The organism is Donghicola mangrovi (genome assembly GCF_013377535.1).
Lineage (GTDB): Bacteria > Pseudomonadota > Alphaproteobacteria > Rhodobacterales > Rhodobacteraceae > Donghicola > Donghicola mangrovi.
The window spans coordinates 570,072-625,439 of the sequence record NZ_JABCJE010000002.1 but is presented as its reverse complement, the minus strand read 5'-3'; the positions used below and the strand labels follow the sequence as shown (position 1 = coordinate 625,439).

The 55,368-nt window shown below is 62.3% G+C and carries 56 protein-coding genes, 1 tRNA gene and 1 riboswitch (2 of these 58 running past the window's edge); of the genes, 26 read left to right on the top strand and 31 right to left on the bottom strand.

Annotated features, from left to right (window positions below):
• A protein-coding gene (locus tag HJ536_RS07540) for a TRAP transporter substrate-binding protein (RefSeq protein ID WP_177157232.1) crosses the window boundary here: on the bottom strand, positions 1–545 show its 5' portion. 475 nt of this gene lie to the left of the window's left edge; only the first 545 of its 1,020 coding nucleotides appear in the window; the start codon lies at positions 543–545; the stop codon falls past the left edge of the window.
• A gap of 242 nt (positions 546–787) precedes the next feature.
• Here HJ536_RS07540 and HJ536_RS07535 point away from each other — a divergent pair, with 242 nt between their 5' ends.
• Both HJ536_RS07535 and HJ536_RS07530 read left to right on the top strand, forming a co-directional pair.
• Positions 788–1,441 (top strand): GntR family transcriptional regulator, encoded by a 654-nt coding sequence (locus HJ536_RS07535; protein ID WP_228028661.1) that lies wholly within the window; start codon positions 788–790, stop codon positions 1,439–1,441.
• Positions 1,442–1,457: 16 nt separating this feature from the next.
• A complete protein-coding gene (locus HJ536_RS07530) occupies positions 1,458–2,303 on the top strand; it encodes a fumarylacetoacetate hydrolase family protein (protein WP_177157230.1) in 846 nt (281 codons plus the stop codon).
• Between the two features lie 105 nt (positions 2,304–2,408).
• Here the strand turns inward: HJ536_RS07530 and HJ536_RS07525 are convergent, their stop codons facing one another.
• From HJ536_RS07525 to cbiT, 7 genes are read right to left on the bottom strand one after another with little or no spacing between them, the layout of a single operon-like run.
• Positions 2,409–2,813 carry a bleomycin resistance protein gene (locus HJ536_RS07525; RefSeq protein ID WP_177157229.1) on the bottom strand — a complete coding sequence of 135 codons (405 nt, stop codon included), beginning with the start codon at positions 2,811–2,813 and terminating at the stop codon, positions 2,409–2,411.
• Positions 2,810–3,562: a precorrin-6A synthase (deacetylating) gene (gene cobF, locus HJ536_RS07520; protein ID WP_177157228.1), complete on the bottom strand. Its 753-nt coding sequence runs from the start codon at positions 3,560–3,562 to the stop codon at positions 2,810–2,812. The genes HJ536_RS07525 and cobF overlap by 4 nt, the downstream gene beginning before the upstream one ends.
• Before the next feature lie 3 nt (positions 3,563–3,565).
• Positions 3,566–4,282: a uroporphyrinogen-III C-methyltransferase gene (gene cobA / locus HJ536_RS07515; protein ID WP_177157227.1), complete on the bottom strand. Its 717-nt coding sequence runs from the start codon at positions 4,280–4,282 to the stop codon at positions 3,566–3,568.
• Positions 4,279–5,589, bottom strand: a complete 1,311-nt coding sequence (locus HJ536_RS07510; protein WP_177157226.1) for a cobyrinic acid a,c-diamide synthase CobB — start codon at positions 5,587–5,589, stop codon at positions 4,279–4,281. Before HJ536_RS07510 ends, cobA begins: the two co-directional genes overlap by 4 nt.
• The gene (gene cobM / locus HJ536_RS07505) at positions 5,589–6,374 is read right to left on the bottom strand and encodes a precorrin-4 C(11)-methyltransferase (RefSeq protein WP_177157225.1); all 786 of its coding nucleotides are present in this window, start codon (positions 6,372–6,374) and stop codon (positions 5,589–5,591) included. Before cobM ends, HJ536_RS07510 begins: the two co-directional genes overlap by 1 nt.
• The gene (locus HJ536_RS07500) at positions 6,371–6,733 is read right to left on the bottom strand and encodes a cobalamin biosynthesis protein (RefSeq protein WP_177157224.1); all 363 of its coding nucleotides are present in this window, start codon (positions 6,731–6,733) and stop codon (positions 6,371–6,373) included. Before HJ536_RS07500 ends, cobM begins: the two co-directional genes overlap by 4 nt.
• Positions 6,730–7,917 (bottom strand): precorrin-6Y C5,15-methyltransferase (decarboxylating) subunit CbiT, encoded by a 1,188-nt coding sequence (cbiT, locus tag HJ536_RS07495; protein ID WP_177157223.1) that lies wholly within the window; start codon positions 7,915–7,917, stop codon positions 6,730–6,732. Before cbiT ends, HJ536_RS07500 begins: the two co-directional genes overlap by 4 nt.
• Here cbiT and HJ536_RS07490 point away from each other — a divergent pair.
• The gene (locus HJ536_RS07490) at positions 7,916–8,671 is read left to right on the top strand and encodes a cobalt-precorrin-6A reductase (RefSeq protein WP_177157222.1); all 756 of its coding nucleotides are present in this window, start codon (positions 7,916–7,918) and stop codon (positions 8,669–8,671) included. The genes cbiT and HJ536_RS07490 overlap by 2 nt on opposite strands.
• Here HJ536_RS07490 and cobJ read toward each other — a convergent pair.
• From cobJ to HJ536_RS07455, 7 genes are read right to left on the bottom strand one after another with little or no spacing between them, the layout of a single operon-like run.
• The gene (cobJ, locus tag HJ536_RS07485; protein ID WP_177157221.1) at positions 8,641–9,393 is read right to left on the bottom strand and encodes a precorrin-3B C(17)-methyltransferase; all 753 of its coding nucleotides are present in this window, start codon (positions 9,391–9,393) and stop codon (positions 8,641–8,643) included. The two genes, HJ536_RS07490 and cobJ, sit on opposite strands and share 31 nt — an antisense overlap.
• A complete protein-coding gene (gene cobI / locus HJ536_RS07480; RefSeq protein WP_177157220.1) occupies positions 9,390–10,106 on the bottom strand; it encodes a precorrin-2 C(20)-methyltransferase in 717 nt (238 codons plus the stop codon). The genes cobJ and cobI overlap by 4 nt, the downstream gene beginning before the upstream one ends.
• Before the next feature lie 2 nt (positions 10,107–10,108).
• Positions 10,109–10,738, bottom strand: a complete 630-nt coding sequence (locus tag HJ536_RS07475; protein ID WP_177157219.1) for a precorrin-8X methylmutase — start codon at positions 10,736–10,738, stop codon at positions 10,109–10,111.
• On the bottom strand, positions 10,739–11,893 hold the full coding sequence (gene cobG, locus HJ536_RS07470) for a precorrin-3B synthase (protein ID WP_177157218.1): 1,155 nt from the start codon (positions 11,891–11,893) through the stop codon (positions 10,739–10,741).
• Positions 11,890–15,135 (bottom strand): cobaltochelatase subunit CobN, encoded by a 3,246-nt coding sequence (gene cobN, locus HJ536_RS07465; RefSeq protein WP_177157217.1) that lies wholly within the window; start codon positions 15,133–15,135, stop codon positions 11,890–11,892. Before cobN ends, cobG begins: the two co-directional genes overlap by 4 nt.
• Positions 15,136–15,138: 3 nt before the next feature.
• Positions 15,139–16,173, bottom strand: coding sequence for a cobalamin biosynthesis protein CobW (gene cobW, locus HJ536_RS07460; protein WP_176855254.1), 1,035 nt, complete (start codon positions 16,171–16,173; stop codon positions 15,139–15,141).
• 2 nt (positions 16,174–16,175) lie between these two features.
• On the bottom strand, positions 16,176–16,544 hold the full coding sequence (locus tag HJ536_RS07455; protein ID WP_176855253.1) for a DUF1636 family protein: 369 nt from the start codon (positions 16,542–16,544) through the stop codon (positions 16,176–16,178).
• A gap of 95 nt (positions 16,545–16,639) precedes the next feature.
• A riboswitch (cobalamin riboswitch) is annotated at positions 16,640–16,854 on the bottom strand.
• A 36-nt stretch (positions 16,855–16,890) separates the two neighbouring features.
• Between HJ536_RS07455 and cobO the strand changes: the two genes are divergently transcribed.
• A complete protein-coding gene (gene cobO, locus HJ536_RS07450; protein WP_176855252.1) occupies positions 16,891–17,511 on the top strand; it encodes a cob(I)yrinic acid a,c-diamide adenosyltransferase in 621 nt (206 codons plus the stop codon).
• A 200-nt stretch (positions 17,512–17,711) separates the two neighbouring features.
• Here the strand turns inward: cobO and HJ536_RS07445 are convergent, their stop codons facing one another.
• From HJ536_RS07445 to HJ536_RS07425, 5 genes are all read right to left on the bottom strand, one after another.
• On the bottom strand, positions 17,712–18,467 hold the full coding sequence (locus HJ536_RS07445; protein WP_176855251.1) for an ABC transporter ATP-binding protein: 756 nt from the start codon (positions 18,465–18,467) through the stop codon (positions 17,712–17,714).
• A 12-nt stretch (positions 18,468–18,479) separates the two neighbouring features.
• Positions 18,480–19,241, bottom strand: coding sequence for an ABC transporter ATP-binding protein (locus HJ536_RS07440; protein WP_176855250.1), 762 nt, complete (start codon positions 19,239–19,241; stop codon positions 18,480–18,482).
• 12 nt (positions 19,242–19,253) lie between these two features.
• Positions 19,254–20,459, bottom strand: a complete 1,206-nt coding sequence (locus tag HJ536_RS07435; protein WP_176855249.1) for a branched-chain amino acid ABC transporter permease — start codon at positions 20,457–20,459, stop codon at positions 19,254–19,256.
• Positions 20,460–20,462: 3 nt separating this feature from the next.
• Positions 20,463–21,494 (bottom strand): branched-chain amino acid ABC transporter permease, encoded by a 1,032-nt coding sequence (locus HJ536_RS07430; RefSeq protein ID WP_177157216.1) that lies wholly within the window; start codon positions 21,492–21,494, stop codon positions 20,463–20,465.
• A 106-nt stretch (positions 21,495–21,600) separates the two neighbouring features.
• Positions 21,601–22,965 (bottom strand): substrate-binding protein, encoded by a 1,365-nt coding sequence (locus HJ536_RS07425; RefSeq protein WP_177157215.1) that lies wholly within the window; start codon positions 22,963–22,965, stop codon positions 21,601–21,603.
• Between the two features lie 220 nt (positions 22,966–23,185).
• Between HJ536_RS07425 and HJ536_RS07420 the strand changes: the two genes are divergently transcribed.
• The 5 genes from HJ536_RS07420 to HJ536_RS07400 all read left to right on the top strand — a co-directional run bounded on the left by HJ536_RS07420 (position 23,186) and on the right by HJ536_RS07400 (position 28,854).
• A complete protein-coding gene (locus tag HJ536_RS07420) occupies positions 23,186–24,490 on the top strand; it encodes a helix-turn-helix transcriptional regulator (RefSeq protein WP_176855246.1) in 1,305 nt (434 codons plus the stop codon).
• A 63-nt stretch (positions 24,491–24,553) separates the two neighbouring features.
• Positions 24,554–24,937, top strand: coding sequence for a response regulator transcription factor (locus HJ536_RS07415; protein ID WP_176855245.1), 384 nt, complete (start codon positions 24,554–24,556; stop codon positions 24,935–24,937).
• A 62-nt stretch (positions 24,938–24,999) separates the two neighbouring features.
• A complete protein-coding gene (locus HJ536_RS07410; protein WP_228028660.1) occupies positions 25,000–25,200 on the top strand; it encodes a hypothetical protein in 201 nt (66 codons plus the stop codon).
• Positions 25,200–27,884 (top strand): ATP-binding protein, encoded by a 2,685-nt coding sequence (locus HJ536_RS07405; RefSeq protein ID WP_177157213.1) that lies wholly within the window; start codon positions 25,200–25,202, stop codon positions 27,882–27,884. The genes HJ536_RS07410 and HJ536_RS07405 overlap by 1 nt, the downstream gene beginning before the upstream one ends.
• Positions 27,885–27,948: 64 nt before the next feature.
• Complete coding sequence (locus HJ536_RS07400) at positions 27,949–28,854, top strand: FliM/FliN family flagellar motor switch protein (protein ID WP_177157212.1); 906 nt, start codon at positions 27,949–27,951, stop codon at positions 28,852–28,854.
• Positions 28,855–28,875: 21 nt separating this feature from the next.
• On the opposite strand, the gene HJ536_RS07395 is transcribed toward HJ536_RS07400, so the two are convergent.
• Genes HJ536_RS07395 through HJ536_RS07380 form a run of 4 tightly spaced genes read right to left on the bottom strand, consistent with a single transcriptional unit; the run spans position 28,876 to position 31,086 of the window.
• On the bottom strand, positions 28,876–29,301 hold the full coding sequence (locus tag HJ536_RS07395; protein ID WP_177157211.1) for a protein tyrosine phosphatase family protein: 426 nt from the start codon (positions 29,299–29,301) through the stop codon (positions 28,876–28,878).
• A gap of 9 nt (positions 29,302–29,310) precedes the next feature.
• A complete protein-coding gene (locus HJ536_RS07390) occupies positions 29,311–29,742 on the bottom strand; it encodes a DUF6691 family protein (RefSeq protein ID WP_177157210.1) in 432 nt (143 codons plus the stop codon).
• Positions 29,742–30,167 carry a YeeE/YedE family protein gene (locus HJ536_RS07385; RefSeq protein WP_176855239.1) on the bottom strand — a complete coding sequence of 142 codons (426 nt, stop codon included), beginning with the start codon at positions 30,165–30,167 and terminating at the stop codon, positions 29,742–29,744. Before HJ536_RS07385 ends, HJ536_RS07390 begins: the two co-directional genes overlap by 1 nt.
• Before the next feature lie 55 nt (positions 30,168–30,222).
• Positions 30,223–31,086, bottom strand: coding sequence for an MBL fold metallo-hydrolase (locus HJ536_RS07380; protein WP_177157209.1), 864 nt, complete (start codon positions 31,084–31,086; stop codon positions 30,223–30,225).
• Positions 31,087–31,235: 149 nt separating this feature from the next.
• Between HJ536_RS07380 and HJ536_RS21200 the strand changes: the two genes are divergently transcribed.
• Positions 31,236–31,793 (top strand): TraR/DksA C4-type zinc finger protein, encoded by a 558-nt coding sequence (locus tag HJ536_RS21200; RefSeq protein ID WP_176855237.1) that lies wholly within the window; start codon positions 31,236–31,238, stop codon positions 31,791–31,793.
• Between the two features lie 84 nt (positions 31,794–31,877).
• On the opposite strand, the gene HJ536_RS07370 is transcribed toward HJ536_RS21200, so the two are convergent.
• The gene (locus HJ536_RS07370; protein WP_177157208.1) at positions 31,878–32,093 is read right to left on the bottom strand and encodes a hypothetical protein; all 216 of its coding nucleotides are present in this window, start codon (positions 32,091–32,093) and stop codon (positions 31,878–31,880) included.
• Between the two features lie 120 nt (positions 32,094–32,213).
• Between HJ536_RS07370 and HJ536_RS07365 the strand changes: the two genes are divergently transcribed.
• Positions 32,214–32,483, top strand: coding sequence for a DUF2312 domain-containing protein (locus HJ536_RS07365; RefSeq protein WP_176855235.1), 270 nt, complete (start codon positions 32,214–32,216; stop codon positions 32,481–32,483).
• 46 nt (positions 32,484–32,529) lie between these two features.
• Here HJ536_RS07365 and HJ536_RS07360 read toward each other — a convergent pair whose 3' ends face one another.
• Entirely contained in the window at positions 32,530–33,408 is an 879-nt protein-coding gene (locus tag HJ536_RS07360) for a hypothetical protein (protein WP_177157207.1), read from the bottom strand.
• A 91-nt stretch (positions 33,409–33,499) separates the two neighbouring features.
• On the opposite strand from HJ536_RS07360, the gene HJ536_RS07355 reads away from it, so the two are divergent.
• On the top strand, positions 33,500–35,155 hold the full coding sequence (locus HJ536_RS07355; protein ID WP_177157206.1) for an ABC transporter permease: 1,656 nt from the start codon (positions 33,500–33,502) through the stop codon (positions 35,153–35,155).
• Between the two features lie 49 nt (positions 35,156–35,204).
• Here the strand turns inward: HJ536_RS07355 and HJ536_RS07350 are convergent.
• Positions 35,205–35,280, bottom strand: a tRNA-Thr gene (locus tag HJ536_RS07350).
• Between the two features lie 249 nt (positions 35,281–35,529).
• Here HJ536_RS07350 and HJ536_RS07345 point away from each other — a divergent pair.
• The 14 genes from HJ536_RS07345 (at position 35,530) to HJ536_RS07280 (ending at position 50,870) form a co-directional block, all read left to right on the top strand.
• Positions 35,530–36,222 (top strand): fumarylacetoacetate hydrolase family protein, encoded by a 693-nt coding sequence (locus tag HJ536_RS07345; protein ID WP_177157205.1) that lies wholly within the window; start codon positions 35,530–35,532, stop codon positions 36,220–36,222.
• Between the two features lie 92 nt (positions 36,223–36,314).
• A complete protein-coding gene (locus tag HJ536_RS07340; protein WP_177157204.1) occupies positions 36,315–37,259 on the top strand; it encodes a sugar-binding transcriptional regulator in 945 nt (314 codons plus the stop codon).
• 138 nt (positions 37,260–37,397) lie between these two features.
• The gene (locus HJ536_RS07335; RefSeq protein ID WP_176855230.1) at positions 37,398–38,702 is read left to right on the top strand and encodes an ABC transporter substrate-binding protein; all 1,305 of its coding nucleotides are present in this window, start codon (positions 37,398–37,400) and stop codon (positions 38,700–38,702) included.
• Between the two features lie 116 nt (positions 38,703–38,818).
• On the top strand, positions 38,819–39,685 hold the full coding sequence (locus HJ536_RS07330) for a carbohydrate ABC transporter permease (protein WP_176855229.1): 867 nt from the start codon (positions 38,819–38,821) through the stop codon (positions 39,683–39,685).
• Positions 39,686–39,695: 10 nt separating this feature from the next.
• Positions 39,696–40,526, top strand: a complete 831-nt coding sequence (locus HJ536_RS07325) for a carbohydrate ABC transporter permease (RefSeq protein WP_176855228.1) — start codon at positions 39,696–39,698, stop codon at positions 40,524–40,526.
• A 12-nt stretch (positions 40,527–40,538) separates the two neighbouring features.
• Complete coding sequence (locus HJ536_RS07320) at positions 40,539–41,543, top strand: ABC transporter ATP-binding protein (RefSeq protein ID WP_177157203.1); 1,005 nt, start codon at positions 40,539–40,541, stop codon at positions 41,541–41,543.
• Entirely contained in the window at positions 41,540–42,313 is a 774-nt protein-coding gene (locus tag HJ536_RS07315) for an L-iditol 2-dehydrogenase (protein ID WP_177157202.1), read from the top strand. The genes HJ536_RS07320 and HJ536_RS07315 overlap by 4 nt, the downstream gene beginning before the upstream one ends.
• A gap of 9 nt (positions 42,314–42,322) precedes the next feature.
• Positions 42,323–43,804 (top strand): mannitol dehydrogenase family protein, encoded by a 1,482-nt coding sequence (locus tag HJ536_RS07310; RefSeq protein WP_177157201.1) that lies wholly within the window; start codon positions 42,323–42,325, stop codon positions 43,802–43,804.
• The gene (locus HJ536_RS07305; protein ID WP_338082414.1) at positions 43,801–44,478 is read left to right on the top strand and encodes an HAD family hydrolase; all 678 of its coding nucleotides are present in this window, start codon (positions 43,801–43,803) and stop codon (positions 44,476–44,478) included. The genes HJ536_RS07310 and HJ536_RS07305 overlap by 4 nt, the downstream gene beginning before the upstream one ends.
• Before the next feature lie 17 nt (positions 44,479–44,495).
• Positions 44,496–46,076: an FGGY-family carbohydrate kinase gene (locus tag HJ536_RS07300; protein WP_177157200.1), complete on the top strand. Its 1,581-nt coding sequence runs from the start codon at positions 44,496–44,498 to the stop codon at positions 46,074–46,076.
• Positions 46,077–46,079: 3 nt separating this feature from the next.
• Positions 46,080–47,534 carry a xylulokinase gene (xylB, locus tag HJ536_RS07295; RefSeq protein WP_177157199.1) on the top strand — a complete coding sequence of 485 codons (1,455 nt, stop codon included), beginning with the start codon at positions 46,080–46,082 and terminating at the stop codon, positions 47,532–47,534.
• Positions 47,535–47,780: 246 nt separating this feature from the next.
• Positions 47,781–48,275 (top strand): hypothetical protein, encoded by a 495-nt coding sequence (locus tag HJ536_RS07290; RefSeq protein ID WP_176855222.1) that lies wholly within the window; start codon positions 47,781–47,783, stop codon positions 48,273–48,275.
• Positions 48,276–48,344: 69 nt separating this feature from the next.
• On the top strand, positions 48,345–49,409 hold the full coding sequence (locus HJ536_RS07285) for a glycosyltransferase family 2 protein (protein WP_177157198.1): 1,065 nt from the start codon (positions 48,345–48,347) through the stop codon (positions 49,407–49,409).
• 252 nt (positions 49,410–49,661) lie between these two features.
• Entirely contained in the window at positions 49,662–50,870 is a 1,209-nt protein-coding gene (locus tag HJ536_RS07280; protein WP_177157197.1) for a glycerate kinase type-2 family protein, read from the top strand.
• Here HJ536_RS07280 and HJ536_RS07275 read toward each other — a convergent pair.
• The 4 genes from HJ536_RS07275 to HJ536_RS07260 form a co-directional block, all read right to left on the bottom strand.
• A complete protein-coding gene (locus HJ536_RS07275; RefSeq protein WP_176855219.1) occupies positions 50,867–52,042 on the bottom strand; it encodes an ammonium transporter in 1,176 nt (391 codons plus the stop codon). The two genes, HJ536_RS07280 and HJ536_RS07275, sit on opposite strands and share 4 nt — an antisense overlap.
• Before the next feature lie 285 nt (positions 52,043–52,327).
• Positions 52,328–52,840, bottom strand: a complete 513-nt coding sequence (locus tag HJ536_RS07270; protein WP_177157196.1) for a flavin reductase family protein — start codon at positions 52,838–52,840, stop codon at positions 52,328–52,330.
• Positions 52,841–53,537: 697 nt separating this feature from the next.
• Positions 53,538–54,764, bottom strand: coding sequence for an alpha-D-ribose 1-methylphosphonate 5-triphosphate diphosphatase (locus HJ536_RS07265; RefSeq protein WP_177157195.1), 1,227 nt, complete (start codon positions 54,762–54,764; stop codon positions 53,538–53,540).
• Between the two features lie 105 nt (positions 54,765–54,869).
• A protein-coding gene (locus tag HJ536_RS07260) for a DUF1045 domain-containing protein (RefSeq protein ID WP_177157194.1) crosses the window boundary here: on the bottom strand, positions 54,870–55,368 show its 3' portion. It continues 182 nt past the right edge of the window; only the last 499 of its 681 coding nucleotides appear in the window; its start codon lies off the right edge, out of view — the gene reads right to left on this strand; it ends in the stop codon at positions 54,870–54,872.

The following is a 55,368-nucleotide window of genomic DNA, read 5'->3' as shown; positions in this document are numbered from 1 at the left end:
ATCTCGGTGAAGATTTCGGTTTCCAGACCCGGAGGCGAACGGAACTTCCAGCCCTTCAGGTCTTCGGGGCCTGCGATCGGCTTGGACGAGGACAGCGATTCCTGACCATAGATCCACCAGCCAACGAGCTGCATGCCGTATTCGTTGTACAGCGACTGGGCTGCTTCATAGCCGCCGCCGTAATACAGCCACGACAGCTGCTGGTAGGGGGTGTCGTAGCCGCCCATGATGTCGCCCACGAACTGGAACGCGGGGTTCTTGCCGGTCTGGTAGGCACCGCCGGTCATGTCGCAGTCCAGAATGCCGTTGACGGCTGCGTCCCAGGTCTCGGTGGTGGCAACGACCGACGACGAGTAGAACATTTCAATGGTGATGCTGCCGTCCGACATGGTCTGGACGTCATCAACGAATTGCGCGGCCAGCTTGCCCGAGGGGTGCTCGGTTGCATAGTGGGTCTGGATACGCAGGGTAATGGGTTCAGCCATGGCTGCCGACGCGGCAATAGCGGTCAGAGCAGCAGTGGCAAGAAGCTTGCTGAGTTTCATAGTCATTGTCCTCCCTGGGCGGCCTCCTCTAGCCGCCTTGCTTTCGTTTGATCGGCTCCACCCGATCAGCGAATGGATGGTATACCATCCTGAATCGACGCTACTCAAAGCGTTCTTCACAATCAACGATTTTTGGTATACCAAATTCAAAAAAATGATCTAATGTGGTTACAGCCCAAGGGATGGGTCACGTAATACACTGATAAGTAACGGGTTTTAGCCTAGGGATGCCGGAAGAGACTTTGCCAGAACAGATCGCGCGCCAGCTGCGACGCGATATCCTAAGGGGGAAACTGCCCCCTGGTACCTCTATTAAAGAGCGGGACAATGCCGCCGAGATGGGGGTCAGCCGCACCCCCATGCGCGAGGCGATCCGCATTCTGGCACAAGAGGGGCTGGTGATCCTGCGCCCCGCCCGAAGTCCCATCGTAGCGCAGCCCTCGATCAAGGAAATCAGTGATCAGGTCGAGGTTCTGATCGCGCTGGAGAAATTGTCAGCGGAACTGGCCTGTAAGAACGCCACCGAGGCCGAGATCGACGCGCTGGCGGCGACGCTGGACTACATGGACAAGAACTTCGAGACCGCCGATCCCCTCGACATGTTCGAGACGGATATGGGGTTTCACGCGTCCCTGGCGCGCATGTCCCATAACGATGTGATTGCCGAACTGCACCGCACCTTGCTGGAGCGTCTGTGGCGCGCCCGCTATCTGGCCGCGCGCCGCCGCCGCAACCGCGAGCGGGTGATCGTGCAGCACGGAAGTATTGTGGATGCCCTGCGCAACCGTGATCGCGCCGCCGCTTTGGCCGCGATCGAGGCGCATCTGGGGCATCTGGACCGAGATATCCGGAACGTTCTGGCCCAAGAGGCCGAGGCCGCTCTGGCAACCGAGTGATTTGGAGGAGAAATCAATGAAATTGTTGCGTTTTGGCCCCGTGGGTCAGGAAAAGCCCGGCATTCTGGACGCCGACGGCAATGTGCGTGACCTGTCGGGCAAGTGCGCCGATTTCGCGGGTCAGGGCGTCTCGATCGAGGCGATTGACGCGATCCGCGCGATTGACGTGAACAGCCTGCCGGTGGTGGCAGAGCCGGGCCGCATCGGGTCCTGTCTGGCGTCTGTGCCGAACTTCTTCTGCATCGGTCTGAACTATGCCAAGCACGCCGCCGAAACCGGTGCCGAGCCCCCCAAAGAGCCGATCATCTTTAACAAAGCGACCTCCGCGCTGTCGGGTCCGTTCGATGACGTGGTGATTCCCAAGGGCTCGGTGAAGTCCGACTGGGAGGTCGAGCTGGGTGTCGTGATTGGCCGCGAGGCAAGCTATATCTCCGAGGACGAGGCGCTGGACCACGTGGCGGGTTACTGCGTGATCAACGACATGTCTGAGCGTGAATTCCAGATCGAGCGTGGCGGCACCTGGATGAAGGGCAAATCGGCCCCGACTTTTGGCCCGACCGGTCCTTGGCTGGTGACCGCCGATGAGGTGGGTGATCCGCAGACGCTTGCGCTGTCGCTGGATCTGAACGGCGAGACGGTTCAGAACTCGAGCACCGACGACATGATCTTCACCGTGAAACAGATCGTGGCCTATATGAGCCAGTTCATGAAGCTGCAGCCCGGTGACATCATTGCGACCGGTACGCCTTCGGGTGTGGGGATGGGCATGAAGCCCCAGCGTTTCCTGAAGGCGGGGGACACCATGACCCTGCGCATCGAGAAGCTGGGTGAGCAGAGCCAAGTGGCGGTTGCCTGCGAATAAGAGTTCCGGTTTCGGACTGGGTGAGGGCGTCCTGCGGGGCGCCCTTATTTGTTTGTGGGGCGTTTGGCGGGCGTTGGTGCGGTGGGTATTTTTGCCAAGATGAAGTCAGGGTTTGGTGCCGAGGTCTTGGTAAAAGCGTAGGAGGTAGCCGTCGGGGAGGGCCGCGATGAACTGGCGGTTGCCCTCTTGGCCCGCGGGGGTGCGGTACCATTTGTCCTCGAGCGGGAGGGGGATGGGCAGGTTGGCGGATTGAGCGGCGGCGTAGAGCGATTGCGCGTCGGTGACGCGGATTTGCAGGTTCAGGCCACGGCCGAGGGGCGGGGTCAGGTTACTGTCGAAATCGCGGCCCGTGCCGATCTGGTCGATCATGAGGTCAGCGCCCTCGCGGGTGAGGTAGGCGAAGCCTTCGTCGGGGCGCTCGTATTTGGTGGTGAAGCCGAGGGTGTGCAGGACGGATTGGGTGGCGCGCCAGTCCGTGACCGATAGTTCAGGGACCAGCGCGGGGGTCATGCGGTTCTACGCAGGAGGTAGATGTCCATGCACCAGCCGTGGGCGGCGCGGGCGGCGGCGCGGGTGTCTATGATGTCTTGTTGGACGTCAGCGAGGGGGCCTGCGCGGCGGATTTCGTTCTCCATCCCCGCATAGGCGGTCCAGTAGATGTGGATGCCCGTGGGATCGAGGTGCTGGAACGAGCAGGCGCCATCCAGCATGACGACGGCTGTGTCTGATCCTGCTGGGAAGCCGTTGTCGCGAATCTGGCGGCCGGTGGTGATGGTCACGGGGCCGTTGATTTCATTGAGCGGGATGGCGTGGCCCGCGGTCAGGGTCTGGATCGAGGTGATGCCGGGGATAACCTCGACCGTGATTTCGGTGGTTTTGGTCAGACGGTCCGCGATGCGCAGGGTCGAATCATAGAGCGAGGGGTCGCCCCAGACGAGGAAGCCGACAGTGCCGCCCTGCGGCAGGGTCGCCTGCATGGTTTGCAGCCAGATCTCGGCTATGGCGTCGTGCCAGTCGTTGACCTTTTGCCCGTAATCGCTGGTGGCTTCGTCGCGGATGGGCAGGGCGAAGTCGGCGATTTTGGGCTGGGTTGTCAGGATTCGGGTGCAGATTTCGTGGCGCAGGCCCGCCAGATCATCTTTGCCCGCGCCCTTGGTCGGGATCAGAATCGCGTCGACGCTGTTTAGAGCGTCGATCGCTTGGAGCGTCAGGTGCTTGGGGTTGCCTGTGCCGATGCCGACGAGTTTCAGGTGGTACATCGGTCAGTCCGCCAAAGGACCATAGAGGATCAGCGCGGGCTGGGTGCTGTCTGCCCCTTCGAGGCTGTCGGCCAGTTCGCGGATCGTGCTGCGGGTGAACTGTTGTTCGGGTTTCGACACCCCTTCGCACAGCATCGCGGGGGTCTCGGGGGGCATGCCTGCGCTAACCAGACGGTCCACCATCTTCGAGAAGGTGCGCTTGCCCATGTAGACCGCCGTGGTGCAGGTCGGATCGGCGAGGGCGGCGAGGTTCAACTGCTCGGGTAGCGCGCCGGTGACGTCGTGGCCTGTGACGAATTGCAGGCGGCGGGCGGTTTGGCGGCGGGTCAGCGGGATGCCCGCGCAGGCGGCCGCGGCCGAAGCGGTGGTGACGCCGGGGACGATTTCATAGGGGATACCGGCGGCGCGGAGGGCGGTGATTTCCTCTTCCAGACGGCCATAGATGCCGCTGTCGCCGGATTTCAGGCGGACGACTTTCAGCCCTTGGGCGGCGTAATCGACCAAGAGTTGGCTGACGTGTTCCTGTTTCGGGCTCGGGCGGCCTGCGCGTTTGCCGACGCCGACGAGTTCGGCCTCGGGTTTCAGGTCGTCGAGGATCGGCGCTGCGCCGAGGTCGTCGTAGAGGATCGCGTCGGCCTCTTTGATCAGGCGGGCGGCCTTGAGCGTCAGGAGTTCCGGATCGCCGGGGCCAGAAGACACAAAGTAAACAAAGCCGGTCATGTGGCCTCCGAAATCAGGTGAAAGAAGGTGCCGGTCGCGTTGCCGCGAATCGAGCCGGTTTCGGGCACTTCGGCGCCGTTGGCATCGGTGACGCGGGCCAAGGGCGCGTCGGGCTGGTCGAGAATGGTGGAATAGTGGAACTCGTGGCCGCGTAGGCGGGCGGCGGCGGAATAGCCGGGCATTGGGGCAGTCAGGTCGGCCAGACGGTAGCCCAGATGCATCTTGCGCTTTTCATAGCTGGTCACGAGGCCGAGGAGACCGGCCATTTCGTGACGCTCGCCTGCCTTGTCGATCAGGGCGGTGCCCATGGCCATGTAGCCGCCACACTCACCATGGATGGGGCGCGTTTCCGCAAATGATTTCAGTCCGTTGCGGAAGGTTGTCGCCGCGGCGATCTTGCCCGCGTGCAGCTCGGGGTAGCCGCCGGGCAGCCATGCGACATCGGCTGTGTCGTCGGGGGCCTCATCATTCAAGGGGCTGAATGGCAGGATCTCGGCCCCCGCTTTGCGCCAAGCGTTCAGCTGGTGCGGATAGACGAAGCTGAAGGCCGCGTCGCGCGCCAAGGCGATCCGCTGGCCGGGGGGCGGACAGGGGTTCGGGTCGATCGCGGGGGGCGTGGTTTGGGCGGCGGCGGCGCGCAGGGCGTTCAGGTCCACATGCTCGGCCACAAAGGCCGCGGCGGCGTCGAGGATGCGGGTGAGTTCGCTGTGCTCTTCGGCTTGGACGAGGCCAAGGTGCCGCTCGGGCATCTCGATCTCTTTCATGCGGGGCAGCGCTCCAAGGACGGGGATGCCGACCTGTTGCATGCCGACGCGAACGAGGGCTTCGTGACGGGGCGAGGCGACGCGGTTCAGAACCACGCCCGCCAGATGCACGTCAGGGCGCATGGCGGCGAAGCCTGCGGCGACGGCGGCAGCGGATTGCGCTTGGCCGGACACGTCGATCACCAGCACCACGGGCCAGCCCATCAGGGCGGCCATGTCGGCGCTGGCGCCGGTGCCAGTTTCGCCGGGGGATGCGACGCCATCGAACAGACCCATGGAGCCTTCGGCCAGCACCATGTCGGCGCCGTCGGCGGCTTGGACCAAATCGGCCAGCAGACCGCGAGGCATGGCCCATGAATCAAGGTTCACCGACACGCGGCCCGCCGCGGCGCTGTGGAACCCAGGGTCGATATAGTCGGGGCCGCTTTTGAACGGCTGGACGGTGACGCCCGCTTGGGTCAGTGCACGGCAGAGGCCCAGCATCAGGGTCGTCTTGCCGGTGCCCGATGCGGGCGCAGAGATCAGAAGGCCCTTGGGCAGCATCACTCGGTCCCCTCGGGAAAGCGGGGATCGGTGCCGATGGGGCGGTAGCGGCGGTCGTAGTCGGCCGCATAAAGGCAGGATTCGTCGAAATCCGTGGCCCCGAGCGCGTGGCCGACCATGATCAGGGCGGTGCGGCCGCGCTCGCCTTCGGTGGCTTCGATCACGGTGCCGAGGGTGGCTTTGATGATCTTCTGATCCGGCCAAGTGGCGCGCCAGATGATTGCGACGGGGCAATCAGAGCCATAGGACGGGGACAGGCGTTCGACGACTTCTTCCAGCACGTGGACCGACAGGTGCACGGCGAGGGTCGCGCCGGTTTTGGCGAAGTTTTCAAGGGTTTCGCCATCGGGCATACTGGACGCGCGGCCCGAGGTGCGTGTCAGGACCAGCGATTGCGCGACGCCCGGCAGGGTCAGTTCCGCGCCCAAGGCAGCAGCGGCGGCGGCAAAGGACGGCACGCCGGGGGTGACGTCATAGGGGATGCCCTCGGCCCGCAGGCGGCGCAGCTGCTCGCCCATGGCCGACCAGACCGACAGATCGCCCGAGTGCAGACGGGCAACGTCTTGGCCCGCGTCGTGGGCAGATTTGATCTCGGCGATGATGTCGTCCAGCGACATGGGGGCGGTGTTGATGATCCGCGCGCCTTCGGGGCAGTGGTCCAGCAGGGCTTCGGGCACCAGCGAGCCCGCATAGAGGCACACGGGGCAGGACGCGATCAGGTCGCGGCCGCGCAGGGTGATCAGGTCGGCGGCGCCGGGGCCTGCGCCGATAAAGTGGACGGTCATGCGTCTGGTCCTTCAGCAATTGCGGCGGTGGCCATGCCATCGGTCGAAGTTACGCGGCGGTCTAGCAGATGCGCGTTCTCTCCGACAGCGGCAAGCGCGGCAGCTTCGGCCAAAGAGCCGGTGCCGTAGCGTTCCGCCACGCGGGGGGATTGGGTGATGGTGATTTCTTGTTTCAACTCGTCGAGCGGGACGGCAATCAGGGGCACGCCGAGGATTTCGGCGAGTTCCTTGATCTGGGGCGCATCGGCTTTGTCGGCGGCGGTGGCGATGGCGTCTACCGCGTGGCCCGTCTGGCTGAGCGCGTCTTCCAGCGATGCAGTGGGGGCCTCGGCGCGGAAGCCTATGCCGGCGATTTTCATCGGGTGACGCTCCATTGCAGGATCGGGCGGGCGGCGTTCCAGCCGCGCATCCGGCCCAAAGGGGCGGTTTCCGAAAGCTCGGCGCGCAGGAGGTGCCCGCCCTTGGCCGCGTGCCAGTTCATCAGCAGGCATTCGGTTTCCAGCGTGACGGCGTTGGCGACGATGCGGGTGCCTTCGGGCAGGGTTTGCCAAAGCTCGGTCATCAGCATGGCGCTGTTGCCGCCGCCGATGAAGACCGCATCGGGTTTGGCGTGGCCCTTGAGGATGTCGGGGGCCGCGCCGTGGACGGTTTGCAGGCGGTGGGACAGGCCAAAGCGTTCCGCGTTCTGGCGGATGTTGGCGCAGCGGGTGTCTTTGGGCTCAAAGCTGGTGGCGGTGGCGTTCGGGGCCGCCAGACACCACTCCAGCGCGATGGAGCCAGAGCCGCCGCCGATGTCCCACAGATGCTCGCCATAGCGGGGCGCGAGGGCCGAGAGGGTCAGGGCGCGAACGGGGCGCTTGGTCATTTGGCCATCGGACAGGAACATGCTGTCTGGCAGGCCGGACGCGCGGGGCATGCCCTTGGAGCCTGCGCAGTCGATGGCGACGGCGACGGGGGCTTTGATATCGGTTAGGTCGAAGCCTTGGGCGGTGGTGTGGCGCACGCGTTGGCGGGGGCCGCCGAGGCATTCCATGACCGTTATCTGGGACGCGCCAAAGCCGGTCTCGGTCAGATAGGCTGCCAGTTTCGCGGGGGCTTCGCCGTCGCGCACGGTGCAGATGGCGCGGACGCCGCGGCCAAGCACGGGGGTCAGGCGTTCGAACGGGGCGGCATGAAGCCCGAAGCACAGCGTTTCTTCGAGGCGCCAACCTTGGGTATTTGCCGCCAAGGCGAAGGTGGAAGGCGTGGGCACGCTGACCCACTCGTGGGATTCCAGATGCGGGATCAGCGAGCCGCCAGCGCCGAACCAGAAGGGATCGCCCGAGGCCAGCACCACCACCTGTTTGCCGCGCATGGCCAGAACGGGTTCGATGCTGAAGGGGACGGGCCACGGGTGGCCGCGATCACCAGCCTTAACCAGTTCCAGATGGCGCGGGCCGCCAAAGATCGCCTCGGCGCCCGCCAGTAATTTCCGGCTTGTCTCTGTCAGGCCATCCAGTCCATTTTCCCCCAGACCCAGAATGCTTACCCAAGGTTCAGACATGACACGCATCCTTGTTCTCGGTGGAACGACCGAAGCCATGAAACTCGCCGCGACGCTTTCCGATTGGGGCGTGGATGCGGTGTTCAGCTATGCGGGTCGCACGAATAATCCGACCATGCCCGCGCTTCCCGTGCGGATGGGCGGCTTTGGCGGGGTGCCGGGGTTGGTCCAGTACCTGCGGGACGAAGGCATCACCCATGTGGTCGACGCCACACACCCCTTTGCCGCGCAGATGAGCAATAACGCGGTGGTGGCCTGCGAAGAGGCGGGCGTGGAGCTGTGTGCGTTGGAGCGTGGCCCGTGGCGCAACAAACCCGGTGACAGCTGGAGCCATGTGGAGGATATGGCAGGCGCGGTCGAGGCGCTGCCCGAGAGCCCGCGCCGGATTTTTCTGGCCATTGGCCGCCAGTACCTGAGCGACTTTGCGGGCAAGCCCCAGCATTTCTACCTGCTGCGTTTGGTCGATGCGCCCGAGGGCGATCTGCCCTTGCCGAACGCGGTGGCCGTGCAGGCGCGTGGCCCGTTTACCGAGGCGGGCGACAAGGCGCTGCTGCAAGAGCACAAGATTGATCTGATCGTCGCCAAGAACTCGGGCGGGGTTGGCGCGCGCGCCAAGCTGGATGCCGCGCGGGAGCTGGGTATTCCGGTCATTCTGATCGACCGTCCCCATATCCCGACGCGCCCCATTATGCGGACCGTCACCGATGTGATGGACTGGCTGGATCATGCGCTCTCGGACGAAGTGGGCGCGTAACGCGGGGTATAAACGTGGGGGCCGACGCGGCGTGTGTCGGCATTCCCCACGATGACCACGGTGCGCATATCGGCCATGTCTTCGGTGGCCTCTCCGAGCGGAACGGTCAGCAGCTGCTGGCCGTCTTTTGTCACGTCTTTGCAGAACGAAATCAGGACGTTATCCCCCAGTTCTTCACGTAGAATGGTCAGGGCCTGACCGAACTGGAAGGGGCGCGATTTGCTGCGCGGATTGTAGAAGGCCATGGCGAAACCGGCTTGGGCGGCAAGGCGCAGGCGGTGTTCGATCAGGCTCCACGGTTTGAGGTTATCGCTGAGGTTGATCGCCGCGAAATCGTGGCCCAAGGGCGCACCGAGTTTCGAGGCCGCAGCCAGCATCGCGGTGATGCCGGGCAGAACGCGGATGTCCAAGCTGTGGTATTCGGGGTGGTTTTCCAGCGCCTCGAACACGGCAGAGGCCATGGCAAAGACCCCCGGATCGCCGCTGCTGACCACAACCACATGGCGCCCTTCGGCGGCCATTTGCAGGGCGTGGGTGGCGCGGTCCACTTCGACGCGGTTGTCAGACCCGTGCAGGGTCAGGCCTTCGCGGGGCTCGACGCGGGCGACATAGGGGAAGTAGCCGACGATGTCGGTCGCCACATCCAGCGCGGCGCGCACTTCGGGGGTCACGAGGTCTTCGGCGCCCGGCCCGAGGCCTGCGATAACGACGGAACCGGTCATGGGCGTCTCCCGTTGCCGTGGACGATGGCGATGCTGAAATAGGGGACGGTGTCGCCCACATCGGTCAGTTTCTGGACGGTCTGGTCGGGCATGGTGCCCCGTTCCACGAGCCACGCGTCCTGCAGTTTGCCAGCGGCCTCGAGGGCGCGTTTGACCTTGGGCAGGTTGCGGCCGATCTTCATGAACACCAGCGCGTCAGAGTCTTTGGCGCGGCGGGTCAATTCGTCTTCGGGCAGGGTCGCCATGCAGACGGTCAGCACGTCGTCGCCCCATGTGATCGGCTGGCCCGTGGCGGTCCAACAGCCGGACATGCCGGTGATGGCAGGGATCACATCGACTTCGCAGCGCGGTTTAAGGCGCGTGTATAAGTGCATGAAACTGCCGTAGAAAAATGGATCACCCTCGCACAGGACAACCACGTCGTCGGTGGCGGTCAGGGCGTGCAGGCGGTCGGCCCAGTCGTCATAAAACTCGGCCAGAACGCGGTTGTATTCGGGGTCGCTGAAGTGGATCTCGGTGGTGACCGGATACTCCATGGCGTGCTCGGTCACGGCGTCCGGCAACATGCCTTCGACGATGCGGCGGGCTTGGCCTTGGCGGCCTTCCTTGCGGAAATAGGCCACGTGGCGGGCGGTGCGGATCGTGCGATCCGACTTCACGCTCATGAGTTCGCGGTCGCCGGGGCCGAGGCCGACGCAGATGACCTTGCCCATCGTTATTCCTTCCAGCTGGCCAGCGCGTTCACGGCGGCCACGGTGATGGCAGAGCCCCCCAAACGCCCTTCGACGATCATCGAAGGGACCGGCAGGTCAGCCATCAGAGCGTCCTTGGATTCCCGCGCACCGACAAAACCGACAGGGCAGCCGATGATGGCCGCAGGGCGCGGGCAGGACGGGTCCTCTAGCATGTTCAGCAGGTGGAACAGCGCGGTGGGGGCGTTGCCGATAGCGACCAGAGCGCCCTCCATATGGGGACGCCACAGCTCGACCGCGGCGGCGGAGCGGGTGTTCTGCATCTCGGCGGCCATTTCGGGGACGCGCGGGTCTTGCAGGGTGCAGATAATCTGGTTGTCGGCGGGCAGGCGCGGACGGGTGATCCCTTCGGACACCATGCGGACGTCGCAGAGGATCGGCGCACCATTCGCCAGCGCGGCGCGGGCAGTTTCGGCCATGCCGTCGGAGAAGCGCACGTGCTCTTCCAGACCCACAAAGCCAAGGGCGTGGATCATGCGCACGACAACGGGCTCTTCATCCTTGTTGAAGCGGGCGAGGTTGGCCTCGGACCGGATGGTCGCAAAGCTTTCCTTGTAGATGGCGGCACCGTTGGTCTCGTAAACGTGGGGCATTCAGGCTCTCTTGGTCGTCAGAAGGTCGGGATGGCGGATCAGCGCATCGGATGCAAGGCCGGTTGCAAAACTGTTAGCGCTGGCTGTGCCATTGTGGATCAGGTCAAAGGTGTCAGGGGCCGTCGCCGTCAGGGTGATCGGCGCAGGCGACGGGTGCGCGCAGCCCTTGGCGCAACCGGACACGTGCAAGAGATGCAGCGTGTGCGGGGCCAGTTGGCGGGCCAAGGTGCGCGTGTCGCTGAGGGCCTGCGGGCAACCGGGGGCACCGGTGCAGGCCACGACATTCAGGCGCGGATCGGCGGGGTCGGTGATCAGGCCGTCGATCTCGGGCACTGTGGTCAGGTTTTCAAGCAGCAGCATCCGCCACGGGGTCAGGCGGATCGGGGCCAGTTTCGCTAGCGCGGCGAGGGTTTGCGCCTGCATCTGCCCGAATTCGAGGCCAACCAGTGTGCCGTTGCTGGTGCGCCCGATTTGCGGTGTGTGCTGCGCGGGCTGCGCCGGAGCGGTCCGGTATTCGGCGGGTAATTCAGTTGTTTTCAGGTGGCGGGCCATGCGGCCGCGGCCATCCGGTGCGCCGCCGGAGGTCAGGAACCAGCGGGCTAGGTCAAGCGCGGTTTCGGCGGCAGAGTCCACGGTGACGGGGATGCCCATGTCGCAGGTATCGGCGCGGACGATCAGGCCGTTTGCGCCCCGTTCGATGCGGATATCGGCGCTGATATCGGTCAACACGGGCGTTTCGCCGCAATCCACCGCATAGCCGAACTTGCCCGGTGTGGCGGGGGCGTTATCGGACGACAGGGCCAGCATCAAAGCGGTCGCGATACGGTGGCTGTCATCCCCTGCGGTCCAATAAGGGGTCAGGACGATATTCCGGCGGGTCTCGGTCGCGATGTCGCGGTCGATCACCCCGAGCATCCGCAGACCGTCGATCAGCGGGGCGTGGGTGGCATCCGTGACGCCCCGGATCTGCAGGTTCGCGCGGTTCGAGATGTCGATCAGCCCGTTCCCGTAGATCTGCGCCAGATCGGCGATTTGGGCGGCCTTGTCCTGCGCCAAGCGGCTGAGGGGAGCACGCACGCGCACGACCAGACCGTCGCCCGATTGCATGGGGCGCAGGGCACCGGGGCACCAGCCTTGGATGATCGGGGCGCTCATGACAGGGCCTCCAGTTCGGCGATGATCGAGTTGCGGCGCGTGACCCAGAGGCCCGCGTCCATCAACGCGCGGAAGCGGTCCTTGAGCGCCTGAAGGGCCTGCGGGTTGGCTCCCTCCATGAACTCGGTCAGGTCAGCGCGGCCCAAGGTGGCCTCGAAATACTGGTCGAACAGGTGCGGGCCGACGACCCCTGCCAGATGCGCAAAGGCTGCCATGTGGTCCAGCGTTGCGGCGATTTCGGCCGCGCCGCGGAAGCCGTGGTTCATCATGCCATTGGCCCAGTCGGGATTGGCGGCGCGGGCGCGCACGGTGCGGGCAATCTCTTCGTTCAAGGAGCGCGCGCGGGGGCGGTCCGGTTGGGTCGCATCCATGTGGTAGAGCGCGGGGGCCGCTTGGCCAAGGCGCTTCATGGCGGCGGCGAAACCGGCCTCGTGGGCGGCGTAGTCGCTGGCCATCAGCACGTCGGTTTCCGGCAGGTCCTGTAGGTGGACAAAGCTGTCGGCGGTTTGCAGGCGGGATTCGAGGGCCTCGCGGGCCTCGTGGACCTCGCCCTTGGCGTCGATCGCGTGGGAACTGGCGGCGAGCCATGCTTCGCCAGCGGCGGCGCGGGCTTCGTCGCTGTAGTCATCCAGCGCGGCGCCCATGTTCAGGCCGTATTGGCCCGGTTTGGGGCCAAAGACGCGGGGGGCGCGGGCGACGTAGGGGTTGTCCTCGGGGGCCTCTTCGCGCTCGGCCAGTTTGTCGGCGGCGCCTTCGAACATCTGGGCTAGGCCCGGGAAAACGTCTCGGAATAGGCCCGAGACGCGCAGGGTCACGTCGATGCGGGGACGGTTCAGCAGGGCAAGCGGGATGATCTCGAACCCGCTGACCCGTTCGGAGCCGTCGTCCCATTTCGGAGCAAGGCCCGCGAGGTGCAGCGCCATGGCGAATTCCTCGCCTGCGGTGCGCATGGTGGCGCTGCCCCAAAGGTCGATTACCAGCCCCTTGGGCCAGTCGCCGTGGTCCTGTAGGTGGCGGCGCAAGAGTTCCTCGGCCAGCTTGACGCCTTGGGCGTGGGCGGCGCGAGAGGGGACCGAGCGGGGATCGGTGGTGAACAGGTTCCGGCCCGTGGGCAGGACGTCAGAGCGGCCTCGGTAAGGGGAACCCGACGGGCCAGCGGGGACGAAGCGGCCGTTCAGGGCGGCGTGAAGGCCTGCGTTTTCCTGAGCGCCATAGTCGCCTGCGCCAAAGATGTGCAGGCCCTCGCCGTACTGGCTTTCCTTGATGTCGCAGACAAAGCGGTCGATGCGGGTGATGGCTTCGGCGGCGGAGGCGTCCTGCGGGATGCCAAGGTCGGCTTCGACGCCGGTGCCTTGGGCCTCGGCGCGGATGTCGGCGATCAGGCGGTCGCGGCGGGCGGGGTCAAGGCCGTCTGCGGTCGAGTATTCGTCCAGCAGATGTTCGAGGCGGCCCATGCTAGCGGGCAGCTTGGTCTGCGCCATCGGGGGCGGCAGGTGGCCGATGGTGACGGCGGCGATCCGGCGCTTGGCTTGGGCGGCCTCGCCCGGGTCATTGACGATGAAGGGGTAGATGACGGGCAGGTCGCGGATCAGCGCCTCGGGCCAGCAGTCATCCGACAGGGCGACGGATTTGCCCGGCAGCCATTCCAGCGTGCCGTGGGCGCCGATGTGCACCAGCGCGTCCGATTGGGCGCGGAGCCAGAGGTAGAAGGCGACATAGCTGTGGCGCGGGGTGCGCGACAGGTCGTGGTAGTCGTCGTCGCGGGTCTGCACGTCGCCGCGTTCGGGCTGAAGGGCGACCAGTGCGTTCCCTGCGTCGATGGCGGGGAAATGGAAGGCGCCATCTTTGGAAAGTGGATCGGTGTCGGGATTGCCCCAAGCGGCGTGCAGGTCAGCGCGGAGGGGTTCGGGCAGGGTTTCCAGGGCCTGTTCATAGGCCGCAAGAGGGTAGGTCAGGGTTTCAGCGGTCAGGCGCTGGCCAAGGTCAGACTGGGGGCGCACGGTGTGGCCGCTGGCATTCAGATCGGTCAGGATTTGCTCGGCGCTGGCAAGGGCGTCCATGCCGACCGCGTGGGCGATCTGGTAGGTCTTGCCGGGGTAGGTGGACAGCACGAGCGCGATCCGTTTGTCTGCGGCGGGCAGGGTGGACAGGCGGTGCCATGCCTGAACGCGGTCCGCTAGGGCGTCGATGCGGGCAGGGTCCGCGCGGTGGGCAAAGCGGGAATATTCGAGGTCGGGGTCTTTCTTGCCCGGCTGTTTGAAGCTGGCGACACCGGCAAAGATGCGGCCGTCGACTTCGGGCAGGACCACGTGCATGGCAAGGTCGGCGGGCGACAGACCGCGGTCGGCGTCCTTCCAATCCTTCTTGCGGGCGGTCGAGAGGGCAATCTGGAACACGGGGCAGCCAGCGGCATCGAGGGGCGAGGGTTCGCCGTTGCGCCCTTGGGCCGAGAAGGCGGTCGCGTTGACGATCGTGGCGGGTTTCAGGGTGCTTATCTGGGTGCGCAGCCAGTCGGCGGCGGTGGGGGCCTTGAGACTGCTGGCAAAGGCACCGATGGCTTGGAATCCGCGCTGCTCCAACGCCGCGATCATGGCGTCGATGGGCGAGGTGTCGGCAGACGTGAGGTAAGAGCGGTAAAAGGTCACCAGTGCCAGCGGGCGGTCGTCGCGTTGCGGATCGGTGACGACGCCCGTGTCGGGCAGGTAGAAGCCCGCATCCGGCACGGTTTTCGCGCCCATGACGGGAGCAGAATAAAGGCCAGCGGCCAGCGCCAGTTGGGCCAGCGCGGCTTGGGCGGCTACGGCCCCGCCCGCGTCGCACAGGTGCTGAAGGCGGCGCAGGGTGGACACGGGCAGAGTGCTGAGCTGATCCAGCCGGTCATCCTGTCGTCCGTCGGCGGGCAGGACGGCCAGCGCAATCCCTTTGCGCCGCGCCAAGTCTTGCAGGGTTGCCAGACCGTAGGACCAATAGCTCTCGCCGCCGATCAGACGGACGAGGATGCCCTTGGCCCCCTCCAGCGTTTGTTCGGCGTAGACATCCACGGACAGGGGATGTTTCAGCGCCACAAGGTTCGCCAGACGCACCGTCGGCAAAGCCCCCTTGGCCCGATGGTAGCCCGCCGCGAAAGCACCGAGGTCCGAATCCGAAAACGACAGCACAATCAGTTCTGCGGGCGTTTGCCCCAGATCCATCGGCGTATCGCTCTGGTCGAGCCCGTGGCTTTCGCGGAAGACAACGTGCATGGGTTACGCGCCCAATGCCGCTTTGATCGCGGTCTCGTCGATGTGGTCGTGTTCAGCGATCACCACCAGCAGGGACTTGCGCGGACGGTCGCCCCAAGGCTGGTCGTATTGCGCACGGATGCGCTCTCCCACGGCCTGCACGAGGTAGCGCATGGGTTTGCCTTTGACCGCGACGTAGCCTTTGACACGCAAGATATTCTGTTCCCGAGCCATTTTTACAATGGCATCTTGCAACGCTTGCGGGTCTTCGACTTCGCCAAGATCGACCACGACGCTGTCGAAATCGTCATGTTCGTGGTCATCGTGGCCGTCGTGGTGCGAGGGACGGTTCTCAAGGTCATTCTCCGCCGCCGCTTCGAGGCCGAGGATCACGCGGGGATCGACTGCGCCGTCGGTGATCGCGATGATCGGCAGTTTTCGGGGGGCTTCGGCCTCGACCACTTCTTTGGCCTTGGCGATGCCGTCTTCACCGGCCAGATCGGCCTTGGACAGCAGAACGATGTCGGCGCAGCTGATCTGGTCTTCGAAGACCTCGGACAGGGGCGTTTCGTGGTCAAGGCTCTCGTCCGCCTCGCGCTGGGCCTGAACGGCGTCCAGATCGGGGGCGAACTGACCCTTGGCCACGGCTTCGGCATCGGCGACGGCAATCACGCCATCCACGGTGATGCGCGACTTGATCGCGGGCCAGTCGAAGGCCTTGAGCAAGGGCTTGGGCAGGGCCAGACCCGAGGTTTCGATGATGATGTGCTCGGGGGTTTCGGGCAGAGCCATCAGCTGCTCGATGGTCGGGATGAAATCATCGGCCACGGTGCAGCAGATGCAGCCGTTCGCCAGCTCCATGATGTTGCTTTCGGGGCAGTTTTCATCGGCGCAGGATTTCAGGATGTCACCATCCACACCAGCGGTGCCGAATTCGTTGACCAGAACGGCCAGACGCTTGCCCTGAGGGTTCTGCATCAGGTGACGGATCAGCGTGGTTTTGCCGGAACCGAGAAAGCCGGTGATCACGGTCACGGGGATTTTGGACAGATCGGACATGGTTACTCCTGCGGGGGTATGCGGGCGATGGATTGTTTGCGGAACACTTGCGGGCGTTCGCGCCACGGGACGATCCCGTCGGTGGTTTGCGCATAGGCAGAGACCCCTTGCAGGATCTCCTCTATATGGGTTTCCGGGTCCAGATCCCCATAGACATAGGTCCAACGGGAAGGGCCTCCGGTCAGGGCGATCGAGCAGCCGCGCGAACAGGCGGACAGGCATTCCACGGGGCGCAACTGGACGTTTTCGGGCAGTTCGACAGCGCCAAGCGCCTGAAGCATGCGTTCGCCGGGGCGCGGCTCGTCAGGCACGGGCTCGCCTCCGCCGATGCGGCGGCAGGTGGTGCAGACGGTCAGTGTGACCTTGGCCATTCGTGTCCTCCCTTCGGGGCGGATCAGGGGTACGGGCCAAACCGGCGCAACGCGCCTGTTCAGAGCCGGCCGCGACACACCCCGTTCGCCCGTGATATCTCTTCGTCGCGCTGGCAGGTCTCCCGGCTTGCGGAGCCCGAGGTCACCCTCGGCCGGCCCATTCCTTCCCGGCATGTAGATGCCAGTGGCAACGGGGCCTCTCCGGTCACGGTCGCGGGGGCGGCTGCGTTTCGGCACCGGTTTTCACCCGTGCGGTATCGCATTCCCTCTTCGCCTGTCATAGACAGGAACCAGCGCGCCCACCTGATGGAAGGGGGGCACCCTTGTCAAGCGGAAGGATTGTCCTATGACCGAGCAGCCCCAGAACGACGAAGCCCGGCACGCGGCCAAGATGGCCAAAAAGAAAGCGGCGCGGGACAAGATCATGGCCACGAAATCTGGCGAAAAAGGCCTGATCATCGTTCATACCGGACCAGGCAAGGGCAAATCGTCGTCGGGCTTTGGCATGATTCTGCGCTGCATCGCCCACGAGATGCCCTGCGCGGTGGTCCAGTTCATCAAAGGGGCCTGGCAAACCGGCGAGCGCACCCTGATCGAGGCCAACTTCAGTGATCTGTGCCAGTTCCACGCCATGGGCGAAGGCTTCACTTGGGAGACCCAGGACAAAGCCCGCGACATCGAGATGGCGCAGAAAGGCTGGGAAAAGGCCAAGGAACTGATCCGGGATCCGAACATCCGCTTTGTCCTGCTCGATGAGATCAACATCGCGATGCGGTACGACTATATCGACGTCGAAGAGGTCGTGAAATTCCTCCAAGAGGAAAAGCCGGAAATGACCCACGTCTGCCTGACCGGCCGCAACGCCAAAGAACCGTTGATCGAGGCCGCCGATCTGGTGACCGAAATGACGCTGGTCAAGCACCCGTTCCGCTCTGGCATCAAAGGTCAGATGGGCGTCGAATTCTAAGGGGGTCAGGGGGCGCTGCCCCCTCTTGCCACCCCTGCGGGCCGCCAATTCACCCCCGGGGTATTTTGACCAAAGTGAAATAAGAGCGGGGGTTCTGCCTTCATCTTGGTCCAAATACCCTCGCCGAAGGCATTCGGGCGCAGCCCGAAAAGAAAAGAGGGCCGCTGGGGCCCTCTTAGTGTTTCTGGAATTTGGCGCGATCAGATCGCAAGGTATTCGGCGCGCAGTTCAGCGTTGGCCAGAACCTCGGCGGCGGAGCCATCGTAAACGATCGTGCCGGTGTCGAGGATGATCGCGCGGTCGGCGATTTGCAGCACGCGGACAGCGTTCTGTTCGACGATGATGGTGGTGATGCCCTGTTCCTTGATGTGCATCAGGGTTTTTTCGATCTCGTCCACGATCACGGGGGCGAGGCCCTCGTAGGGTTCGTCAAGGAGAAGGACCTTTATGTCACGGGCCAAGGCACGGGCGATGGCCAGCATTTGCTGCTCGCCGCCCGACAGGGTCACGCCCTCTTGTTTGCGGCGCTCGCCGAGGCGGGGGAAGAGGTCATAGAGACGCTCGATCGACCAGCCGATGGGCGGTGCGATCTGGGCCAGTTGCAGGTTTTCCTCGACCGTGAGGCCGGGGATGATGCGGCGGTCTTCGGGGACGAGGCCCAGACCCGCTGCGGCGGCCTGATAGCTAGTCATGTTGTGCAGGGGCTGGTGGTCCAGCCAGATCTCGCCGTGGGTCACTTGGGGGCTGCCGGTGCGGGCAATCGCCCGCAGGGTCGAGGTTTTGCCAGCACCGTTACGACCCAGAAGCGCGAGGATCTCGCCTTCGTGGACGTTAAAGTTCACGCCCTGCACGATGTAGCTTTCACCGTAATAGGCGTGCATGTCCCAGACCGACAGAAAGGCAGGGGCCGTTTCGGCGTGGTTCGAGTTCTTGGAGAAATCGGGTCTTACGTTCATCTCTGTCTCTCCTTAGTCCACATGCGCTTCGCCAAGGTAGGCTTCGCGAACCTTGGGGTGGCCTTTGATGTTTTGCGGCGTGTCTTCAACCAGCGGTGTGCCTTGGGCCAGAACGGTGATCCGGTCTGCAAGGCTGAAGACCACGTGCATGTCGTGCTCGATGATGCACATGGTGATGTCGCGGTTGTGCTTGATCTCCTTGAGCAGGTCGATCGTGTTGTTGGTGTCCGCGCGGGCCATACCTGCGGTGGGTTCGTCCAGCAGCAGCAGACGCGGTTCCTGAACCAGACACATCGCCATTTCCAGACGGCGCTTGTCGCCGCGGGACAGGCTGCCGGCGTGCAGATGCGCTTTGGACAGCATGTTCACGTCGTCCAGCATCTTTTCCGCTTTTTCCAGCATGTCGTATTCGCCAGTCACAGACCCGAAGGCATGCATCCGGAACGAGCCGTCACGGCGGGCAAAGCAGGGGATCATCACGTTTTCCAGAACCGTCAGATCGCCAAAGATTTCAGGCGTCTGGAACACGCGGCTGATGCCCATCTGGTTGATCTCGTGGGGAGAGCGGCCCAGAACCGACTGGCCGTCGAACATGACAGAGCCGGTGTCGGGGATCAGCTTGCCCACAAGGCAGTTGAGCAGGGTGGATTTACCGGCCCCGTTCGGGCCGATAATTGCGTGAACGGTGTTTTCCTGAACGCTGAGGTTCACATCACCAAGGGCTTGCAGACCGCCGAAGCGCTTGCCGACCCCTTTGACTTCGAGAATACCCATTGGTTGCTCTCCTTATTCTGCGGGGTGGCTTTTGGGGGCGTGGGTGCCGTCGTCTTTGGCCTTGTCGCGCGAGAAGACGTTGCGCAGACGCTGGCCCCCTTCGACGAGACCGCCGGGCAGGAAGATCACCACCGCCATGAACAGCAGGCCAAGGGTCAGGGCCCAGCCTTTGCCGATGAAGGGGTGGATGACGAAGACTACGAAATCCTCGAGACCGTCGGGCAGCCAGCTGAACCACTGGTGCAGAACGTTGTCGTTGATCTTCGAGAAGATGTTCTCGAAGTACTTGATGAAGCCTGCGCCCAGAACGGGGCCGATCAGGGTGCCTGCGCCGCCAAGGATGGTCATCAGAACGACCTCGCCCGAGGCGGTCCACTGCATACGCTCGGCGCCTGCCAGCGGGTCCATGGAGGCCATCAGGCCGCCCGCCAGACCGGCATACATGCCCGAAATCACGAACGCCGCCAAAGTGTAGGGACGGGTGTTCAGACCGGTATAGCGCATGCGGTTCTGGTTACACTTGACCGCGCGCAGCATCAGGCCAAAGGGCGAGCGGAAGATGCGCACAGCGATGTAGAACGAGATTAGCATGATGATCGCGCACAGGTAGTAGCCCGCGCTGAACTGGAAGTTCCAGCCGCCAACCGCCATTTCATAGGTCGAGCGCATTTCCAGACCAAAGAGGCTGGTCACCGGGATCGAGCCGTCAGCGGTGGCCGACACACCCAGAATGCGGGGATCGTCCAGGGTCAGCTGCAGGCCGGTTTCACCGTTGGTGATGGGCGTCAGAACCGAGTAGGCGAGGTTGAACGACATCTGCGCAAAGGCCAGCGTCAGGATCGAGAAGTAGATCCCCGACCGGCGCAGCGACACAAAGCCGATGAGCAGCGCAAACAGGCCCGCCACGATGACCGACAGGATGATCGCCGGCAGCACGTTCATGCTGAGCAGCTTGAACATCCACACGGCCGAGTACGACCCCACACCCAGAAACGCGGCGTGGCCAAAGGACAGGTATCCGGTCAGACCGAACAGGATGTTGAAGCCCACCGCAAAGATCCCGAAGATCACGAAGCGCTGCATCAGGTCGGGGTAGCCCGCGTTGAACTGCGCCATACCGCTGTCGGTCGGGAAGGGGTTCAGGATGAACGGTGCGCACAGGGTCAGCACCGCGACGACCAGCAAAAGAGAGGTGTCTTTTTTGTTCAGACCAAACATGGATTATTCCTCCATCACGCCCTTGCGGCCCATAAGGCCACGGGGACGGGTCAGCAGAATGATGATGGCGACGACGTAGATGATGATCTGGTCGATGCCCGGAATGAGGGACTTGATCTCGTTCATCGAGGCAAAGCTCTCGAGGATGCCCAACAGGAAGCCAGCGGCCACAGCACCGGGAAGCGATCCCATGCCGCCCACAACCACCACCACAAAGGACAGCACCAGGAAGTCCATGCCCATGTGGTAGTTCGGGCTGTTGATCGGCGCGTACATCACGCCCGCCAGACCGGCGACTGCCGCCGCAAGGCCGAACATGAAGGTAAAGCGCTTGTCGATGTCGATGCCCAGAAGGCCCACGGTCTCGCGGTCGGCCATACCTGCGCGGACAACCATCCCGAAGGTGGTGAACTGCAAGAAGCTGAACACGCCGCCGATGATCACCGAAGCAAAGCCAAAGTAGATCAGGCGCCAGTAGGGGTAGATCACCGCGTTGGGATCAAAGCCCAGCAACACGCCAAAGTCGAAGCTGCCACGGAACGCCGCGGGGGCGCCGGTGGGAATGGGGTTTGCGCCGTAGAAATACTTGACGATCTCTTGCATCACGATGGCAAGGCCAAAGGTCACAAGGATCTGGTCCGCATGGGGACGCTTGTAGAAGTGCTTGATCAGCCCGCGTTCCATCGCAAAGCCGACGAAGATCATGATCGGGATCGCGAACAGGATCGCAATCGGCACCGACCAGTCGATGATGGCATTGCCGAAATCCGCACCGAACCAGTCTACCACATAGGGCGACTGTACCTTCAGGGGGTTGCCCAGAAAGTCCGTCTTGGTGGGGTCTACGGTTTCAAAGCTGAGGTTGAGAATACGTTGCACGGTGACCGCGCAGAAGGCGCCGATCATGAACAGCGCCCCGTGGGCAAAGTTCACAACGCCAAGAGTGCCGAAGATCAGCGTAAGCCCAAGCGCAATCAGCGCATAGGCCGAGCCCTTGTCGAGCCCGTTCAGGATTTGCAGTAGGATCGCGTCCATGGTTCCGACCGTCTTTTCAATAGGATGCTAGGCCGGTCCGAGGGGTCTCGGACCGGCTGATCAACCGGCCAGCACGATGGCTGGCCGGACCGATTGTAGGGAGCGATTATGCGCCGGGGTTACAGGTACCCAGTGCACCACCCGCGAACATGGGGTGATCGGGCGCATAGGTGACCTGCTCGGTCGGGGTGACTTCGACGATCTCGACCAGTTCGTATTCGTTGGCCGGGTTCTCTGCGCCACGCACAACCAGAACGTCCTTGAAGCACTGGTGGTCGTCTTTGCGGTACAGGGTCTTGCCGTTGCCCAGACCGTCGAACTCGAAGCCTTCCAGAGCTTCGACAACGGCGCAGGGGTTGAACGAACCGGCGCGTGCCACTGCGTCTGCGTACAGAATGGTCTGTGCATAGCAGGTCTGGGCAGCCTGGCTCGGCGGGAAGCCGAACTTTTCGCCGAAGGATTTGACGAACGCGTTGGTGCCGGCATAGGCCGCGCCCATCTGGTTCTCCAGTTTCCAGTCCCAGTTCTGCGAACCGACGATGCCCTTGATGTTGGAACCGGCACCTTTGGCCATCAGCTCGGAGTACAGCGGAACAACGATTTCGAAGTTCTTGCCGTTCACCTGCTTTTCACGCAGGCCGAACTGGACCGCAGCGGTCAGCGAGTTGATCATGTTGCCGCCGTAGTGGTTCAGAACCAGAACGTCTGCACCCGAGTTCAGAACCGGCGCAATGTACGACGAGAAGTCTGTCGCTGCCAGCGGGGTCAGAACGTTGTTCACGGTCTGCCAGCCCAGAGCCTCGGTTGCGGCCTGGATCGACTCTTGCTGGGTCCAGCCCCAGGTGTAGTCGGCGGTCAGGTGATAGGCGCGGCGGTCGTTGCCATACAGCTTAGACAGAACAGGGGCCAGAGCAGCTGCCGACATGTACGCGTTGAACATGTGACGGAAGCCGTTGGCTTTCTTGTCCTTGCCGGTGGTGTCGTTCGAGTGGGTCAGACCCGCCATGAAGATGACGCCAGCTTCTTGGCACAGACCCTGAACAGCCACAGCCACGCCCGAGGACGAGCCGCCCGAAATCATGATCGCGCCGTCTTTTTCGATCATCGACTTTGCCGATGCGCGGGCTGCGTCCGATTTGGTCTGGGTGTCGCCGGTGACGAACTGGACTTTCTTGCCCAGAATACCGTTGCCCTGCAGCGCCTTGGAGCTGAAGGTCTGCAGCATGCCGCCATCGCCGCCACCGTTCAGGTGCTCGACAGCCAGCTCGAATGCGCGCAGCTCGTCCGCGCCCTCGTCGGCGTAGGGGCCGGTCTGGGGGACGTTGAAGCCCAGAGTTACAGTATCGCCGGTGGGTGCGTTAGTGAATCCTTCGTGACTGGCAGCGCGCAGGTAGGTGGGCAAAAGCAAACCACCACCGGCAACCGCACCGGTCTTGAGCACGCCGCGGCGTGTCACATCCATCTTTGACATGGATTTCCTCCCAATTTTTGCAGGTGCTCGGCAGGGCTCCTCTTCCCTGACGAGCGGCACTATGAGTGCAAATCCAGTATCAGCCGGAGTTGTAAAATTTCGCAACAAGGTCGTTGCTTGTAATAATTATTTTGTAAAGCTATACACAATGCAATTGCATACATTGTAAACTATTTTTCTCGCACCTGCAGAAGGGCGCTGAAAAGTAAGGGGAAACTTCATGTCGCGTGGTGCACTGACCGGAAGCCGGATTCGCGAACGTCGCAACATGCTGGGGATGCGGCAGGCCGATCTTGCACGCAATGTGGGAATTTCGGCCAGCTATCTCAATCTGATCGAACACAACCGCCGTAGAATCGGCGGCAAATTGTTGATGGACATTGCGCATACGCTGGACGTGGAACCCGCCGCCCTGAGCGAGGGCGCCGAGGCCCATCTGGTCGCCCGACTGCGCGAGGCCGCCGCCGACGGGGGCAAACGGACCGAGATCGACCGCGTCGATGAATTCGCCGGACGCTTTCCGGGGTGGGCCGAACTGGTGGTCGACAAACAGCGCCGCGTGACCGCGCTGGAGCGCACGGTCGAGGTTCTGACCGACCGTCTGACCCACGACCCGTTCCTGTCTGCGGCCCTGCATGACATTCTGACGGCGGTGACGTCGATCCGGTCCACGTCCTCTATTCTGGTGGAAACTCCAGAACTGGAGCCCGAATGGCGCAGCCGCTTCCACCGCAACATCAACGAGGACAGTCAGCGTCTGTCCGAAGCCTCTCGGTCTTTGGTGACCTATCTGGACGGGGTGGATGACATCGACGCCAGTTCCACTTCGCCGCAAGAGGAACTGGAGGCGTTTCTTGGGGCCTTTGATTTCCACTTCCCCGAACTGGAAGAACCGGTCGAGGAAGGCACTATCGAAAATCTGGTCAGCGGGGCGGATCTGCTGCGCTCTGGCTCGGCGCGGACCCTGGCTGCGGCGCACCTCTATCAGTACGCCGAGGATGCGCGCCGTGTGCCCTTGGCCAAACTGCGCGGGGTGCTGGGCACTCATGGGCTGGAGCCTGCCATGCTGGCCGGTGCCTTGGCCGTGGATTTGCCGACGATCTTTCGCCGTCTGGCGGCGTTGCCCCGCGAAATGGGCTATGGTCCGATCGGTCTGGTGGCCTGCGATGCGTCGGGCACGCTGGTGTTCCGCAAGCAGATCGAGGGATTCCCTCTGCCGCGCTTTGGTGCCGCATGTCCGCTGTGGCCCTTGTTCCGGTCTTTGAGCCAACCGATGATGCCTTTGCTGATGGACCTCGCGCAAAGTGGACGTGGTGCCGGACATTTCCGCACTTATTCTATTGCGCAGCCCGTCGGGGATCTGAGTTTCGGGAAAACCATGCGTTTTGAGGCAAGTATGCTGGTCATCCCCGAAGAAGATGCGCTAGAAAAAAGCTACGATGTGGTCGGTGTGAGTTGCCGTATTTGTCCACGCAGTGATTGTGGCGCTCGCAGAGAGCCGTCGATTCTGGCAGAGGGGTTTTGACATTTAATTGCGCAATGCGCGATACTCCTGTGATGCGTGTTATCCAGGGGAGGGGGTGATGCCATGGGGAAGCGAGTTCTTCTGATCGAAGATGAGCCAAACATCATCGAGGCGATCAGTTTTATTCTGTCCCGGGACGGATGGGAGGTGGATACCCACGCCAACGGCACCGATGCCGTTGACAAGGTCAACCGCCGCCAGCCCGATCTGGTGATACTGGATGTGATGCTGCCGGGACGCAGCGGTTTCGATATCCTGAAGGAATTGCGGGCCAACGCGCCCACAGCCGGTCTGCCGGTCCTGATGCTGACCGCGCGCGGCCAGACCAAGGACCGCGAGACGGCTCAGGCCCTTGGGGCGTCGCGGTTCATGACCAAGCCATTCTCGAATGCCGAAGTGCTCGAGAGCGTCAGGGCCTTGGCCGCGGGCGTACAAGCCCAAGGCTAATGGGACGCAAACCCGAAAATCCGCTCTTTCTAGAGCGGCAACGCTATAGGATGCGCCGTATCATGGATGCGGCGCGTTTTGCGCCTGTGCTTGCGGCTTTCTTGTTTCTGATCCCCTTGATGTGGGGCGCAGGGCAGGAGGTGCCGACCGCCAGTGCGCTGATCTATATCTTTGGCGCTTGGGCGGGGCTGATCGCTGTGACGGCCTTTTTGTCCCACAAGCTGCGCAAAATGCCCCGCGATAACTGGCAGGAGCGCCCCTGATGGGGATTCTGAATGTTCTGGTCACGGTATCGCTGGCCTATGTGCTGTTCCTTTTCACTGTTGCGTTCTTTGCGGACCGGTCGGCGGCGCGGGGGCGGGCCAAGTGGCTACAGAGCCCGCTGATCTACACCCTGTCATTGTCGATCTATTGTACCGCGTGGACGTTCTATGGGGCGGTGGGTTATGCGGCGCGCTCGGGGGTGGAGTTTCTGACCATCTATCTGGGGCCCTCGATCGTGATGATCGGCTGGTGGTGGACCCTGCGCAAACTGGTGCGCATCGGGCGCAGCCAGCGCGTGACCTCGATCGCGGACCTGATTTCGTCGCGCTTCGGGAAATCCAACAGTCTGGCCGTGGTCGTGACGGTGATCGCTGTGGTCGGCACCACGCCCTATATCGCGCTGCAGCTTCAGTCTGTGACCTTGGCTCTAGAGGCGTTCGCGGGCGATGTGGCCAAGACCTCGGGCGGGCCGTCGGCGACGACCCTGTGGCTGGCAGCTGGTCTGGCGCTGTTCACCGTGCTGTTCGGCACCCGCAATCTGGACGCCAACGAACGCCACGACGGTGTGGTCATGGCCATCGCGGTCGAGGCTGTGGTCAAACTGGTCGCGCTGGTCGCTGTGGGCCTGTTTGTAATCTGGGGCATCGGCGGGGGCGTCGGCCCCACGCTGGAACGGATTTCCCAGTCGGATATTGCCCGCTGGGATGTGTCTGGCGGCCGTTGGATGGGTCTGATGTTCCTGTCGGCCTCTGCTGTGCTGACCTTGCCCCGTATGTTTCAGGTGCTCGTGGTCGAGAACGAGGATGAACGCCATCTGGCCACCGCCAGTTGGGCCTTTCCGGCCTATCTGATGCTGATGAGCCTGTTCGTCGTGCCCATCGCCGTGATCGGGCTGGAGCATATGCCAGAGGGCGCGAACCCTGACCTGTTCGTGCTGACCTTGCCGCTATCCGAGGGGCAGAACACCCTTGCGATGCTCAGTTTCCTTGGCGGATTTTCGTCAGCCACCTCGATGGTGATCGTGGCGGCGATTGCGCTGTCCACCATGGTGTCGAACCACATAGTGATGCCGATCTGGCTGTCTGCCCAAGGCTCCACCGCCATTGTCGCCGGCGATGTGCGCCATGTGGTGCTGCTGTCGCGCCGCCTGTCGATCATGGGGGTGCTGACGCTGGGGTACCTCTATCACCACACCACCGGCGGGGGCGAGGCGTTGGCCTCCATCGGCTTGATCAGTTTCGCTGGGGTCGCGCAGACCTTGCCCGCGCTCTTGGGGGGCATCTTCTGGCGCGGGGCCACGCGGATCGGGGCCCTGTGCGGAATGGTCGTGGGGTTTGTGGCGTGGGCCTATACGCTGTTTATGCCCAGCTTTGGCCCCGAAGTCTTTCTTTCTGATGAGTTTTTGCGCAACGGCCCCATGGGGATCGGCTGGTTGCGTCCGCAGGCGCTGTTCGGGATTTCGCAGGGCGATCCGCTGGTCCATTCCATCATCTGGAGCATGTCCCTGAACGCGCTGGCGTTCTTTGTGGGCTCTTTGGTCAGCTTCCCGACCCCGCTGGAGCGGTTGCAAGGGGCGCAGTTCGTCAACGTCTTTGATCATTCCACACGGCCTGGCAGCTGGTCTCGTGGCATGGCCGAGGCAGAGGATCTGCTGGTCATGGCGCAGCGAATCCTTGGCCCGTCCGAGGCCCAGTCGCTGTTCCGCTCCGAAGCGGCCAGCCAAGGGATCACCGGCTATCTGCCCGAAACCACGCCCGAATTCCTGCAGCGGCTGGAGCGCGAGATGGCAGGCTCTGTGGGTGCCGCAACGGCCCACGCGATGATCGGGCAGATACTGGGCCGTGCGTCTGTCACGGTCGAGGACCTGATGGCCGTGGCCGACGAGACCGCGCAGATCATGGAGTACTCGAACCAGCTCGAGGCGAAATCGGCGGAACTGACCCGCACCGCCCGCCAGCTGCGCGCCGCGAACGAAAAGCTGACCCAAATGTCGGTGCAAAAGGACGCCTTCCTGTCCCAGATCAGCCACGAATTACGCACGCCCATGACTTCGATCCGCGCGTTCTCGGAAATCCTGCGGGATGGTGGATTGGACGAGGCCGCGCTGGCCAAATACGCGGGCATTATCCATGATGAGGCGATCCGTCTGACCCGACTGCTCGATGACCTTCTGGACCTGAGCGTGCTCGAGAACGGCCAAGTCAGCCTGAACGAGCGCATCGGCCGCTTGGGTGACGTGCTGGATCAGGCCGAGGCCGCCGCCGGGATCGAGAACAGCCGTTTGCGCGTCGTGCGGTCCCGCGTGCGCGAGGATCTGGTGCTGTACACTGATCTGGACCGGCTTGCTCAGGTTTTCATCAACCTGATTTCGAATGCGTTGAAATATTGCGATGCCAAACGCCCCCGACTCGAGATCGCCGTGCGCGATCTGGGGGACAATCTGGCGATCGACTTTGTCGATAACGGTGGGGGTATTCCGACCGCCTCGCAAGACGTGATTTTCGAGAAATTCTCTAGGGTTGGCAGCGATCAGGCGGCTGGGGGCGCGGGCCTCGGGCTGGCCATTTGCCGAGAGATTGTGCACCGCCTCGGGGGCACGGTGTCCTATTTGCCCGGTCAGGGGGGCGCTGCGTTTCGCGTGCTGCTGCCCATGACGGTGGTGCGGCAAAACCGGGGATCGTAACCCCTTGGTAATCATGATGGGGGTAGGGTCGACCTTGCCCCAGTCCTGATACGCGCGAATGGTTATGCCCGATACTGCCTTGGAACGAATGGTCCGAACCGGCCCGAAACCCGTCGAACCCAGCGACCGGTTTGCCCGTGCCTGCGAGGTGGCGTTGGGCGACGCCTTGAACCATCCGGTTGTGGTCGAGGAAACGCCCCGCACCCAGATCACCGCGCGCGAAGCGGTGCGAGAACTGTCCGAAGGCGCGATGGTGCTGCTGCTGGACGCGCCCGATGGCGGGACCGGCGCACTGTTGATGCCCGCCGATCTGGCGGCGGGGATGATCGAGCTGTTGACCTTTGGCATGTTGTCCCGCGGGCCGGTAGCGGCGCGGATGCCTACGGCGACCGATGCTGCTGTGATCGAACCTGTGGTGCGGGCGCTGCTGCAACGGATGGCCGCGTGGGAGGATGGGCAGCCGATGCGGTTCGGGGCCTTGCTCGCCCCCAGTCATTTTGCGCGGGTGATGCCCGAGGGGATGCTGGATGCTTATTGCGCCAAGGTGACTTTGTCTGACGAACGGGCAGGGCATCTGCGGGTGCTGGTCCCTGTACCTGTCCCTGAGGAGCCGGAGCGCGATCCAGAGGTCGAGGCGAAATGGCGGGCCAGCATGGCCGAGAACGTCACCGGATCAACCGTGCGGGTCGAGGTGATGCTGGACGCGCTGCACCTGACCTTGGCCGAGGTCAGCGAGTGGACCGAGGGGACGGTTCTGACCTTTCCGGTCGAGGCGCTGGAAAGCGCCGAGTTGCGCGTGCGTGGCGGGGACTGCATTGGCCGCGCCCGCGTGGGGCGGCTGGGGGCGCATCGGGCGGTTCGGCTGCCTGCCGCAGAACCCGCGCCAGAGGCAGAGCTGGATATGCCGATGATGCCCGCGCTGGTCCCCGAAAACGACAACGGGGACGATTTTCCAATCGCCCCCGTCTGAATGTCGTAAAAGCCTGAACGATCAGCTGTTTGCCAGAATGTCCAGTTGCGGGCGCAGCTGGCCCAGTGCGTAACCTGCCGCTTGGGTGGCGGCCAGAATGTCGTCAGCGGACATTTCCTTGGCCATGGCAAAGCTCCAGAGCACCGAACAACGGGTGCCGGACGCACAATAAGCCAGCACGGGGCCGTTTGCGGCCGCGAGCGTTTCGCGGTGGCGGGCAATGACCTCGGGGGTCATGGTGCTGTGGGTGACCGGATGGACATGGAATTCCAGTCCGGCCGCAGCTGCCGCCTTGCCGATTTCCTCGGCCCAAAGCTGGGGCGGGTTCTCGGCGTCAGGCCGGTTGCAGATCAGAACCTTGTAGCCGGCATCCACGATCGCGGGGATGTCGTCAGGGGTGATCTGGGGCGTGACAGAGTAGGTGGGTGTGATTTCGCGGATATCCATCCGATTCACTTACTCTGCCGGAACCGCCCGGTCCAGTGTCGTCCGCAGGGCGGGCGCAGCAAACATGCCAAGGGCCATCGAGCCAACGAACACCAGACCACCGATCCCGTTAAAGGTCAGCGAGGCAATCGACGGGCCCGGGCACAGACCGGCCAGACCCCAACCTGCGCCAAACAGCACAGATCCCAGAACCAGATTGCGGCCAAGGCGCGCTTCGGGTTTCGGGGGGAATTCGCCGCCCACAAGGGGTTTACGGCCACGGGTCAGCTGCCATGCCACGAACATCGGGATGATCGCACCGCCCATCACGAAGGCCAGCGTCGGGTCCCAGTTGCCGAAAACGTCAAGCCAGCCCTGCACCTTGGCGGTGTCCACCATGCCCGAGACGGTCAGGCCCGCGCCAAACAGGCTACCGGCCAGCAAAGCAAAAAGATTGCGCATCAGATCACCCCCATCACATGGCGGAACAGCACAACGGTCAGACCGCCGGCCAGAATGTACATCACGGTTGCCACGATCCCGCGCAGGGACAGGCGCGAAATCCCGCAGACCCCGTGACCCGAGGTGCAGCCATTCGCAAAGCGGGTGCCAACGCCTACCAGAATACCGGCAGCGGCGATGACCCAGAGGTTCGAGGTCAGGTGGGTGTCCACCTCTTTGTAGAAGGGTACGATCAGCGCGGGGATGATCAACAGGCCAGCCAGGAACGACAGACGCTCTGCCGCCGTGCTCCAACCGCTGCCATCCACGAGGCCGCCGATGATACCGCTGGCGCCCATAATCCTGCCGTTCGCAAGCAGGTAGACCGCGCCACCAAGACCGATCAGCACGCCGCCGATCAGGCCCATAATCCAGTCTTGTTCCATTGCGTTTCCTAAGTCCTGTAGGGAGACGGGGGCGGGGAAGGGCCCGCCCGCCACATCAGATTTTGTTGACGGGGACCTTGAGGAACACGTCGCCATTCTCGTCAGGTTCGGGCATGTGGCCCGCGCGCATGTTCACCTGAAGCGAGGGGATAATCAGTCGGGGCATCGCCAGCGTAGCGTCGCGCTCGTCGCGCATGCGGACGAAATCTTCCATCGGTTTGCCTTCGCCCACGTGGACGTTGAAGCGCTTCTGCTCGCCCACGGTGGTTTCCCATGCATAGAAGTCGCGGCCCGGTGCCTTGTAATCGTGGCCCACAAAGATGCGGGTCTCGTCGGGCAGGGACAGGATCTTCTGGATCGAGTTGAACAGCGTTTCCGACGAACCGCCGGGGAAGTCACAACGCGCGGTGCCGAAGTCGGGCATGAACAGGGTGTCGCCCACGAAGGCCGCATCGCCGATCACATAGGTCAGACAGGCCGGGGTGTGGCCGGGGGTGTGCAGCACGTCGCCGCGCATCTGGCCGATGTGGAAGCTGTCGCCCTCTTTGAACAGTTTGTCGAACTGGCTGCCATCGCGCTGGAACTTGGTGCCTTCGTTGAAGACTTTGCCAAAGGTGTCCTGAACAACGGTGATATTGTCGCCGATCCCGATCTTGCCGCCAACGCGTTCCTGAATATAGGGCGCGGCCGACAGGTGGTCTGCGTGTACGTGGCTTTCGAGCAGCCATTCAACGGTCAGGTTGTTGTCCTGAACGTATTTGATGATCGCGTCCGCCGAACGGGTGTCAGTGCGGCCCGAGGCATAGTCGAAGTCCAGAACGCTATCCACAACGGCGCAGGCACTGCCCTGAGGGTCGCGCACGACGTAGGAAATCGTGAAAGTGGCTTCGTCGAAAAATGCGGTCACTTCGGGTTTCATCAGGGTGTCTCCGGGTGGTTGTTAGAAATCATATATAATAAAGTGAATATGTGATGCAAGTATTTTCGCATTGATTTGGGTCAAGGCACCGTGAGCCCCAAAGCTGTAATCTTAATGTTGCAATGTGGAACTAATGAAAGGTGCGAAAAATGAGCAACTACGACAAAATTCGCGCCAAGTTGCAGGATCGACTGCATGAGCTGTCTTCCAGACTTGACGCAATCGAAGGTGAACTGGAAAGTCATACTACGCGCGACTGGGAAGACTTGGCCACGGAGCGCGAAGGTGACGAGGTTCTGGAACGTCTCGGCCAGACCGGTGAGCAAGAGGCCGCCCGTATCAAGGCGGCACTGGGCCGGATCGAATCGGGGACTTATGGAACCTGTGGATCGTGCGGGGAACAGATTTCGCTCGCGCGGCTCGAAGCGGTACCAACGGCAGTCTTATGCCGCACTTGCGCTGCCGAGGCAGCATCATCTGGCGCATTAGGGGAGGAAACGCGCATGGACCTTTACGAGAAGAAAGCCGACCTGCTGGCACGTATCAATAACGCAGGCGAAGAACGTCACGAATTTCTGCCCGAACTTCAGGGGCTCGTCCAAGAGCTCGAGGCCAAAGGCAACACCGTATCGGCCAACATCAAATACATGGTGGCCGAGCTGGAAGACGAGGCCCGCGAGGCCGAAATGGACAACTTCCCCATCTAAGGGGCGGTTTGACCGAACGGACAGGTGGAAATGCCTGACCAGAGGAATGCAAGGGGCGCGCCACAGGGTGCGCCCCTTTTTGCGTCAGCTCAGCGAGATGCCCATGATGACCGCCATCAGGCCGATCACCGACACGAACAGGGCGCCCATGTTAATCGGCATGACCTTTTTGATGCGCTCGCGCAGCTCTTCGTCGGTCAGGTTGGCGCGCTTGGCCTTCCAGACGGCAATGATCGACCAGACAATGCCTGACAACCCCAGCAGCGACAGGGCGGCACCGCCCCAGATCATCCAGCTCATGTGCTTCTCCAAGAAATATGTCGGGGGCAGCGGTAAAACATGCTGGCCCCTGCGGCAAGACCTTGCACCCCTGTCGGCCAGCGTCTATCCCCACATGTGGTCAAAAACGCGAGGAACCCCATGAGCGATATTACCGAAAGCGCCGTTGATGCGAACTATCGTGTGACTGCGGACGAGTTGCGTCAGTTTATCGAGCGTTTCGAGCGTCTCGAAATCGAGAAGAAAGACATCGCCGACCAGCAAAAAGAGGTCATGGCCGAGGCAAAGGGCCGCGGTTACGACGTCAAGGTCATGCGCAAGATCATCAGCCTGCGCAAGCGCGACCGCGACGATATCGCCGAAGAAGAGGCGATTCTCGAGATGTACAAAGAAGCGCTTGGCATGAGCTAAGCCGCAATCCGGCTGGCAGGCGCGCCGTGTGGCGCGCCATCGCCAATCAGGGTTGCAACAGACGCACGCCGGGCAGTTCGGCGACGCGCTTGAGATCCCGCTCGTAATCGACTGTCACACGTTCGACGATGTCCTGGGTCAGGCCGGGCAGGTCCAGTTCCTGCTCCAGTTTCTCTTCGATCGCGAATTTATCCAGAAACGCCATGATGATCCGCTGGCGCTGTGCGGCGGTCTGCGGCGGTTTGCTGTCGATATAGGTTTTCAGGCGGCCAAGCCCTTCGGCAGTCATGACCTCGGCCAGAATGTCGTATTCACCGGCCATGGGGCTGTCAGACTCGACCCCTGCAACCTCGCGCAGGATGTCACCCCAAAGGATCGGCAGATCCTCGTGGCACCAGACGGTGAAATCGGCCTGCGGCACGGCATTCACCAGTTTCTCGATCATGTCCGACCAGCGCACATCGGCCAAACGCACGCCATCCACAAACTCGGCAAAGCTGCTGGCCCCCGACAGGCGGAAGGTTTCAGCGATGAACATGACCGGATTGCGGATGCCCATATAGATTTGCAGTTCCGTGGTGGGCAGCAGCCCGTTCACATCGGCCAGACGTTTGGGGGCGATGGGATACAGCTTGCCCCGTTCGAAAATCCGGTGCGCGCGGCCCAGAATGTTTTCCTGCGCCAGAACGATCCGGTCGATCCCCGATGATACGCCAATATCCTTGAGCATCCGGTCGCGAACGCGCTGGTTCACGGGGTCGCCCTTCATCACGTCGGTCAGCATATCAAGGATAGGCTTGCGGTAATCATTCACCTGCGGAACCGAAATTCCCGCGATTTCAAGCCGGTCCGCGTTTGCGGTCAGGCACTGGATCAGCCGGTCGTTGTCTGTCCCGTGAGCACCGATATGCAAGGCGATCTGCATCGTTCGTAGCCTCTTTGCGTGGTCTTATAATCTTGACTATATCATATGGTCTTTTCTGGACAGTTAAACCGCAATCGGGCAGGAACGCCACATGACCGATATCAGCGCCCCGAAATCCAAAAGATATTCCCTGCGGCTTCCCGACCCTTGGTCGGTGGGGGCGCTTCTGATTGCCGCGTTCGTGCTGGCTCCGATTGTGTCGGTGCTGTGGATCGCGCTGAACCCGACCGAGAATATCTGGCCCCATCTGATCGCCACAACGCTGCCGCGCTATTTCGGCACCACGCTGGTGATGATGTTTTCTGTCGGGGCCGTTGCGGCGGCGACGGGGACGGGGGCCGCTTGGCTGGTCGTGCGCTATAGTTTTCCGGGGGTGAGGGTGCTGGAGTGGCTGCTTCTGTTGCCCCTTGCGATCCCGGCCTATATCGGGGCCTACGCGCTGGTCGATTTTCTGGAATATGCGGGGCCGGTGCAGACGGCGCTGCGCGGTATGTTCGGCTGGCAGACATCCCGTGATTACTGGTTCCCCGAAATCCGCAGCCAGTGGGCCGCTGTCGTGGTGATGTCCGCCTCTATGTACCCCTATGTCTATCTGCTGGCCCGCGCGGGGTTCCGCGAGCAGTCGGGCTGCGGTCACGAAGTGGCGCAGTCCTTGGGGGCAGGCGGGCTGTCGCGGTTCTTGCGGATCGGTTTGCCTTTGGCCCGTCCGGCGATTGCGGCGGGCACGGCCATCGTGATGATGGAAACAGTTAACGATTTCGGGACGATGGACTATTTCGCGGTTCAGACCCTGACAACCGGCATCTTTACCACATGGCTCGAGAGTAACAACGCCGGCGGCGCGGCGCAGATCGCCTGTGTGGTCCTGTCGCTAGTCATCTTTCTGGTCGCTCTGGAAAAGGCCAGCCGCAAGAAGGTCCGGTTCTACGCCCTGTCGCGGCGCCATCGCCCGATCCAGCGGCTGCCTTTGCACGGGGTGCCCGGTTGGCTCGCTACGGCTGCTTGTACGGTGCCGTTCATGGTGGGCTTTGTCCTGCCCGCGGCAGTGATTGGTGATCACGCCATTGAAAATATCGACGGGTTCTGGGCCTCTGGCCTGCTGAAAGCGTTCTGGAACACCCTGACCGTGGGCGGTATTGCGGCGGTTCTGACGGTTCTGGCGGCGCTGTTCATGGTTTATGGTGTGCGCCTGTCGGGCCGCAAACTGCCCGCGATGATCGCACCCGTCACCACCATCGGCTATGCTGCGCCCGGAGCGGTCCTTGGAGTTGGCATCCTGATCCCGCTGGCCCAAGTGGACCACCTGCTGGCCGACCTTGTCGAGGCCTTTACCGGCGGCCGCGCTGGCCTGATCCTGACCGGCTCTGCCTTTGCGCTGGTCGTGGCCTATTCGGTGCGTTTCTTTGCAATTGCCCAAGGCGCCACGGACGCCGCGATGGGCCGTGTCGCCCCCAGCTTGCCTATGGCGGCGCGCTCTCTGGGCAGGACCAAGTTCCGCGTGCTGGCCGAGGTCTACATGCCCCTGATGCGTGGCTCGATCGGCTCGGCGTTGTTGCTGGTTTTTGTGGACTGCGTCAAGGAACTGCCCGCAACGCTGCTGCTGCGCCCCTTCAACTACAGCACCCTAGCGACCCGCGTGTATGACGAGGCGAGCCTGGAAAACCTCGGTGATGCGGCCCCTGCGGCTGTTCTGGTCAGTCTGGTTGGCCTGATCGCGGTGGGCATGCTGGCACGCGCAAACCGGTAATGCCGTCCCGTAGGGGCGGTAAAACGGGGTCGGAAATCTGGGAAAAGTGTGGTGCCCCCGGAGGGACTCGAACCCCCGACCCCCTGATTACAAATCAGACGCTCTACCAGCTGAGCTACAAGGGCACACTGGGACCGTGTAATTCGCACACAAATCCTCTGCAAGCCGAATTTTCGCCGTCTGCGCGAAAAATTCGGGTAGGGGCTCGCGAAAAGATCGCTTCCAACCCTCTGGGAATGCAAGGGAAACCGATCCAGCGCAAACCTGCCATCAACGATCATATTCACAATTCGCTCGACCAACGGGGGCAGGGTGATAGGCTTGGCAGCAAAAGGGGCGCGTTCGAGCCGGCCCCGCCACAGACAGGACCAGACATGACCGCCGACTACGTTTTCGATCCCGCGCCGCAGCCGAGTTTGCCCGTTGCAGGCGATCAGCGCCGCTTTCCCGTGCGCCGGATTTACTGTGTGGGCCGCAACTATGCCGAACACGCGCGCGAGATGGGCCACGATCCGGATCGGGAGCCGCCGTTCTTTTTCTCGAAACCCGCGGGGGCGATTGTGCCGGGCGGGGTCACGGTGCCCTATCCGCCCCAGACCGAGGACCTGCATTACGAGGGCGAGTTGGTGGTCGCGCTTAAATCCGGTGGCCGCGATCTGACGCCAGAGCAGGCGATGGAGGCCGTGTTCGGCTTTGCTGTCGGGAACGACCTGACCCGCCGCGACATGCAGGCCGAGGCGAAATCCCTGCGCCGTCCTTGGGACCTGTCCAAGGGGTTTGACGGGTCCGCCGTGATTGGGGAATTGCACCGGATCGAGGATGCAGGCGATTGCGGCACCGGCCGCATCGCCAGTTACGTCAACGGCGCTCTGCGCCAAGAGGCCGACCTGTCCCAAATGATCTGGTCGGTGCCAGAGGTGATCTGTGCACTCTCGGCCTCGGTCACTCTGGCGGCGGGCGATCTGATCATGACGGGCACGCCAGCGGGGGTTGGCAGCCTGAAACGCGGGGATCGCGTGATGGTGGAAATCGACGGTTTGGGGCGCATCCAGACGATGATCGGCTGACGCACCAGCGCGCCAACCTGCCGCGATAGTGTTGCAACACGGTGATCGGGTGTGCTTTAGCTAGCTGTTATTAAGTGATCAGGAAGACCGGTATGTCCGCAGACCCCAAAACCCAGAAGCGTCTGGACGATGTGGCCCGGGCCGCGTGGCTATATTACATCGCGGGCAAGACCCAGGACGAAGTGGCCACCGAGCTGGGGGTGTCGCGCCAATCGGCGCAGCGTCTGGTCAGTCAGGCCATGGCCTCGGGGATGGTGAAGGTGCGGATCGATCATCCGATTTCCCAATGCCTCGATCTGGCCTCGGCTCTGAAGGACCGCTTTGCGCTCGAGTTCTGCGAGGTCGTTCCCTATGTGTCCGACCCTGCAGCGACGTCGATTGCGACGGCCTTTGCCACCGGAGACGTGCTGGAAACATGGCTGAACCGGACCGAACCGTTGGTCATCGGGCTGGGGACGGGGCGAACATTACGCGCAGCGGTCGAGCATTTGCCCAAGGTGGATTGCCGCCAGCACAAGATCGTCTCCTTGACCGGGAACATCGCGCCGGACGGCTCGACGGCCTATTACAACGTGCTGTTCACCATGACGGAAAAGGTGACGGCAGCAACTTATCCTTTGCCCACGCCGGTTATCGCGAACACGGTCGAGGAAAAGGAAATGCTGCTGGGTCAGAAGACCATCGCCAGCACGCGGGAACTGGCGCGGCAGGCGGATGTGAAGTTCGTGGGCATCGGCTCGATCTCGGAAAACGCCCCGCTGAAAATCGACGGCTTTGTGCCCGCAGAAACGATTGCTGCACTGCAAAAACAAGGGGCTGTGGGCGAAATCCTGGGCTGGACCTTTGATGCGGACGGGCATCTTCTGGCAGGGCTGACCAATGATCGCGTGTGCTCGGCGCCGCTGGAATCAGGGCTGACCATCGGGGCGGCGAGCGGCGTGTCCAAGCTGCCCGCGATTCTGGCTGCAATCAAAGGTGGTCTGGTGAACGGCCTCGTCACCGACGAGGTAACAGCGACAGAAATGTTGCGCAGATAGCGCTAACGAAAGGCTAAGAATTTCAAGGCGGTTGTCGTTTTCTTCGACAATCGCCTTTTTCTTTTGTTGACTTCCCTATCGCGATGTTGTGAGTATTTGCCCACTAAAGGGGCTTTTGCCCGATTTGGGAGGAACACTATGAAACGCACTTACGGCGCTCTTCTTGGCGCTTGCGCAACCATCGCTTTTGCATCGGTTGCAGCCGCTGAAACCATCACCATCGCGACTGTGAACAACGGCGACATGATCCGTATGCAGGGTCTGACCGAAGACTTCACCGCCAAGACCGGTCACGACGTTGAGTGGGTCACTCTGGAAGAGAACGTCCTGCGCCAGCGCGTCACCACCGACATCTCGACCAAGGGCGGTGCTTTCGACATTATGACCATCGGCATGTACGAAACCCCGATCTGGGGTAAGAACGGCTGGCTGGTTCCGCTGAACGATCTGTCGGCAGAGTACGACGCAGCAGACATCCTGCCCGCCATGTCGGGTGGTCTGAGCTACGACGGCACCCTCTATGCTGCACCGTTCTACGGTGAATCGTCGATGATCATGTACCGCAAGGACCTGATGGAAAAAGCGGGCCTCGAAATGCCCGAGGCACCCACCTGGACCTTCATCCGCGAAGCAGCGGCAGCCATGACCGATCGCGCCAACGACGTGAACGGCATCTGTCTGCGCGGCAAAGCCGGCTGGGGTGAGGGCGGCGCGTTCATCACCGCGATGTCCAACTCGTTCGGTGCACGCTGGTTTGACATGGACTGGAATGCCCAGTTCGACACCAAACCCTGGAAGGACACTCTGGAATTCTTCGTCGGCATGATGAACGAATCCGGCCCCGCAGGCTACGCGACCAACGGTTTCAACGAAAACCTCTCGCTGTTCCAGCAGGGCAAGTGCGGCATGTGGATCGACGCGACTGTTGCGGCATCCTTCGTGACCAACCCCAACGACTCGACCGTGGCTGACAAAGTCGGCTTCGCTCTGGCACCCGATAACGGTCTGGGCAAGCGTTCGAACTGGCTATGGGCATGGGCACTGGCGATCCCCGCAGGTTCGCAGAAAGAAGCAGCAGCCAAGCAGTTCATCGAATGGGCAACCTCGAAGGACTACATCGAGCTGGTCGCTTCGAAAGAAGGTTGGGCAAACGTTCCCCCGGGCGCACGCACCTCGCTGTACGAAAACCCGAACTACATGGAAGTTCCGTTCGCCAAGATGACTCTGGACTCGATCCTGACTGCTGACCCGAACAACTCGACCGTCGAAGAAAGCCCCTATGTTGGCGTTCAGTTCGCGGCGATCCCCGAGTTCGCAGGCATCGCGACCGAAGTGTCGCAGGAGTTCTCGGCTGTTTACGCTGGTCAGCAGACCATCGACGAAGCGCTGGCCAAGGCACAGGCCCTGACCAACGACGCAATGGAAGCAGCTGGCTACAAATAAGCCTTGCTTTGAATGACGGGGGCGGCTCTCGTGGCCGCCCCCTGACTTTACAAATACCTTACAAGTTAACGTTCATGCGCATCGGCTTCTTGCCGTGAACAGAGGAGGTGTGGCCAATGGCTACCCAACATTCCAGATCAGCGGCGCGCCTCATGTTGGCGCCGGCGGTGATCCTGCTTCTGGGGTGGATGCTTGTCCCCCTGATCATGACACTCTATTTCTCGTTCAAGAATTATCTGCCCCTGCGTGGCGGCGATCTGGGATGGGCCGGTTTCGAGAACTACACCCGTTTCGTGACCTCCAGCTCCTTTTGGCCCTCGGTTGCAACCACGCTGATCATTGTCGGCGGCGTTCTGTTCATTACCGTTATTCTGGGTATCTTCCTTGCGATCCTGCTGAACCAGCCGATGTGGGGGCAGGGGATCGTCCGTATTCTGGTGATCGCACCGTTCTTTGTGATGCCGACCGTCTCTGCGCTGGTCTGGAAGAACATGTTCATGGACCCCAACTACGGCCTGCTGGCCTATTTGTGGGAGTTCTTTGGCGCGACCCCGGTCGAATGGCTCAGCAAAGCGTCTATGCCGTCGATCATCACCATCGTGTCGTGGCAGTGGCTGCCCTTTGCGACCCTGATCCTGCTGACCGCGATCCAGTCGCTGGACAGCGAGCAGCTGGAAGCGGCTGAAATGGACGGGGCCTCGGCCACCAAGCGGTTCGCCTATATCACTCTGCCGCATCTGGGCCGCGCGATCACCGTTGTGATCCTGATCCAGACCATCTTCCTGCTGTCGATCTTCGCGGAAATCTTCGTGACCACCGGCGGCGCGTTCGGCACCAAGACCCTCAGCTATCTGATCTTCCAGCGCGTGCTGGAAAGCCAGAACGTAGGCCTCGGCTCTGCGGGCGGTGTCTATGCAATCATTCTGGCCAATATCGTTGCCGTCTTCCTGATGCGCATCGTCGGCAAGAACCTGGACGCGTGAGGAGGCACCCATGGCACGCGCTGTTACACCCCAACGCAAGATCATCAACACTGCCGCCGCTTGGGCGGTGGGACTGGCGATCTTCTTCCCGATCCTCTGGACCATCCTCACCAGCTTCAAGACCGAAGCACAGGCGATCGCCGATCCGCCCATTTTCCTGGGCTTCGACTGGACGCTCGAGAACTACAAGGTGGTGATGGAGCGGTCGGACTATGCTAAGTACCTGTGGAACTCGATCATCATCGCGGGGGGCTCGACCCTTCTGGGTGTGATCATCGCGGTCCCTGCGGCATGGTCGATGGCTTTCGTCCCCTCGCGCCGGACCAAGGACATCCTGATGTGGATGCTGTCCACCAAGATGCTGCCCGCGGTTGGCGTTCTGTACCCGATCTACTTGCTGTTCATTAAGCTGGGTATTCTGGACAGCCAGATCGGTCTGGTCATTGTTCTGATGCTGATCAACCTGCCGATCATCGTCTGGATGCTCTACACCTACTTCAAGGAAATCCCCGGCGAGATCCTGGAGGCAGCCCGCATGGACGGCGCGACGCTGAAGGAAGAGGTGATCTACATCCTGACCCCGATGGCAGTGCCCGGTATCGCTTCGACCATCCTGCTGAACGTCATTCTGGCATGGAACGAAGCCTTCTGGACCCTGAACCTGACTGCCGCCAAAGCGGCGCCTCTGACCGCGTTCATCGCCAGCTATTCCAGCCCCGAGGGTCTGTTCTATGCGAAACTCAGCGCGGCCTCGACCATGGCGATTGCGCCGATCCTCATCCTTGGCTGGTTCAGCCAGAAGCAGCTGGTCAGCGGCCTGACCTTTGGCGCGGTGAAATAAGGAATTACGAATATGGGACGTATTACTCTCGATAAAGTCACCAAGAGCTTTGGCGACACCAATGTCATCCCGCCGCTGGATCTGACCATCAATGACGGCGAGTTCGTGGTCTTCGTTGGCCCCTCGGGCTGCGGTAAATCCACCCTGCTGCGCCTGATCGCCGGTTTGGAAGACGTCAGCAGCGGCCAGATCCGTATCGACGGCGAAGACGCGACGAACCTCGCTCCGGCCAAGCGCAAACTGGCGATGGTGTTCCAGAGCTATGCTCTTTACCCCCACATGTCGGTCCGCAAGAACATCGCATTCCCCATGAAAATGGCGGGCGTCGATGAGGCCGAGCAGAAGAAGCGCATCGAAGCGGCTGCCAAGGCGCTGAACCTGACCGACTATCTGGATCGCCGTCCGGGTCAGCTGTCGGGCGGCCAGCGTCAGCGTGTGGCCATCGGCCGTGCGATTGTCCGTGAACCCAGCGCGTTCCTGTTCGACGAACCCCTGTCGAACCTTGACGCTGCGCTGCGTGTGAACATGCGTCTGGAGATCAGCGAGCTGCACAACCAGCTTAAGACCACCATGATCTATGTGACCCACGATCAGGTCGAAGCGATGACCATGGCGGACAAGATCGTTGTTCTGCGCGCCGGTCACATCGAACAGGTCGGCAGCCCGCTGGAGCTGTACCGCGAGCCCCGCAACAAGTTCGTGGCAGGCTTCATCGGCTCGCCCAAGATGAACTTCATCGAAGGCTCTGTTGCCGCGCAGCACGGCGCCCACACCATCGGCATCCGCCCCGAGCATATCACTGCCTCGGAAACCGCGGGTCTGTGGCAGGGCGTTGTGGGAGTGGCAGAGCACCTTGGCTCGGACACCTTCTTGCACGTTCACAACACCGGCCTGACCGACACCATCACCGTCCGCGTGAATGGCGAATTCGGTCTGCGTCACGGCGATACCGTCTATCTGAACCCCGAAATGGACAAACTGCACAAGTTTGACGCACAAGGACTGCGCATCGCATGACACGTCTCGCAGGCAAAACCGCAATCATCACAGGCTCTGCGCGCGGCATCGGTCGCGCGTTCGCCGAACGCTATGTCGCCGAAGGCGCGCGTGTTGTGATTGCGGACATCAATCTGGAAGCAGCCCAGAAAACCGCCGCCGAAATCGGCGAGGGCGCGATCGCTCTGCCCATCGATGTGACCAGTCAGGACAGCATCGACATGTGCGTCAACGAGGCGGTCAAGCAGCTTGGCGGGATCGACATCCTGATCAACAACGCCGCGATCTTTACCGCAGCCCCCATCGACGAGATTGAGCGCCGCGACTACGACAAGGTCTTCGCGATCAACGTGGCTGGCACCCTGTTTACCATGCAGGCGGTCGCCCGTCACATGATCGAACGCGGGCAGGGCGGCAAGATCATCAACATGGCCTCGCAGGCCGGTCGCCGCGGTGAATCGCTGGTGGCGGTGTATTGCGCCAGCAAGGCGGCGGTGATCAGCCTGACCCAGTCCGCGGGTCTGAACCTGATCCAGCACGGCATCAACGTGAACGCGATCGCCCCTGGTGTGGTGGACGGCGAGCATTGGGATGGCGTCGACGCCTTCTTTGCGAAATATGAAAACAAGGCCTCCGGTCAAAAGAAGAAAGAGGTCGGCGAAGCTGTCCCCTTTGGCCGGATGGGCACCGCGCAGGATTTGACCGGAATGGCGGTCTTTCTGGCAAGTGATGATGCCGAATACGTTGTGGCGCAGACCTACAACGTGGACGGCGGCAACTGGATGAGCTGAGGCCCCGATATGGCTACCCCCCTCTCACTGACTACTCTGGACCAACTGGCCGAGACCATCGGCAAACCGTCCTATGCCCGCTCTGACCTGAGCGCCGGTATCCTGCATTTCGGCGTCGGGAATTTCCACCGCGCCCATCAGGCGACCTATCTGCACCAGCTGTTCAATCAGGGCAAAGGCCATGATTGGGCAATCGTCGGCGCAGGCGTCATGGAAGGCGACAAGCGCGCCCGCGACGTGCTGGCGGCCCAAGACTGGCTGACCACTCTGGTCGAACAAGAGGCCAACCACAGCGGCGCGCAGATCATCGGCTCGATGATCGACTATGTGGAGCCCGCGAATGCGGCCGCGATCATCGCCAAACTGGCCGATCCCGCGATCCGCATCGTGTCGACCACCATCACCGAGGGCGGCTATTTCCTGGATGCGACGGATACCTTTGATCCGACCCATCCGGCGATTGCCCATGACGGCGCGAACCCCGATGCCCCCAAAACCGTGTTCGGCATGATCGTCGCTGGCCTCAAGGCCCGCCGCGACGCTGGCCACGCGCCCTTTACCATCATGTGCTGTGACAACATTCCCCATAACGGGAACGTCACCCGCAATGCCGTAGTTGGCACCGCGAAACTTTCCGACCCCGCCTTTGCCGAGTGGATCGTCGCCAATGTGGCGTTCCCGAACTCGATGGTGGACCGCATCACCCCCGCAACCTCGGACCGCGAGCGTCAGATCGCGGCCGACGAATACGGCGTGCAGGACGGCTGGCCCGTCTTCTGCGAGGGGTTCATCCAGTGGGTCATGGAAGACAACTTCCCCCTGGGCCGTCCGGAGCTCGAGGCTGTTGGCGTTGAATTCGTTGAGGATGTAGCTCCCTTCGAGCTGATGAAGCTCCGCATCCTGAACGGAGGCCACGCAGCCATCGCGTATCCGGGCGGCCTGCTTGATATCCACTTCGTGCACGAGGCGATGGAGCATCCGCTCATCAACGCCTTTCTCGCGAAGCTGACCACCGAAGAGTTCCTGCCGGGCGTGCCGCCGGTGCCGAACACCGACACCCGCGACTATCAGAAACTGATCGACCGCCGGTTCTCGAACCCCAAGATCGGTGACACCATCCGCCGCCTGTGTCTGGACGGCTCGAACCGCCAGCCGAAGTTCATCGTGCCCCAGATCCGCGACGCTATCGCGCGCGGCGGCAAGATCACCGGTCTGGCGCTGGAAAGTGCTCTGTGGTGCCGCTACTGCTATGGCACCAGCGAAAGCGGCGCCGTGATCGAGCCCAACGATCCCAGCTGGGACGCTCTGGTCGAGATCTCCAAAGCAGCCAAAGAAGACCCCAAGGCATGGCTGACCGGTCTGCCCGCCGTCTACGGTGAAATCGCTGAAAACGAGAATTTCGTTGCGGCATTCAGCGCAGCCCTCAGCGCCCTTTGGGCCGAGGGCACCGCAGCGGTACTGACCAAATACCTCGCGGACCAGCCCCTGTGACAGAGGCGGCTGGAACCGACCTCGTGATCTTTGATTGCGATGGCGTGCTGGTGGATAGCGAGCCGATCTCGCTGTCCGTCATGCGCGAGGTTCTGGCCGACGAAGGCTGCCCCATGACCGAGGCAGAAGGCTATGAACAACTGCTCGGGCGGTCAATTTCGACGATCGCCCGGACATTGCGGCAGGACCGCGGTTTGGTGCTGGGGGAATGCCACCTCGAGGTGATGCGCCAGCGCCTTTATGCCCGCTTTGCTGCCGAGTTGCGCCCCATCACCGATGTGGCGCAGGCGATTGACGATTTGGGGGTGCCGGTCTGTGTGGCGTCCTCCAGCCAGCCCGACAGGATCAAGCTCTCGCTCGAGCTGACGGGGCTATACGATAAATTCGCTCCCAATATCTTTTCCGCGTCGATGGTCCAGAACGGCAAACCCGCGCCGGATTTGTTCCTGTTCGCGGCAGCGCAGATGGGGGTCGATCCCGCCAACTGCACCGTGATCGAGGACAGCCCCGCCGGTATTCTGGCCGCCAAGCGCGCGGGCATGAAAGTTGTCGCCTTTGTCGGTGGGGGACATGCAGGTCCGGCGAACCTGTACCAGCAGGCTATTGCGCTGGAACCGAATGGAGTGGTTGAAACTATGTCCGAGTTGGTTGCAACATTACGCACCATTCGCTGAAAGCAGGGCCGTTTAGGATGACTCGATATGTGTGTGCCGTCGATGTCGGCACGGCTAGCGCCCGTGCGGCGCTATTCGATCGCAGCGGCACCTTGCTGGCCAAGGCGGTGCATCCCATTGCGCTATACCAGATGGAGGGCGCGCGGGCCGAACATGCGTCAGAGAATATCTGGGAAGCCGTTGGGATTTGCGTCCGTCAGGTGGTGACTGGCGTTAACGCTACTGATGTGGTGGCCATCGGGTTCGACGCGACCTGTTCGTTGGTCCTGCGCGACCGCACTGGAGCGCCCCTGCGGTTGGGGCCGGACGGGCGCGACACCATCCTGTGGTTCGATCACCGCGCCGCCCCGCAGGCCGAGGTCTGCAATGCCACCGGCCATCCGGTTCTGGAAGTGCAGGGCGGGTCGTTTTCCCCCGAGAAGCAGGTGCCCAAGCTGCTCTGGCTGAAAACCCGCCGCCCTGAACTGTGGGACCAGCTTGGCGCGGCCTATGATCTGGCCGATTTCCTGACCTTCCGCGCCAGCGGCTCTAACGCCCGTTCGGCCAATACCATCACCGCGAAGTGGAGCTACGTTCCCTCGCGCGGGGGATGGCAGCACGATTTCCTTGAGGAAATAGGTTTGGGCGATCTGGTGGCCCAAGCGAACCTACCCGCCGATGTCACGCCCCTTGGGCAGGCCGTTGGCACCCTGACACCGGACGCCGCAGAGCACCTTGGCCTGACCACGGGCTGCAAAGTCACCGCGGGCATGGTCGATGCCTTTGCGGGCGCTTTGGGGGCGGTGGGCCACTGTCCGGGCACCGATCTGGCCGATGGCACCGATCTGGCGCTGATCGCGGGCACCTCTAGCTGCGTGATGTCCGTGAACCGCCAGGCCTGGAGCACTCGCGGTGTCTGGGGCCCTTATCCCGATGCGATCCTGCCGGGCTATTCCGTCAGCGAAGGGGGCCAGTCCGCCACCGGCGCGTTACTGGATTTCATCCTGCGCAACTTTGGCCCCGACAAGACCGAAGCCCCCGAAGCCCACCAGCGCGTTGAAATGCGCTTGCGCCAGATGCTGGACGCCGAAGGGCCCGCCTTGGCCGATACGATCCACATTCTGCCCGATGTGAACGGCAACCGCTCGCCCTTTGCCGATCCGCAGATGCGTGGGGTGATTTCGGGGCTGACCATGGACCAGAGCTTTGACTCGGTCTGTAAACTCTATTGGCGGGCGGCGGTGTCGCTGGCTTTGGGGCTGCGGCAGATCATCGAACACATGCGCGCAGGCGGCCCTGCGATCCGCGTCCTGCATGTGACCGGCGGCCATGTGCGCAGCGAGCTTCTGATGCAGCTTTATGCCGACGTCACCCGCTGCCGGGTCGAGATTGCGGCCGATGGCGATGCGGTGCTGCTGGGGACGGCGGCTTTGGCCGCGGTCACGGGCGGGTTGCACGACGATCTGATCAGTGCCGCGACCCACATGCGGCAGGACGGGCGGGTTTATCTGCCCAACGAACAGGCCAGCCGGGCCTATGACGGCGACTATGCGATCTTTGTCCGGATGCAGCAGCAGCGCGACGAATTGAACGCCATGCGGAACGCAACAAGGAACTAAGCCATGTATCTCGGGATCGATTTGGGAACCTCGGGCGTCAAAGCCCTGTTGATGGATGATGCGCAGCGCGTGATCGCCAGTGCCACCGCGGCGCTGACCGTGCAGCAGCCCCATGCCATGTGGTCCGAACAGAACCCCGCCGACTGGATCGCCGCAACCGATGCTGCCCTGACCGAGTTGAAGGACCGCGCGGGCGTTGCCCTGTCTGCCGTGCGCGGGATTGGCCTGTCGGGCCAGATGCATGGCGCAACCCTGCTGGACAGCGCGGATCAGGTGCTGCGCCCGTGCATCCTGTGGAATGACGTCCGCAGCCACGCCGAGGCCGCCGAACTGGACGCCGATCCGCAATTCCGCGCCATTTCTGGCAATATTGTCTTCCCCGGCTTTACCGCGCCCAAACTGCGCTGGGTTGAGCGAAACGAGCCCGATATCCACGCTCAAACTGCAAAGGTGCTGCTGCCCAAAGACTACCTCCGCCTCTGGCTGACTGGTGAACATGTGTCCGAAATGTCCGACGCCGCTGGCACCAGCTGGCTCGACGTGGCGGGGCGCTGCTGGTCCGATGATCTGCTGGCCGCCAGCAGAATGCGCCGCGACCAGATGCCAGCACTGGTCGAAGGGTCCGCGCCCTCGGGCGGGCTGCGGGCGGAACTGGCGCAGCGGTGGGGCATGCAGCCGGGCACCGTGGTGGCAGGCGGGGCAGGCGACAACGCGGCCTCTGCGGTGGGGCTGGGGACGGTCAAGGGCGGCGAAGGCTTTGTGTCGCTGGGAACCTCTGGCGTCGTGTTCGCCGCGACCGACAGCTACCTGCCGAAACCCGAAAGCGCGGTTCATGCGTTCTGCCATGCGCTGCCCGATACGTGGCACCAGATGGGAGTGATCCTGTCGGCGGCCTCGGCGCTTGGGTGGTTCGCAGGGATCACGGGGCGTTCGGCGGGGGATCTGTCCGCGGCCATCGGCACGCAGGTGATGGCGCCGACCGACGTGACCTTCTTGCCCTACCTGTCAGGCGAGCGGACCCCCCATAACGATGCGCGCCTTCAGGGCAGCTTTACTGGCCTAGGCCACGCGACCGATACCGCTGCCATGACCCGCGCGGTGCTGGAGGGCGTGACCTTTGCCCTGCGTGAAAACCTGATTGCCCTCCAAAGCGCCGGTGGCCATGTTGACGCGTTGCTGGCCGTGGGCGGCGGAGCGCGCTCTGACTATTGGCTGCAACTGATTGCGACGGTTCTGGGGGTTCCGGTGCAGATTGCGGCGGATGGGGACTATGGCGCAGCCTTTGGCGCGGCGCGTTTGGGGATGCTGGCCGTGAACAAGGCCGACCCCGCCGATATCTGCACCCGTCCGGCCATCGAGCGGGAATTTGCCCCCCAAACCGACCAGTCCGATGCCTTTGACGCGGCCTTCGCGCGGTATCAGGCGCTGCGGCCTGCTATCAAATCGGTAGGGAAGTGATTCGGAAATACACCCCATACTTGTGGACGTAACCCGTTCCTCTTCCGGAAGAGCGCCCCAGCGGGCGCTCTTTCTGCGTGAGAATGTGATAAATCTTTAAGTTGATGTTAACTAATTTCAGCAATTTATGATTGTATAAATACACTGTTTTCATATCCGGTCGTTCAAATTCTCTCGGTCTTGCGCTATATCCGTAAGGGTGGAAGGTATCTCCTTTCGGGATATCTGTGGTGACGGATGGTGACATTGGAACAGTTTTCGAGTGAGCAGACACGGGCAGTGGTTTCCAACTCGGCTTGGCGCGTCTTTTTGCAGGACGCGGCGTGGCTCGGCCTTTCGTCCGAGACCCGGTGTTCGGTGCTGGGTGACGTGTCGGAACCCCTGTACGAAAGCTGGATGAAGTCCGCGGACGTGTTCTTTACCCGCGACCAGCTGGACCGCATCGTTCTGGTCCACGCCATCCGCGAACGTCTGGAAAAACTGTTTGGCTGCGCCAATGCCTCAGCCGAATGGTTGGTGGCTGCACATCCCAAGAAAGACGCTGTGTTCGGCGGCCGCACCCCGCTGGAGCATGTGGTCCAAGAGGGCATGATCGGCCTCTATCACATCCTGACCCGTCTGGAAAAAATGATGGACGACATCACCACCGCGCTGGCAAACTGGGACGAGGAAGACGACAGCGACGAGCTGCACTGGACCCGCGAAAAGGACAGCGCCGCGCGTCCCCGTCTGCTGCACTGACACCTTTGCCCTAGGCGCGGGGACTGCCCCGCGCTAGGCTAGGGCGAAACAGGATTTGTCAGGCACACCATGCGGTTACTCTGCGTCAGCACCCAACGGAACGAGGGGCCCTACCTGCTGGAATGGGTCGCCCATCTGCGGGCCTGTGGTGTAACCGACCTCTTGATCTATTCTAACGATTGCGATGATGGCAGTGACGATCTGCTGGACCTGCTGGATGGCGCGGGCATTCTGACCCATGTGCGCCACCAAGTGCCCGAGGGCGAAAGCATCCAGTGGACGGCGCTAAAGGCCGCGTGGAAGCACCCCCTGCGCAAAGAGGCCGATTGGGCCATCGTCTGCGATGTGGACGAATTTCCGGTGATCAAAGTCGGAACGGGCCAGTTTGCGGATCTGATCAACTCGGTTCTAGGGGGCTTTGATGCGATGGTGCTGCCGTGGCGTCTGTTCGGGGCCAACCGTGTGGCGCGGTTGCATGATGCCCCAGTGACAGGGCAATTCCGGATGGCGCAGCGGCCCGATGCCATGTGGCCCGTGGCGGCGACGTTCTTTAAGACGCTGTTCCGGCTGGACGGTCCCTTTAACCAGTTCGGCGTCCACCGGCCCCGCCAGAAACCCGAAGCCAAGGCGGGCCTGCCGCGCATCGTGGATGGCTCGGGGCGCCCTTTGCCCGAGGGGTTCGTGCGCAACACCAAGCGACTGTCTTTGTTCGGCCTGCCCACGGGGCGCAATCTGGCCGAGATGAACCACTATTCCCTGCGCTCGGCCGAGGGGTTCGTGATCAAACGCGACAGGGGCCTGCCGAACCGCACGGACAAAGCCATTGATCTGGCCTATTGGACCGAGCGGAATTTTAACGAAGTCCCTGAACCGGCCATTGATCAGATCGCTGATCGTGTGGCCGCAGAGCGTGCGAAGTTGGAGGCGATCGCGGGCATCCCAGAGGCGCACCAGCGCGCCTTGGCATGGCATCGTCAGCGGTTTGCTGATCTGGTCACGACCGAAGCGGGGCACAAGTTGTACAGCCAACTCCTGCTGGCGCAGGGCAGCACGACCCCCGATGCAGACACCGCCCGGCAGCTGGTTCAGTGGTTCCAGACCGCCTATAAACGCGGGCTAGAGGACGCGGAATAGCCCCGATCAGGCAAGCATTCCTTACACCAAGCCTTTGATTTTCCGATGACCTTTGCGCGGATGCAGACGGCGTTCGGATGATTTCCGCGGGCTCTCCGGCCCCGGCCTGCACCCTAGGGCTGAACCGTCGGCATTTTTCCGACCTTCTGGGGTGAAAAAGCCGTGACATGGGGTTGTCTGGCAACTTCAAGAGGTTGCGCGAAGCCACCGGCTGACAGAACATGAGCCCAACTCAAAGATTCTGAAGGCCGGATGATGAAACCTAAGTTGCGGGCGATCTGGGATGCGGGGGTTGCTGCCGCCGATCCCGCAGGAGCGGTAAAGCGGGCGCTGCCCGGTTTGGACCTTGGCGAGCCCGAGCGTCTGACGGTGATCGCCGTGGGCAAGGCCGCGCCGCGGATGCTGGCCCCTGTGCTGGAAACCGTGACGCCCGCGCAATCGCTGATCGTGACCCACCGCGAGAACGTGTTCGACGATTTGGGTGTGCCGGTGATGCGCGCGGGCCATCCCGTGCCCGACCGCGAAGGCGAGGCAGCCGCGAACAAAATCCTCGAGATTGCCGAGGTGCTGGAGGCGGGCGATCACCTGTTGATCCTGATCTCTGGCGGGGCGTCGGCCATGCTCCCTGCGCCCGCCAAGGGGCTGACTCTGGACGATAAAATATCGGTCACCAAGGCGCTTCTGGCCAGCGGTGCGCCGATTGAGGTTATGAACCTGGTGCGTCAACAACTGAGCCGGATCAAGGGTGGCGGGCTGGCCATTGCCGCCGCGCCTGCGCGCGTGACGGCCTTGGTTCTGTGCGATGTGATCGGGGATGACCTGCGGGCTGTGGCCTCTGGCCCGACGCTGGCGCCCTTGGGCACGCCCGAGGATGCGGTGCAGGCTCTGCGCGGATATTTCTGCTATGGCAAGGTGCCCCAAGAGGTCCGCAACCACCTGCGCGAGGCCCCGAAAACCCGGGATGTTCCCAAGACCGACACCCGCATTATCGGTTCGAACCAAGTGTCGGTCGAGGTGATGAAGGAGCAGGCCCCAGAGGCCAAAATCCTGACCCCGCCCTTGACCGGCGATGTGCAGGAGGCGGTGGACCGGCTGGCCAAGCTGCCCTCGGGGCTTTGGCTGATTGGCGGGGAATGCACGGTGCAGGTGCGCGGCAAAGGTATGGGCGGCCGCAATCAGGAGCTGGCCTTGCGTCTGGCGATCCGCGCCGAAGAAGAGGGCTGGCCCGCGGGCTGGACCTATATTCAGGGCGGTACTGACGGGCGCGACGGGCCGACCGATGCAGCAGGGGCGGTGGTCAATGGTCAGACCCTGAAAAAGATGCGCGCGGCAGGGGTGGACCCCGCCGCGGCGCTGAAGAACAACGATAGCTATCACGCGCTGAAAGCGGCCGGCGATTTGCTGATGACAGGTGCCACCGGAACAAATGTCGCCGACCTTGGCGTGCTCTACCGCCCTTAGTCGTGGTGGTAGGCACGCTCGCCGTGAACGGCCAAATCGAGACCTTCGTGCTCGATTTCGGCCGACACGCGCAGCGGTGCAAAGATCGAGACGACCTTGACCAGAACAAAGGTCACAACCAGCGTGTAGACGCCGACGATGGCCAGTGCGCCAAGCTGCGCGGCAAAGGTACCAGCCCCGAAGACCGCGATCATGATGGTGCCAAAGATACCGCCCACACCGTGAACCGCGAACACGTCCAGAGTGTCGTCGATTTTCAGCTTGTTGCGGAACAGGTTCACGGCTTCCTGACACAGAACACCAGCGATCAGGCCGATGATCAGCGCGGGGATCGGACCGACAAAGCCCGACGCAGGGGTGATCGAGGCCAGACCCGCAATGGTGCCGGTCACAGCGCCAACCAGCGAGGCGCGGCCGAACTTGATGCGTTCCCACATGGCCCAGGTCAGGGTCGCCGCAGCGGCCGAGATATGGGTCACTGTCAGCGCCATCGCTGCGCCACCATCGGCTGCCAGCTGCGAGCCACCGTTAAAGCCGAACCAACCGACCCACAGCATACCGGCGCCAGCGGCAACCATACCGGGGTTGTGCGGGGGCTTGGTGTTCTCGCGGCGGTGACCCAGCATGACTGCGATCAGCAGCGCGGCCAGACCTGCGGTCTCGTGCACGACGATACCACCGGCAAAGTCTTTGGTGCCGGTTTCGCCGAAAATGCCACCGTCTGCCATCATGCCGCCGCCCCAGATCCAGTGGGTCACGGGTGCGTACACCAGCAGCATCCACAGAGCCGAGAAGATCAGCACAAAGCCAAAGCCGATACGCTCGACATAGGCGCCGACGATCAGCGCGGGGGTGATGATCGCAAAGGTCATCTGGAAGGCAAAGAACAGAACCTCGGGCAGGGTGCCCGACAGGCTGTCTGCGGTGACGCCGTTCAGGAACGCCTTGCCAAGGCCACCCCAGAATCCGTTGCCGTCGCCAAAGGCGATCGAGTAGCCACCGGCGAGCCAAAGGATGCTCATCAGTGCGGCGATCATAAAGACGTGCATAAATACTGAAAGCACGTTCCGCGCCCGGACAAGACCGCCATAGAACATGGCGAGACCGGGCAGGGACATGAACAGTACAAGAGCGGTCGCCACGAGGATCCAGGCGGTATCTGCTCCATTCATAACTCATTCCTCCTGCGTTTTTGGTTGCGGGAGGCATACGTACAAAGAACGCGGAAGAAAGCTGCAATCGTTAAGTGGATCGCATAAATCATGGTCATTTTGCAAAATGCACAAAAATAGTGCGCCATATCTGGCTGGAGGTCTAAAAATTCATCACAACAGAATTTTCAAAAAGACGTGCAATTCAGCAATCCAGACTTTCGGTGATCAAGAATTGAGCGCCTCATCAACCTGCTTCGTCGGGGATTTCCCCTAAAAATTGCAGATTCTCGGTTTGATGGCGCCTTAGTCGAACGGGGTGAAACTGCCGTATGTCCCTTGGGTGAAGAGCAGCGGCGTGCCTTCGTTGGCGTGGGCCCGCAGAACGCGGCCAACGGCAATCGCGTGATCGCCGGCCTCGTGCAGGGCGTGAGCCTCGCATTCAAAACGGGCCAAGGTTTCGGTCAGCACCGGCACGCCCCATTCGTTCTGCTCCCACGCGCAGTGGTCAAAGGAGAACCCGTCCTTGGCAAAGGCAAGCCCCAGATCCTTTTGCCCTTGGGCCAGAACCTGAATGGCGTAGTGGCGCGCGCTGGCAAACGCCTTGAACCGATGAGAACTGTGCGCCGGGCACCAGAGGACCAAGGGCGGCTCCAGCGACACGGCGCTAAAGCTGTTGGCGGTGATCCCCATGGGGCCACGGTCGGTCATGCAGGTGACGACAGTCACGCCCGTCCCGAAGCATCCCAGAACATTGCGGAACTCCCGCTGGCGATCCGGTGTGGGGACAAATCCGTCGAGGGCGGTCACATGCGTCATCAGGCTACCTTTCGGACGTTCGCGGCTGAGAACAGGTCAAACCATGTTTCGCGTCCGAGGTCCACTTTTCGGGGCTGGGAAAGTCTCTGCATCAAAGCCTCGTGACCGTTTGGTGATTCTTGTTTCCGGCTGTCTCTTACATGTATTGCGGCAGGATCAGAGTGCCAGTCTTTGGCGCAAATTTTGGTGAAAAATGCAGGGACGCGAGGGAGTTGGGTGGAGGCACAATAATGCAATGCATGGCGTGTTGTGGCGCAAATATGCGGGGGTGCGGCGGTGCGGCAAAAATTGCCGCAATTGCAGTGTCTGTTAGTCAGGCTTGAGTGAATTCGGGTCTATTCAATCAGACCATCTGAATTTTTTTGATTTTTCTGGCCATGGTCTGCATGGGGATGAAATAGTGAAGCCCCTTACGTAATCGAAACTTAAGAAATATTGAGGATTTGGCCGGAAAGTTGAGCCTCAGAATAGTTATTCAAAATTAAATGTTGCATATTTGTTTTGTCATCATTCGTATTCCGCAAAGCGAATTTCAGTGAATGAGTTCGACAAAATTTCTCATTATAATCAGGGGAAAGTGCCAAAATAAAAATGGGGCAGCGATGAGGCTGCCCCTTTTTGGTAATGAAATGACCTTAAGTATAGGTAAGCTATACAGCAAAAGGTCATTCACGACGAGGATAAACTTAACTTCGCGTCAATTTCGCTGGATTTGAGGCAGGCTGGCCTGCGATCTGCTCGGTCTAACGGCAAAGGCGGTTTCCTCGGGGGTGTGCCCCAGAAAACGCGCGCCCGCTTCGCCCGCCATATAAGCCAGACGGCCGCCCACGATGGTCGCTTCGATGCGGCGGGTCTGCTCGTGCAGGATGACCAGATCGGCGCGGCGGCCTTGGGTCAGGGTGCCGCGATCCGGCAAGCGCATGATTTGCGCGGGCCGTTCGGACACGAGTGACCATGCGGCGGGCAGGGACATTCCGTGCATGTCGACCAGCATCCAAACCGCATGCAGCATCGACGGGTAGTAATAGTCCGAGGCCAGCGCGTCGCAGGTGTTTTCCTTGATCAGGTCGATCGTGGATAGGGCGCTGAACTGGCCTTTGGGGTGCGTGGTATCGGGGGCGGATAGGATCACCGGATCGCCCATTGCCTTGGCGGCAGCCGCAGCGCGGCGCGACCGCGGGAATTCACACTGCTTAGCGCCGATCATCGCATAGCTCTCGCGGGTCTCGCCGTCGAAATCGCCGTTGCTGCCATAGATCACGCCCATGTCGTCGAACGCCTCGGCCAAGCGGCAGAGGTGACGGGGCACTTCCTTGGACCGCTCTTGGGCGCGGCGCAGACGCAGGCGGTATTCCTGTGCACTGCCTTCGTCCACGGACAGAGGATCGCTGCCGTGCATCTGGCGTTCGCGCAGGTGCTCCAGTGTGTCATCGAGGGTGTTGTGAAACACCAGGCGGCCCACATCATAGGACCGCACCGCAGCCATCAGGCGCGCGGCGGTGTCCACCATGTGGGTCTCGCATTCCAGGGACATCCGCAGGTCGGTCAAGGATTGCGCGCGGTAGCGGCGCAGGGCCGACATCAGCGTTTCCGCAAAATCGGGGCCGCGCAGGCCGCCCTGCCAAGACCAGCCTTGGGACAGATAGGCTGTGGTCACGCCGTTGGCCGCAGCTTCGCGGTCTGTGGCGGCAAGGGCCGTCATCGGATCAAACTGCGCCGCAGGGCGCGGGGCCAGATGGCGGGTAAAGGAACTGCCGTGCAGATCGACCATCCCCGGCAGCACCAGATAGCCGGTCAGGTCGATTTCAGGCAGCGGGCCACGGGTGATCCGTCCGTCCTCGATCGCGATCGAACGGGCCTGTAGTGCGCCATCGCGCAAGATCGTTGCACCCACAAGGCGCAGGGGCGGAAGGAGACGGGACATCGTTCTGCTCGGCTAGGAATTTCCGAGTGTGATAGCTGCCCATTGTTTCGGGTGTATGACATTTGCCGCGAACAACCGGCAAAATTGTGGGGGTTTTCCTTGCTTCTACCCACCGAAAGGGTAGCGGTGCAGCATGTGGAAGTGCCCGTCATCGGCCTCGCCATAAAGGCAGAGGGACCGGATCTTGAACGGGCGCGGCATCAGTTCTGGCAGCTCTTGGTCCAAGAGGGCGCGGGTTTGTTCGGCCAGTTCGGGGGTGACACGGCTGGTCAGGGTCAGGTGGAACCGGAACTCGTCCATCACATAGGGATACCCCCAGCGGTGCAGTAGCTCGAGCTGGTTTTCGGTCAGGCGGGCAGGGTTCCGTCGCGCGATGTCCGCGTCCGTCAAGGGCGCGCGAAAGGCATCGAGCGCCTGCACCACTTTGCCCGCCATGGTGCGCAGCTCAGACGTGTCGCCCTCGGGGACCAGCGCCAGAAAACCGCCGATACGGGTCAGCTTCAACCCCTCAAGCCGCACGGGGGACAGGCCGGCCATCAGGGCCTGCGCGGTGACGTGCAGCGCGCCGATATCCACCCCTCGGGCCAGGCGGAAGGGCGGTTTG

Coding starts and splice junctions, on each gene's coding strand:
- HJ536_RS07530 (WP_177157230.1), top strand. CDS start 1,458: ATGAAATTGTTGCGTTTTGGCCCCGTGGGTCAGGAAAAGCCCGGCATT.
- HJ536_RS07525 (WP_177157229.1), bottom strand. CDS start 2,813: ATGACCCCCGCGCTGGTCCCTGAACTATCGGTCACGGACTGGCGCGCC.
- cobF (WP_177157228.1), bottom strand. CDS start 3,562: ATGTACCACCTGAAACTCGTCGGCATCGGCACAGGCAACCCCAAGCAC.
- cobA (WP_177157227.1), bottom strand. CDS start 4,282: ATGACCGGCTTTGTTTACTTTGTGTCTTCTGGCCCCGGCGATCCGGAA.
- HJ536_RS07510 (WP_177157226.1), bottom strand. CDS start 5,589: ATGCTGCCCAAGGGCCTTCTGATCTCTGCGCCCGCATCGGGCACCGGC.
- cobM (WP_177157225.1), bottom strand. CDS start 6,374: ATGACCGTCCACTTTATCGGCGCAGGCCCCGGCGCCGCCGACCTGATC.
- HJ536_RS07500 (WP_177157224.1), bottom strand. CDS start 6,733: ATGAAAATCGCCGGCATAGGCTTCCGCGCCGAGGCCCCCACTGCATCG.
- HJ536_RS07490 (WP_177157222.1), top strand. CDS start 7,916: ATGACACGCATCCTTGTTCTCGGTGGAACGACCGAAGCCATGAAACTC.
- cbiT (WP_177157223.1), bottom strand. CDS start 7,917: ATGTCTGAACCTTGGGTAAGCATTCTGGGTCTGGGGGAAAATGGACTG.
- cobJ (WP_177157221.1), bottom strand. CDS start 9,393: ATGACCGGTTCCGTCGTTATCGCAGGCCTCGGGCCGGGCGCCGAAGAC.
- cobI (WP_177157220.1), bottom strand. CDS start 10,106: ATGGGCAAGGTCATCTGCGTCGGCCTCGGCCCCGGCGACCGCGAACTC.
- HJ536_RS07475 (WP_177157219.1), bottom strand. CDS start 10,738: ATGCCCCACGTTTACGAGACCAACGGTGCCGCCATCTACAAGGAAAGC.
- cobG (WP_177157218.1), bottom strand. CDS start 11,893: ATGAGCGCCCCGATCATCCAAGGCTGGTGCCCCGGTGCCCTGCGCCCC.
- cobN (WP_177157217.1), bottom strand. CDS start 15,135: ATGCACGTTGTCTTCCGCGAAAGCCACGGGCTCGACCAGAGCGATACG.
- cobW (WP_176855254.1), bottom strand. CDS start 16,173: ATGTCCGATCTGTCCAAAATCCCCGTGACCGTGATCACCGGCTTTCTC.
- HJ536_RS07455 (WP_176855253.1), bottom strand. CDS start 16,544: ATGGCCAAGGTCACACTGACCGTCTGCACCACCTGCCGCCGCATCGGC.
- cobO (WP_176855252.1), top strand. CDS start 16,891: ATGACCGAGCAGCCCCAGAACGACGAAGCCCGGCACGCGGCCAAGATG.
- HJ536_RS07445 (WP_176855251.1), bottom strand. CDS start 18,467: ATGAACGTAAGACCCGATTTCTCCAAGAACTCGAACCACGCCGAAACG.
- HJ536_RS07440 (WP_176855250.1), bottom strand. CDS start 19,241: ATGGGTATTCTCGAAGTCAAAGGGGTCGGCAAGCGCTTCGGCGGTCTG.
- HJ536_RS07435 (WP_176855249.1), bottom strand. CDS start 20,459: ATGTTTGGTCTGAACAAAAAAGACACCTCTCTTTTGCTGGTCGTCGCG.
- HJ536_RS07430 (WP_177157216.1), bottom strand. CDS start 21,494: ATGGACGCGATCCTACTGCAAATCCTGAACGGGCTCGACAAGGGCTCG.
- HJ536_RS07425 (WP_177157215.1), bottom strand. CDS start 22,965: ATGTCAAAGATGGATGTGACACGCCGCGGCGTGCTCAAGACCGGTGCG.
- HJ536_RS07420 (WP_176855246.1), top strand. CDS start 23,186: ATGTCGCGTGGTGCACTGACCGGAAGCCGGATTCGCGAACGTCGCAAC.
- HJ536_RS07415 (WP_176855245.1), top strand. CDS start 24,554: ATGGGGAAGCGAGTTCTTCTGATCGAAGATGAGCCAAACATCATCGAG.
- HJ536_RS07410 (WP_228028660.1), top strand. CDS start 25,000: ATGGATGCGGCGCGTTTTGCGCCTGTGCTTGCGGCTTTCTTGTTTCTG.
- HJ536_RS07405 (WP_177157213.1), top strand. CDS start 25,200: ATGGGGATTCTGAATGTTCTGGTCACGGTATCGCTGGCCTATGTGCTG.
- HJ536_RS07400 (WP_177157212.1), top strand. CDS start 27,949: ATGCCCGATACTGCCTTGGAACGAATGGTCCGAACCGGCCCGAAACCC.
- HJ536_RS07395 (WP_177157211.1), bottom strand. CDS start 29,301: ATGGATATCCGCGAAATCACACCCACCTACTCTGTCACGCCCCAGATC.
- HJ536_RS07390 (WP_177157210.1), bottom strand. CDS start 29,742: ATGCGCAATCTTTTTGCTTTGCTGGCCGGTAGCCTGTTTGGCGCGGGC.
- HJ536_RS07385 (WP_176855239.1), bottom strand. CDS start 30,167: ATGGAACAAGACTGGATTATGGGCCTGATCGGCGGCGTGCTGATCGGT.
- HJ536_RS07380 (WP_177157209.1), bottom strand. CDS start 31,086: ATGAAACCCGAAGTGACCGCATTTTTCGACGAAGCCACTTTCACGATT.
- HJ536_RS21200 (WP_176855237.1), top strand. CDS start 31,236: ATGAGCAACTACGACAAAATTCGCGCCAAGTTGCAGGATCGACTGCAT.
- HJ536_RS07370 (WP_177157208.1), bottom strand. CDS start 32,093: ATGAGCTGGATGATCTGGGGCGGTGCCGCCCTGTCGCTGCTGGGGTTG.
- HJ536_RS07365 (WP_176855235.1), top strand. CDS start 32,214: ATGAGCGATATTACCGAAAGCGCCGTTGATGCGAACTATCGTGTGACT.
- HJ536_RS07360 (WP_177157207.1), bottom strand. CDS start 33,408: ATGCAGATCGCCTTGCATATCGGTGCTCACGGGACAGACAACGACCGG.
- HJ536_RS07355 (WP_177157206.1), top strand. CDS start 33,500: ATGACCGATATCAGCGCCCCGAAATCCAAAAGATATTCCCTGCGGCTT.
- HJ536_RS07345 (WP_177157205.1), top strand. CDS start 35,530: ATGACCGCCGACTACGTTTTCGATCCCGCGCCGCAGCCGAGTTTGCCC.
- HJ536_RS07340 (WP_177157204.1), top strand. CDS start 36,315: ATGTCCGCAGACCCCAAAACCCAGAAGCGTCTGGACGATGTGGCCCGG.
- HJ536_RS07335 (WP_176855230.1), top strand. CDS start 37,398: ATGAAACGCACTTACGGCGCTCTTCTTGGCGCTTGCGCAACCATCGCT.
- HJ536_RS07330 (WP_176855229.1), top strand. CDS start 38,819: ATGGCTACCCAACATTCCAGATCAGCGGCGCGCCTCATGTTGGCGCCG.
- HJ536_RS07325 (WP_176855228.1), top strand. CDS start 39,696: ATGGCACGCGCTGTTACACCCCAACGCAAGATCATCAACACTGCCGCC.
- HJ536_RS07320 (WP_177157203.1), top strand. CDS start 40,539: ATGGGACGTATTACTCTCGATAAAGTCACCAAGAGCTTTGGCGACACC.
- HJ536_RS07315 (WP_177157202.1), top strand. CDS start 41,540: ATGACACGTCTCGCAGGCAAAACCGCAATCATCACAGGCTCTGCGCGC.
- HJ536_RS07310 (WP_177157201.1), top strand. CDS start 42,323: ATGGCTACCCCCCTCTCACTGACTACTCTGGACCAACTGGCCGAGACC.
- HJ536_RS07300 (WP_177157200.1), top strand. CDS start 44,496: ATGACTCGATATGTGTGTGCCGTCGATGTCGGCACGGCTAGCGCCCGT.
- xylB (WP_177157199.1), top strand. CDS start 46,080: ATGTATCTCGGGATCGATTTGGGAACCTCGGGCGTCAAAGCCCTGTTG.
- HJ536_RS07285 (WP_177157198.1), top strand. CDS start 48,345: ATGCGGTTACTCTGCGTCAGCACCCAACGGAACGAGGGGCCCTACCTG.
- HJ536_RS07280 (WP_177157197.1), top strand. CDS start 49,662: ATGATGAAACCTAAGTTGCGGGCGATCTGGGATGCGGGGGTTGCTGCC.
- HJ536_RS07275 (WP_176855219.1), bottom strand. CDS start 52,042: ATGAATGGAGCAGATACCGCCTGGATCCTCGTGGCGACCGCTCTTGTA.
- HJ536_RS07270 (WP_177157196.1), bottom strand. CDS start 52,840: ATGACGCATGTGACCGCCCTCGACGGATTTGTCCCCACACCGGATCGC.
- HJ536_RS07265 (WP_177157195.1), bottom strand. CDS start 54,764: ATGTCCCGTCTCCTTCCGCCCCTGCGCCTTGTGGGTGCAACGATCTTG.